Origin of the sequence: Pseudomonas sp. KK18, from assembly GCF_037094675.1 — a bacterium.
Classification (GTDB): Bacteria; Pseudomonadota; Gammaproteobacteria; order Pseudomonadales; family Pseudomonadaceae; genus Aquipseudomonas.
Genome location: NZ_CP146605.1, coordinates 1,938,027 through 1,995,247 on the forward strand (window position 1 = coordinate 1,938,027; position 57,221 = coordinate 1,995,247).

At 60.8% G+C, this 57,221-nt stretch carries 49 protein-coding genes (1 of these 49 only partly in view); 25 read left to right on the plus strand and 24 right to left on the minus strand.

The annotated features are described in order from the left end of the window. Window positions 1–136 precede the first annotated feature (136 nt). A complete protein-coding gene (locus V6607_RS08680; protein WP_003218985.1) occupies window positions 137–574 on the minus strand; it encodes a universal stress protein in 438 nt (145 codons plus the stop codon). Window positions 575–678: 104 nt separating this feature from the next. Between V6607_RS08680 and V6607_RS08685 the strand changes: the two genes are divergently transcribed. From V6607_RS08685 to V6607_RS08715, 7 genes are all read left to right on the plus strand, one after another. After that, window positions 679–1,116: a hypothetical protein gene (locus tag V6607_RS08685; protein WP_003218981.1), complete on the plus strand. Its 438-nt coding sequence runs from the start codon at window positions 679–681 to the stop codon at window positions 1,114–1,116. Window positions 1,117–1,568: 452 nt separating this feature from the next. Continuing rightward, window positions 1,569–3,716, plus strand: a complete 2,148-nt coding sequence (gene fadB, locus V6607_RS08690) for a fatty acid oxidation complex subunit alpha FadB (protein ID WP_003218979.1) — start codon at window positions 1,569–1,571, stop codon at window positions 3,714–3,716. 29 nt (window positions 3,717–3,745) lie between these two features. Then, window positions 3,746–4,921 (plus strand): acetyl-CoA C-acyltransferase FadA, encoded by a 1,176-nt coding sequence (fadA, locus tag V6607_RS08695; protein WP_003218978.1) that lies wholly within the window; start codon window positions 3,746–3,748, stop codon window positions 4,919–4,921. A 97-nt stretch (window positions 4,922–5,018) separates the two neighbouring features. After that, complete coding sequence (locus tag V6607_RS08700; RefSeq protein ID WP_008437597.1) at window positions 5,019–5,255, plus strand: DUF1653 domain-containing protein; 237 nt, start codon at window positions 5,019–5,021, stop codon at window positions 5,253–5,255. Between the two features lie 114 nt (window positions 5,256–5,369). Beyond that, on the plus strand, window positions 5,370–7,991 hold the full coding sequence (gene topA / locus V6607_RS08705) for a type I DNA topoisomerase (RefSeq protein WP_003218973.1): 2,622 nt from the start codon (window positions 5,370–5,372) through the stop codon (window positions 7,989–7,991). Window positions 7,992–8,118: 127 nt separating this feature from the next. Then, complete coding sequence (locus V6607_RS08710; RefSeq protein WP_003218971.1) at window positions 8,119–8,640, plus strand: DUF6586 family protein; 522 nt, start codon at window positions 8,119–8,121, stop codon at window positions 8,638–8,640. A gap of 189 nt (window positions 8,641–8,829) precedes the next feature. Beyond that, window positions 8,830–9,063, plus strand: a complete 234-nt coding sequence (locus tag V6607_RS08715; protein WP_003218969.1) for a hypothetical protein — start codon at window positions 8,830–8,832, stop codon at window positions 9,061–9,063. 112 nt (window positions 9,064–9,175) lie between these two features. On the opposite strand, the gene sulA is transcribed toward V6607_RS08715, so the two are convergent. Both sulA and lexA read right to left on the minus strand, forming a co-directional pair. Next, window positions 9,176–9,649, minus strand: coding sequence for an SOS-induced cell division inhibitor SulA (gene sulA, locus V6607_RS08720; protein ID WP_003218967.1), 474 nt, complete (start codon window positions 9,647–9,649; stop codon window positions 9,176–9,178). 10 nt (window positions 9,650–9,659) lie between these two features. Then, window positions 9,660–10,268, minus strand: a complete 609-nt coding sequence (gene lexA, locus V6607_RS08725; RefSeq protein ID WP_003172575.1) for a transcriptional repressor LexA — start codon at window positions 10,266–10,268, stop codon at window positions 9,660–9,662. 262 nt (window positions 10,269–10,530) lie between these two features. Here lexA and psrA point away from each other — a divergent pair, with 262 nt between their 5' ends. After that, window positions 10,531–11,238 carry a transcriptional regulator PsrA gene (psrA, locus tag V6607_RS08730; protein WP_087693656.1) on the plus strand — a complete coding sequence of 236 codons (708 nt, stop codon included), beginning with the start codon at window positions 10,531–10,533 and terminating at the stop codon, window positions 11,236–11,238. A gap of 170 nt (window positions 11,239–11,408) precedes the next feature. Next, entirely contained in the window at window positions 11,409–12,419 is a 1,011-nt protein-coding gene (gene nagZ / locus V6607_RS08735; protein ID WP_003218962.1) for a beta-N-acetylhexosaminidase, read from the plus strand. A gap of 112 nt (window positions 12,420–12,531) precedes the next feature. On the opposite strand, the gene V6607_RS08740 is transcribed toward nagZ, so the two are convergent. Genes V6607_RS08740 through mfd form a run of 3 tightly spaced genes read right to left on the minus strand, consistent with a single transcriptional unit; the run spans window position 12,532 to window position 19,262 of the window. Then, window positions 12,532–15,222: a DEAD/DEAH box helicase gene (locus V6607_RS08740; RefSeq protein ID WP_134325961.1), complete on the minus strand. Its 2,691-nt coding sequence runs from the start codon at window positions 15,220–15,222 to the stop codon at window positions 12,532–12,534. 9 nt (window positions 15,223–15,231) lie between these two features. After that, complete coding sequence (locus V6607_RS08745; RefSeq protein ID WP_003218957.1) at window positions 15,232–15,801, minus strand: CsiV family protein; 570 nt, start codon at window positions 15,799–15,801, stop codon at window positions 15,232–15,234. 11 nt (window positions 15,802–15,812) lie between these two features. Next, window positions 15,813–19,262, minus strand: coding sequence for a transcription-repair coupling factor (mfd, locus tag V6607_RS08750; protein ID WP_003218956.1), 3,450 nt, complete (start codon window positions 19,260–19,262; stop codon window positions 15,813–15,815). Between the two features lie 339 nt (window positions 19,263–19,601). On the opposite strand from mfd, the gene V6607_RS08755 reads away from it, so the two are divergent. Beyond that, window positions 19,602–21,065, plus strand: coding sequence for a glyceraldehyde-3-phosphate dehydrogenase (locus V6607_RS08755; RefSeq protein WP_023659083.1), 1,464 nt, complete (start codon window positions 19,602–19,604; stop codon window positions 21,063–21,065). A 163-nt stretch (window positions 21,066–21,228) separates the two neighbouring features. On the opposite strand, the gene V6607_RS08760 is transcribed toward V6607_RS08755, so the two are convergent. Continuing rightward, window positions 21,229–22,527 carry an MFS transporter gene (locus tag V6607_RS08760; RefSeq protein ID WP_134325962.1) on the minus strand — a complete coding sequence of 433 codons (1,299 nt, stop codon included), beginning with the start codon at window positions 22,525–22,527 and terminating at the stop codon, window positions 21,229–21,231. 286 nt (window positions 22,528–22,813) lie between these two features. Then, window positions 22,814–23,356, minus strand: a complete 543-nt coding sequence (locus V6607_RS08765; RefSeq protein ID WP_102605707.1) for a chalcone isomerase family protein — start codon at window positions 23,354–23,356, stop codon at window positions 22,814–22,816. A 236-nt stretch (window positions 23,357–23,592) separates the two neighbouring features. Here V6607_RS08765 and sthA point away from each other — a divergent pair, with 236 nt between their 5' ends. Continuing rightward, a complete protein-coding gene (sthA, locus tag V6607_RS08770) occupies window positions 23,593–24,987 on the plus strand; it encodes a Si-specific NAD(P)(+) transhydrogenase (protein WP_003218947.1) in 1,395 nt (464 codons plus the stop codon). A 42-nt stretch (window positions 24,988–25,029) separates the two neighbouring features. Here sthA and V6607_RS08775 read toward each other — a convergent pair whose 3' ends face one another. Continuing rightward, the gene (locus V6607_RS08775; RefSeq protein WP_003218946.1) at window positions 25,030–25,752 is read right to left on the minus strand and encodes a glycerophosphodiester phosphodiesterase family protein; all 723 of its coding nucleotides are present in this window, start codon (window positions 25,750–25,752) and stop codon (window positions 25,030–25,032) included. A gap of 66 nt (window positions 25,753–25,818) precedes the next feature. Further along, the gene (locus V6607_RS08780; protein WP_003218944.1) at window positions 25,819–26,403 is read right to left on the minus strand and encodes a PilZ domain-containing protein; all 585 of its coding nucleotides are present in this window, start codon (window positions 26,401–26,403) and stop codon (window positions 25,819–25,821) included. A gap of 94 nt (window positions 26,404–26,497) precedes the next feature. On the opposite strand from V6607_RS08780, the gene V6607_RS08785 reads away from it, so the two are divergent. From V6607_RS08785 to V6607_RS08795, 3 genes are read left to right on the plus strand one after another with little or no spacing between them, the layout of a single operon-like run. Continuing rightward, a complete protein-coding gene (locus tag V6607_RS08785) occupies window positions 26,498–27,748 on the plus strand; it encodes a lipoprotein-releasing ABC transporter permease subunit (protein ID WP_003218943.1) in 1,251 nt (416 codons plus the stop codon). Window positions 27,749–27,755: 7 nt separating this feature from the next. Next, window positions 27,756–28,439, plus strand: coding sequence for a lipoprotein-releasing ABC transporter ATP-binding protein LolD (gene lolD / locus V6607_RS08790; protein ID WP_003218941.1), 684 nt, complete (start codon window positions 27,756–27,758; stop codon window positions 28,437–28,439). Window positions 28,440–28,497: 58 nt separating this feature from the next. After that, window positions 28,498–29,742: a lipoprotein-releasing ABC transporter permease subunit gene (locus V6607_RS08795; RefSeq protein ID WP_003218940.1), complete on the plus strand. Its 1,245-nt coding sequence runs from the start codon at window positions 28,498–28,500 to the stop codon at window positions 29,740–29,742. Between the two features lie 118 nt (window positions 29,743–29,860). Here V6607_RS08795 and V6607_RS08800 read toward each other — a convergent pair whose 3' ends face one another. Both V6607_RS08800 and V6607_RS08805 read right to left on the minus strand, forming a co-directional pair. Next, entirely contained in the window at window positions 29,861–31,213 is a 1,353-nt protein-coding gene (locus V6607_RS08800; RefSeq protein WP_134325963.1) for a heavy metal sensor histidine kinase, read from the minus strand. Continuing rightward, the gene (locus V6607_RS08805) at window positions 31,213–31,893 is read right to left on the minus strand and encodes a heavy metal response regulator transcription factor (RefSeq protein WP_003218936.1); all 681 of its coding nucleotides are present in this window, start codon (window positions 31,891–31,893) and stop codon (window positions 31,213–31,215) included. Before V6607_RS08805 ends, V6607_RS08800 begins: the two co-directional genes overlap by 1 nt. Before the next feature lie 156 nt (window positions 31,894–32,049). Between V6607_RS08805 and V6607_RS08810 the strand changes: the two genes are divergently transcribed. Then, window positions 32,050–32,574, plus strand: a complete 525-nt coding sequence (locus V6607_RS08810; RefSeq protein WP_003218934.1) for a cupredoxin family protein — start codon at window positions 32,050–32,052, stop codon at window positions 32,572–32,574. Window positions 32,575–32,631: 57 nt separating this feature from the next. Further along, window positions 32,632–33,462, plus strand: coding sequence for an NADPH-dependent 7-cyano-7-deazaguanine reductase QueF (gene queF, locus V6607_RS08815; RefSeq protein WP_008437611.1), 831 nt, complete (start codon window positions 32,632–32,634; stop codon window positions 33,460–33,462). Between the two features lie 126 nt (window positions 33,463–33,588). On the opposite strand, the gene V6607_RS08820 is transcribed toward queF, so the two are convergent. Together V6607_RS08820 and V6607_RS08825 are read right to left on the minus strand one after the other, a co-directional pair. After that, on the minus strand, window positions 33,589–33,855 hold the full coding sequence (locus tag V6607_RS08820; RefSeq protein WP_008437612.1) for a DUF4404 family protein: 267 nt from the start codon (window positions 33,853–33,855) through the stop codon (window positions 33,589–33,591). Window positions 33,856–33,965: 110 nt separating this feature from the next. Then, window positions 33,966–34,577 carry a hypothetical protein gene (locus tag V6607_RS08825; RefSeq protein ID WP_003218927.1) on the minus strand — a complete coding sequence of 204 codons (612 nt, stop codon included), beginning with the start codon at window positions 34,575–34,577 and terminating at the stop codon, window positions 33,966–33,968. Between the two features lie 195 nt (window positions 34,578–34,772). Here V6607_RS08825 and V6607_RS08830 point away from each other — a divergent pair, with 195 nt between their 5' ends. The 3 genes from V6607_RS08830 (at window position 34,773) to rssC (ending at window position 37,472) form a co-directional block, all read left to right on the plus strand. Next, window positions 34,773–35,462 carry a VacJ family lipoprotein gene (locus tag V6607_RS08830; protein ID WP_008437615.1) on the plus strand — a complete coding sequence of 230 codons (690 nt, stop codon included), beginning with the start codon at window positions 34,773–34,775 and terminating at the stop codon, window positions 35,460–35,462. 346 nt (window positions 35,463–35,808) lie between these two features. Continuing rightward, window positions 35,809–36,990 carry a two-component system response regulator RssB gene (rssB, locus tag V6607_RS08835; RefSeq protein ID WP_003218921.1) on the plus strand — a complete coding sequence of 394 codons (1,182 nt, stop codon included), beginning with the start codon at window positions 35,809–35,811 and terminating at the stop codon, window positions 36,988–36,990. Beyond that, entirely contained in the window at window positions 36,990–37,472 is a 483-nt protein-coding gene (gene rssC, locus V6607_RS08840) for an anti-sigma factor antagonist RssC (protein ID WP_003218919.1), read from the plus strand. The genes rssB and rssC overlap by 1 nt, the downstream gene beginning before the upstream one ends. Before the next feature lie 198 nt (window positions 37,473–37,670). Here the strand turns inward: rssC and tal are convergent, their stop codons facing one another. From tal to V6607_RS08855, 3 genes are all read right to left on the minus strand, one after another. Beyond that, a complete protein-coding gene (gene tal / locus V6607_RS08845; RefSeq protein WP_134325964.1) occupies window positions 37,671–38,597 on the minus strand; it encodes a transaldolase in 927 nt (308 codons plus the stop codon). 303 nt (window positions 38,598–38,900) lie between these two features. Then, window positions 38,901–39,896: a tRNA dihydrouridine(20/20a) synthase DusA gene (dusA, locus tag V6607_RS08850; RefSeq protein ID WP_134325965.1), complete on the minus strand. Its 996-nt coding sequence runs from the start codon at window positions 39,894–39,896 to the stop codon at window positions 38,901–38,903. A gap of 106 nt (window positions 39,897–40,002) precedes the next feature. Beyond that, a complete protein-coding gene (locus V6607_RS08855) occupies window positions 40,003–40,140 on the minus strand; it encodes a hypothetical protein (protein WP_166742147.1) in 138 nt (45 codons plus the stop codon). A 227-nt stretch (window positions 40,141–40,367) separates the two neighbouring features. Here V6607_RS08855 and V6607_RS08860 point away from each other — a divergent pair, with 227 nt between their 5' ends. After that, window positions 40,368–40,601 carry a hypothetical protein gene (locus V6607_RS08860; RefSeq protein WP_134325966.1) on the plus strand — a complete coding sequence of 78 codons (234 nt, stop codon included), beginning with the start codon at window positions 40,368–40,370 and terminating at the stop codon, window positions 40,599–40,601. An 87-nt stretch (window positions 40,602–40,688) separates the two neighbouring features. On the opposite strand, the gene V6607_RS08865 is transcribed toward V6607_RS08860, so the two are convergent. Then, the gene (locus V6607_RS08865) at window positions 40,689–41,876 is read right to left on the minus strand and encodes an MFS transporter (RefSeq protein ID WP_134325967.1); all 1,188 of its coding nucleotides are present in this window, start codon (window positions 41,874–41,876) and stop codon (window positions 40,689–40,691) included. A 170-nt stretch (window positions 41,877–42,046) separates the two neighbouring features. Here V6607_RS08865 and V6607_RS08870 point away from each other — a divergent pair, with 170 nt between their 5' ends. The 4 genes from V6607_RS08870 (at window position 42,047) to V6607_RS08885 (ending at window position 49,748) form a co-directional block, all read left to right on the plus strand. Next, window positions 42,047–44,854, plus strand: a complete 2,808-nt coding sequence (locus V6607_RS08870) for an ATP-binding protein (protein WP_134325968.1) — start codon at window positions 42,047–42,049, stop codon at window positions 44,852–44,854. Further along, entirely contained in the window at window positions 44,851–46,050 is a 1,200-nt protein-coding gene (locus tag V6607_RS08875) for an EAL domain-containing response regulator (RefSeq protein WP_003218906.1), read from the plus strand. Before V6607_RS08870 ends, V6607_RS08875 begins: the two co-directional genes overlap by 4 nt. Before the next feature lie 124 nt (window positions 46,051–46,174). After that, a complete protein-coding gene (locus V6607_RS08880; RefSeq protein ID WP_087693699.1) occupies window positions 46,175–49,072 on the plus strand; it encodes an ATP-binding protein in 2,898 nt (965 codons plus the stop codon). Window positions 49,073–49,100: 28 nt separating this feature from the next. Next, window positions 49,101–49,748: a response regulator gene (locus tag V6607_RS08885; RefSeq protein WP_017477281.1), complete on the plus strand. Its 648-nt coding sequence runs from the start codon at window positions 49,101–49,103 to the stop codon at window positions 49,746–49,748. On the opposite strand, the gene V6607_RS08890 is transcribed toward V6607_RS08885, so the two are convergent. The 6 genes from V6607_RS08890 to V6607_RS08915 all read right to left on the minus strand — a co-directional run bounded on the left by V6607_RS08890 (window position 49,749) and on the right by V6607_RS08915 (window position 55,590). Next, complete coding sequence (locus V6607_RS08890; RefSeq protein ID WP_134325969.1) at window positions 49,749–50,243, minus strand: fimbrial protein; 495 nt, start codon at window positions 50,241–50,243, stop codon at window positions 49,749–49,751. Beyond that, window positions 50,240–50,707, minus strand: coding sequence for a fimbrial protein (locus V6607_RS08895; RefSeq protein WP_003218898.1), 468 nt, complete (start codon window positions 50,705–50,707; stop codon window positions 50,240–50,242). Before V6607_RS08895 ends, V6607_RS08890 begins: the two co-directional genes overlap by 4 nt. A gap of 10 nt (window positions 50,708–50,717) precedes the next feature. After that, window positions 50,718–51,356 carry a fimbrial protein gene (locus V6607_RS08900; protein ID WP_238544256.1) on the minus strand — a complete coding sequence of 213 codons (639 nt, stop codon included), beginning with the start codon at window positions 51,354–51,356 and terminating at the stop codon, window positions 50,718–50,720. 274 nt (window positions 51,357–51,630) lie between these two features. Beyond that, window positions 51,631–54,207, minus strand: coding sequence for a fimbria/pilus outer membrane usher protein (locus V6607_RS08905; protein WP_134325970.1), 2,577 nt, complete (start codon window positions 54,205–54,207; stop codon window positions 51,631–51,633). Between the two features lie 41 nt (window positions 54,208–54,248). After that, window positions 54,249–54,944: a molecular chaperone gene (locus V6607_RS08910; RefSeq protein WP_003218892.1), complete on the minus strand. Its 696-nt coding sequence runs from the start codon at window positions 54,942–54,944 to the stop codon at window positions 54,249–54,251. A gap of 67 nt (window positions 54,945–55,011) precedes the next feature. Then, window positions 55,012–55,590, minus strand: a complete 579-nt coding sequence (locus tag V6607_RS08915) for a fimbrial protein (RefSeq protein ID WP_003218890.1) — start codon at window positions 55,588–55,590, stop codon at window positions 55,012–55,014. A gap of 437 nt (window positions 55,591–56,027) precedes the next feature. On the opposite strand from V6607_RS08915, the gene mqo reads away from it, so the two are divergent. Continuing rightward, window positions 56,028–57,221 carry the 5' portion of a malate dehydrogenase (quinone) gene (gene mqo / locus V6607_RS08920; RefSeq protein ID WP_003218888.1) on the plus strand. 453 nt of this gene lie beyond the right edge of the window, so 1,194 of the gene's 1,647 nt are visible here — the first part of the coding sequence; the start codon lies at window positions 56,028–56,030; the stop codon falls past the right edge of the window.

The window sequence follows — 57,221 nt, forward strand, 5'->3', positions numbered from 1 at the left end:
AACGCGGTTCAGATGTGGGAGCGGGCTTGCTCGCGAATGCGGTGTGTCAGTCCATATATTTGTCGACTGATCCACCGCTTTCGCGAGCAAGCCCGCTCCCACACAAGCCCGCTCCCACATTGGATTGCCGTTGGTCTTACGAGCTCTTGACCAGTTTCACGGCCAGCACATCGCAAGGTGCGCCGTGCAGCACGTCATTGGCGGTGGAGCCCAGCAGCAAGGCTAGGCCGTGACGGCCGTGGCTGCCGACCACGATCAGGTCGCAACCTTGCTCCTTGGCCAGGTGGTGGATTTCCTGGCGCGGCTGGCCGTAGGTCAGGTGGCTCTGGTCTTTTTTCAGGGCAGGGTATTTGTTGATCAGCCGGTCAAGGCGTTCCTTGGCCTGGTCGAACTGCTGCTGTTGCAGTTGGGAAAGGTCCATCGGCACATCGCCGCCAAAGGCCATAGCCATCGGTTCGACGATATGCACCAGGGACAGCTTCACCGAGTCGCCTGCAAGGCCTACGGCCCGCTTGATCACGGGGTCGCATTCTTCGGTCAGGTCCACGGCGACCAGAATATGTTCGTAGGGCATGAGGAGTCCTCCAAGGGAAAGCGATAAGTTCAGTATGGCTGGTTTCAAGCGGATGGGGTTGCGTCAGGTCAAATCCGCTCATCAAGAAATTCGGGAGTACACATATGACGGTCTGGATAGTGGTGTCAATCCTTGCGCTGGTTTTAAGCCCCCTGGCGTGGCTGCGTCCTTCGCGCCATTCGAGCGGGCGCATGGCTTTGCGCATGGAGGCGCGGCGCATTGGCCTGGCCATGCAACTGACGCCCCAGGAATGGCCGCACTGGCTCAAGCACGAGCCGCCAAGTCCGTGTGCCCAGTATCACCGGCCACGGCGTGGCACCACGCGGGTGACCTGGAGTTACTGGCAGTTGGAGCCGGGGGTTTGGGTCAATCAGTGGCAGGAAACCTGCGTCGATGAAAAGTTGTTGCCACATTTTGCGACGCTGCCGGCGAACGTCTACAAAGTCGAAGCCGACAAGCAAATGATCACCTTGTACTGGGGCGAGAAGGGCGAGTTGAGCGTGTTGCAGGACATTGACGCGGTGCTCAAGGCGCTGGCCTGAGATTCCTGCGGGCATTAAAAAGCCCGAAAGCATCATCGGGCTGGAGTTGGCCAGGCAGGCCGGTAATTCGTTTTACGTGCCGCTAGCCTAGCCGCATATTCGGTTCTGTACAGCCCTTTAAATCAAAATTCACATTATTGATTTCGCGAATGATTAAACATTGGCGGGGCGATGCCGGCTGCCCCGGGTTCTGAAATGACTGAAAAGTCGCGTTTTTGCGGCCCTTTCGAGCGATTGACAATTCTTCGGATTTGGCTGAAGGTGACGTACCCAAATCAAACGGGCGTATGAATTGAGCGTTTGTCTTTCAGACCGTTCGTACAGAATCCCGACTATCGCGTTGGCGGGTGTGCCTGGCAAATTGGCGTTAGCATCGACGGTAACGTCAGTGCCTACGCTGAATCCTGCGTCCGACGTGTACTGTTCAGCTTCCATATCGTGGAGATCAGTTGATGATTTACGAAGGTAAAGCCATCACGGTTAAGGCTCTTGAAAGTGGCATCGTCGAATTGAAATTCGACCTCAAGGGTGAGTCCGTCAACAAGTTCAACCGTCTAACCCTGAATGAATTGCGTCAGGCCGTAGACACCATCAAAGCAGATGCTTCGGTCAAGGGCGTGATCGTCTCCAGCGGCAAGGACGTGTTCATCGTCGGCGCTGACATCACCGAATTCGTCGACAACTTCAAGCTGCCCGATGCCGAGCTTGTGGCTGGCAACCTCGAAGCCAACAAGATTTTCAGCGATTTCGAAGACCTCAACGTGCCGACCGTTGCCGCGATCAATGGCATCGCCCTGGGCGGCGGTCTGGAAATGTGCCTGGCCGCCGACTTCCGCGTGATGTCTGCCACCGCGAAAATCGGCCTGCCGGAAGTCAAGCTGGGCATCTACCCAGGCTTCGGCGGTACCGTGCGCCTGCCGCGCATCATCGGTGCCGACAATGCCATCGAGTGGATTGCCGCCGGCAAGGAAAACCGTGCTGAAGACGCGCTGAAAGTCGGCGCCGTGGATGCTGTGGTGGCTCCCGACAAGCTGGCAGAAGCCGCGCTGAACCTGATCAAGGGCGCCATCAGCGGCGAATTTGACTACAAGGCCAAGCGTCAGCCAAAGCTGGAAAAACTCAAGCTCAACGCCATCGAACAGATGATGTCGTTCGAAACCGCCAAGGGTTTCGTGGCTGGCCAGGCCGGCCCGAACTACCCGGCGCCGGTTGAAGCGATCAAGACCATCCAGAAGGCCGCGAACTTCGGTCGCGACAAAGCCCTGGAAGTCGAAGCTGCCGGCTTCGTCAAACTGGCCAAGACCTCTGCCGCGCAGAGCTTGATCGGTCTGTTCCTGAACGATCAGGAACTGAAGAAAAAGGCCAAGGCCTACGACGAAATCGCTCGCGACGTGAAACAGGCTGCCGTACTCGGCGCCGGTATCATGGGCGGCGGTATCGCCTATCAGTCGGCGTCCAAAGGCACGCCGATCCTGATGAAAGACATCAACGAGCACGGCATCGAGCAGGGTCTGGCAGAAGCCGCGAAGCTGCTGGTAGGCCGCGTTGATAAAGGCCGCATGACTGCAGCGAAAATGGCTGAAGTGCTTAACGGCATTCGTCCGACCCTGTCCTACGGTGATTTCGGCCACGTCGACCTGGTGGTCGAAGCGGTTGTCGAGAACCCGAAGGTCAAGCAGGCGGTACTGGCTGAAGTTGAAGCCCAGGTGAAAGAAGACACGATCCTGGCGTCCAACACCTCGACCATTTCCATCACCTTGCTGGCCAAGGCCCTCAAGCGTCCGGAAAACTTCGTCGGCATGCACTTCTTCAACCCGGTGCACATGATGCCGCTGGTGGAAGTGATCCGTGGCGAGAAGTCCAGCGAGCTGGCCGTTGCCACCACCGTTGCCTACGCCAAGAAAATGGGCAAGAACCCGATCGTCGTCAATGACTGCCCGGGCTTCCTGGTCAACCGCGTACTGTTCCCGTACTTCGGCGGTTTCGCCAAGCTGGTCAGCGCCGGTGTGGACTTCGTGCGCATCGACAAGGTCATGGAAAAATTCGGCTGGCCAATGGGCCCGGCGTACCTGATGGACGTGGTCGGCATCGACACCGGCCACCACGGTCGCGACGTAATGGCTGAAGGCTTCCCGGATCGCATGAAAGACGACCGCCGCTCGGCGATCGACGCGCTCTACGAAGCCAAGCGCCTGGGCCAGAAGAATGGCAAGGGTTTCTACGCCTACGAGACCGACAAGAAGGGCAAGCAGAAGAAAGTGGCCGACCCATCGGTTCACGAAGTACTCGCGCCGGTCATCTACGAACAGCGTGAAGTGTCCGACGAGGACATCGTCAACTGGATGATGATCGCCCTGTGCCTGGAAACCGTGCGCTGCCTGGAAGACGGCATCGTTGAAACCGCAGCCGAGGCCGACATGGGCCTGGTCTACGGTATTGGTTTCCCTCCATTCCGTGGTGGTGCGCTGCGTTACATCGATTCCATCGGTGTGGCCGAGTTCGTTGCCCTGGCTGATCAATACGCTGATCTGGGCCCGCTGTACCACCCGACTGCGAAGCTGCGCGAGATGGCCAAGAACGGCCAGAGCTTCTTCGGTTAAGTGCCCAGACGACTAGAGCGAGAATATTTATGAGCTTGAATCCAAGAGACGTCGTGATTGTCGACTTCGGTCGTACTCCGATGGGCCGCTCCAAGGGCGGCATGCACCGCAACACCCGTGCCGAAGACATGTCGGCGCACCTGATCAGCAAATTGCTGGAACGTAACGTCAAGGTCGACCCGAACGAAGTCGAAGACGTGATCTGGGGCTGCGTCAACCAGACCCTGGAGCAGGGCTGGAACATCGCCCGCATGGCTTCCCTGATGACGCAGATCCCGCACACCGCTGCCGGCCAGACCGTCAGCCGGCTGTGTGGCTCGTCCATGAGCGCGCTGCACACCGCTGCCCAAGCGATCATGACCGGTAACGGTGATGTGTTCGTGGTTGGCGGCGTGGAGCACATGGGCCACGTCAGCATGATGCACGGTGTGGATCCGAACCCGCACATGTCCCTGTACGCGGCGAAAGCCTCGGGCATGATGGGCCTCACCGCTGAAATGCTCGGCAAAATGCACGGCATTACCCGCGAAGCCCAGGATGCATTCGGCCTGCGTTCCCACCAGTTGGCCCACAAGGCAACCGTGGAAGGCAAGTTCAAGGATGAAATCATCCCGATGAACGGCTACGACGAGAACGGTTTCCTGAAACTGTTCGACTACGACGAAACCATTCGTCCGGACACCACCCTGGAAAGCCTGGCGGCCCTGAAGCCGGCCTTCAATCCAAAGGGCGGCACCGTGACAGCCGGTACTTCGTCGCAGATCACTGACGGTGCTTCGTGCATGATCGTGATGTCGGCCCAGCGTGCCCAGGACCTGGGCATCCAGCCGATGGCCGTGATCCGTTCGATGGCAGTCGCAGGTGTGGACCCGGCAATCATGGGCTATGGTCCAGTACCGGCCACACAAAAAGCATTGAAGCGCGCAGGCCTGACTATCTCCGACATCGACTTCTTCGAGCTCAACGAAGCTTTCGCCGCACAGGCCCTGCCAGTGCTGAAAGATTTGAAAGTGCTCGACAAGATGAACGAGAAGGTTAACCTGCACGGCGGCGCGATTGCCTTGGGTCACCCGTTTGGGTGTTCCGGCGCTCGTATCTCCGGCACGTTGCTTAACGTGATGAAGCAAAATGGCGGCAACCTTGGGGTTGCAACCATGTGCATTGGCCTCGGCCAAGGCATCTCCACCGTCTTCGAACGTATCTAAACGTTTCGTTGACGGAAGCCGGGGCCCAGTGCCCCGGTTTTTGTTTTTTGGAATTTTTTATATTTTTTTTTAACAAATTTTGTAAGAGGGCCAGAGCATGAAAGTCGAACCAGGGCTCTACCAGCATTATAAAGGTCCGCAGTACCGCGTTTTTAATGTGGCGCGGCATTCCGAGACCGAAGAGGAAGTGGTGTTCTACCAAGCACTGTATGGCGATTACGGCTTTTGGGTGCGTCCCTTGAGCATGTTCCTGGAGACCGTCGAAGTTGACGGCGAACAGGTCCCGCGCTTTGCTTTGATGCAGGCCGAACCCAGCCTTTTTTCCGTGCAATAAAGGCAGGCCGCGCAGAATGCTGCGCTTGACCTCACCTTGTTGCCACTATATATAGCGTTGCCGCGTCAGGCGCCAACCGCCTTTCACTTCTCGAATTCAGGAATTTTCCGATCCATGGGCAAATCGCTGGTCATTGTGGAATCCCCGGCTAAGGCCAAGACCATCAACAAGTACTTGGGTAACGAGTACGTGGTGAAGTCGAGTATCGGCCATATCCGAGACCTGCCCACCAGCGGTTCGGCTAGCGCCAGCAAGGAGCCTGCCGCCAAGCGCGGCAAGGCGGCTGCGGGCGAAGGTCCGGTGCTCACGCCTAAAGAGAAAGCGCGCAAGCAGCTGGTCTCGCGCATGGGTGTCGATCCCGATCATGGCTGGAAAGCCAAGTACGAGATCCTCCCGGGCAAGGAAAAGGTCATCGAAGAGCTGCGCCGGCTCGCCAAGGATGCTGACACCATCTATCTCGCAACCGACTTGGACCGCGAAGGGGAGGCTATTGCCTGGCACCTGCGGGAAGCCATCGGGGGTGACGACAGCCGCTACAAGCGCGTGGTGTTCAACGAAATTACCAAGAAGGCGATCCAGGAAGCCTTCTCCAAGCCGGGCGAACTGGACATTGACCGCGTCAATGCCCAGCAGGCCCGTCGCTTCCTCGACCGCGTCGTGGGTTACATGGTCTCGCCGCTGCTGTGGGCGAAAATCGCTCGTGGCCTGTCCGCCGGCCGTGTGCAATCGGTTGCGGTAAAGCTGGTGGTGGAGCGTGAGCGCGAGATTCGTGCGTTCAACCCTGAAGAATATTGGGAAGTGCACGCTGACCTGGGCACTGCCAAGGGCAACAACGTACGCTTTGAAGTGGCCCGCGAGAAAGGCGAGGCCTTCAAGCCGCTCAACGAAGCCCAGGCCATGGCCGCGCTGGAGAAGCTCAAGGCTTCCAGCTACAGCATCGTCAAGCGTGAAGACAAGCCCACCAGCAGCAAGCCGTCGGCGCCGTTCATCACCTCCACCCTGCAACAGGCCGCGAGCAACCGCCTGGGCTTCGGGGTGAAGAAGACCATGATGATGGCCCAGCGCCTGTATGAAGCGGGCTACATCACGTATATGCGTACCGACTCCACCAACCTGTCGCAAGACGCGGTGGCGATGGCGCGTACTTATATTGAAAGCGAATTCGGCAAGAAGTACCTGCCGGAGAAGCCGAACGTCTATAGCAGCAAGGAAGGCGCACAAGAGGCTCACGAAGCGATTCGTCCCTCCGACGCCAACACCGAGCCAAGCAAGCTGAGCGGCATGGAGCGCGACGCTGAGCGCCTCTATGAGCTGATCTGGCGCCAGTTCCTGGCGTGCCAGATGCTGCCGGCGCAATACCTGTCGACGACTGTCAGCGTGGGTGCTGGTGACTTCGAGCTGCGTGCCAAGGGCCGTATCCTCAAGTTCGACGGTTATACCCGCGTGATGCCGCAAATCGCCAAGCCGGGCGACGACGATGTACTGCCGGACATGGCGCAGGGCGATGTGTTGAAGCTGATCAAGCTCGACCCGTCCCAGCACTTCACCAAGCCGCCGGCGCGTTATTCGGAAGCCAGCCTGGTCAAGGAGATGGAAAAACGCGGTATCGGTCGTCCTTCGACCTATGCGGCGATCATCTCCACCATCCAGGACCGCGGCTACGTGGCCTTGCACAACCGTCGTTTCTACTCGGAAAAGATGGGCGACATCGTCACCGAGCGCCTGTCCGAGAGCTTCTCCAACCTGATGGACTACGGCTTCACCGCCGGCATGGAAGAGAACCTCGATGACGTGGCCCAGGGCGAACGCGACTGGAAAAACGTGCTCGACGAGTTCTACGGCGACTTCAAGAAGAAACTTGAAGTGGCTGAAAGCGCCGAGAACGGCATGCGGGCCAACCAGCCGGTGATGACGGACATTCCGTGCCTCACTTGCGGTCGCCCGATGCAGATTCGTACCGCCTCCACCGGTGTGTTCCTCGGTTGCTCGGGTTACAGCCTGCCGCCGAAAGAGCGCTGCAAGGCCACCGTCAACCTGGTGCCGGGCGATGAAATCGCGGCCGATGACGAGGGTGAGTCCGAGTCACTGGTATTGCGTGGCAAGCACCGTTGCCCGATCTGCAGCACGGCAATGGATGCCTACCTGCTGGACGAGAAGCACAAGCTGCACATCTGCGGTAACAACCCGGATTGCAACGGCTACGAGATCGAAGAAGGCACTTACCGCATCAAGGGCTACGAAGGCCCGAGCCTGGAATGCGACAAGTGCGGCAGCGAGATGCAGCTCAAGACCGGCCGTTTCGGCAAGTTCTTCGGTTGCACCAACCCGACGTGCAAGAACACCCGCAAACTGCTGAAAAGCGGTGACGCGGCGCCGCCGAAGATGGACCCGGTGAAGATGCCTGAGCTCAAGTGCGAGAAGGTCAACGACACCTACATCCTGCGTGATGGTGCTTCGGGGCTGTTCCTGGCTGCCAGCCAGTTCCCGAAAAACCGTGAGACCCGTGCACCGCTGGTGATGGAGATCGTGCCCCACAAGGACGAGATCGATCCGAAGTACCACTTCCTCTGTGAAGCGCCGAAGAAGGACCCGGACGGTCGCCCGTCCGTAATCCGCTACAGCCGCAAGACCAAGGAGCAGTACGTGCAGACCGAAGTGGAAGGCAAGCCTACCGGCTGGAAAGCGTTCTACGACGGTGGCAAGTGGAAGGTCGAGGACAAGCGCCAGGGCGCTTGATACGATCAGCTACATGCACAAAGGCCGCCTTGATAGGCGGCCTTTTTTTTGCGCTTGCAGTGGCCTTGGCTGATCCGTGACACTGTTCAGCCAGCATCACGCCTTATTCGTTGTGGAGACTGCCTTCATGGCCAACGAACTCTATACCCGTACCAACCAGAAAATTTACTTCGCGGGTTTGTCCCTGGAAGCCCTTGGCCGTGCCGAGGAAGGAAAGGAGATGAACGCTATCGCGCTGGTACAGGCCGGGCGTGAAGCCGCGCTGTTCCACCTCTATGGCGCCTTGCTTGGCTTATGCCATGAGATCGCCGGGTTCTACCGTCTGCCGCAGGCCGGCTCGCCGCGTGCGGAAATGATCATCCACCGGGATGTGCTGGAGTCCATGGCCATCCCGGAGTTGGCCGAACTGGTGGAGATGGCGCAAAGCCCGGACAGTTGGCTGGCGCGCTTGCTGGTAGCCCACGCGGAGATGTTCCAACCGCCACGGGTGAAGCACACGCCCAAAGGCGATGTGACCCAGCCGCTGATCGTGGCCGTAAGCCTGGACGAAGAAGGACCCGAGCCGTTGAGCCGGGAAGAGCTGGAAAGCTGGCGGCAGGAGCTGAAGAAGCTGGCCATTCGGTTTCGGGATGGATTGAACGAGTGCTGAAGGCTTCTCGCTGACGCCTACCGCTCTTAGTGGCGAGGGAGCTTGCTCCCGCTGGGTTGCAAAGCAGCCCCAAGGCTTTTCAGGCCTGGCAGTGTCAGCTGTCGGAGGGCCGCGGCTCAGCCCAATGCGGGCAAGCCCGCTCGCCACAAGACTGATATAATGCCGGCCTTTCGTGGAGAACAGACTTTTATGCCAACGTCCTTTCTGGAAATTGTTGAGTTGCCCGACGGCCGAATCGAGCTGCGCCGGGCTGAGGACGAGGGTTCTCTGGTGATCTTGGATTTTTCCGAGGACGCAAAAGCGTTCCTGCAGGGCCAGCACGTGGAAGTGGCAAAAGCCATGTTGAGCGTAGGTGTGCAGATGGCGGGGCGCCTGGCTGAAGGCGAACCGGAAAAGGAAGACGGCCCGCGGATTCTTCACTGAGTCCGTCTGTCGACTTTTTTACAGGCTTCAATTGTGCAGATCGGCTTCTCAATTCTGAAGAAGCCTCGCGTCATGGCGGATCCTGACAGCTGTCAGTTACCCGCGTATCGTTTTATCCCAACCGAATGTTCAAGCTTTGCGCATCACCTGTGCGGGCGGCGCTGATCAGTTGCTGCCTGGCCGCTGTGGTCAGCGGGTTCAGCCAACTGACCACCGTATGGCTACGGCCCAGGCGCAAGGCTTCGCAGGTCAACTGCTGGGCGCTTTGAGCACCACGGGGTTGCAGCAACAGGATGCGTTCGCGGTTCAGGCCCGCATCCCGCAACCAGGCCTGGGTCAGGCTGGATGGCGGGGCGATCAGCGTCAACCAGCGGGCGTCCTGTTCCTCGCTCAGTTCGCGAAGGATCGGCGCCAACAGGCTCAGGCAGTTCCCGGCAGCACCGCGCAACGACAGTTCACTGAACGCCTCGGGTTCGGCGCTCCAGGGCGCTTCGACCACTTCCTTGAGGATGGGCGCAAGGGGCTGGGCCATAAAGGCCTCAAACAGCGACAGTTGAGTGTGTTGTGGGGTCTGTAGGAACTGCATGATGCCTCCGTTAGCGGCGAATAACGCCGACGCTCAAGCCTTCAATCACCAGGTCCTGATCCTTCAGGTTCACTTCAATCGGCGCGAACTCGGGGTTCTCGGCCAGGAGCCAGACCTTGCTGCCTTCGCGCTTGAAGCGTTTGACCGTCACTTCATCGCCGATACGGGCGACGACGATCTGGCCATTGCGGGCTTCACGTGTGGTGTGGACGGCCAGCAGGTCGCCGTCGAAAATGCCCACGTCCTTCATGCTCATGCCATGGACCCGCAACAGGTAGTCGGCACGGGGATGGAAGAAGGTCGGGTTGATGTTGCAGGATTCCTCGACGTGCTGTTGCGCCAGGATCGGCGCACCGGCTGCGACGCGGCCGATGATCGGCAGTGTCGACTCGTCGGCCTTGGCTTCGAAGCCAGGGATACGAATACCGCGTGAAGCACCCGGGGTCATCTCGATCGCGCCTTTGCGGGCGAGGGCCTTGAGGTGTTCTTCAGCGGCGTTGGGTGACTTGAATCCCAGTTCCAGCGCAATTTCCGCCCGGGTCGGCGGGTAGCCGTTGTCATCGAGGCAGCGCTTGATAAAAGCCAGAATCTCAGCTTGGCGTGGCGTCAGTTTTAGCATGTTGATCGCTCTGTCTTTTTATACAGTGACTGGGATTATATACAGTGGACTGCGCTTGGCAATCACCGTTTTCAGTCACTCCGCTGGACGGTCATTTATCACCTGTCCTACACACTGGAGACAGCGCTGCCTACAGACCTTGGCGAATGTGATTAAATGGCCATGAAATAGCTGACCGGCCAGCCGCAAACCGACCTGCAGGCTTGACAAGACATAGCTTGAAACGTATGTTTCAAACAAGTGTTTGTCAGGCGGAGTAGCCATGGCCCAGTCGGAAACCGTTGAACGCATTCTCGATGCTGCCGAGCAGTTGTTCGCGGAAAAAGGATTTGCTGAAACTTCATTGCGGCTGATTACCAGCAAGGCCGGGGTCAACCTGGCGGCAGTGAACTACCATTTCGGCTCCAAGAAGGCGCTGATCCAGGCCGTGTTCTCACGTTTCCTGGGGCCTTTCTGCATCAGCCTCGACCGTGAGCTGGAGCGTCGCCAGGCCAAGCCTGAAAACAAGCCAAGCCTGGAAGACCTGCTGGAGATCCTCGTCGAACAAGCCCTGGTGGTTCAGCCACGCAGCGGCAACGACCTGTCGATCTTCATGCGCCTGTTGGGCCTGGCGTTCAGCCAGAGCCAGGGCCACCTGCGCCGCTATCTGGAAGACATGTACGGCAAGGTGTTCCGCCGCTATATGTTGCTGGTCAACGAAGCCGCCCCGCGTATCCCGCCAATCGAACTGTTCTGGCGCGTGCACTTCATGCTCGGTGCCGCGGCATTCAGCATGTCCGGGATCAAGGCACTGCGTGCGATTGCCGAGACCGACTTCGGCGTCAACACCTCCATCGAGCAGGTCATGCGCCTGATGGTGCCGTTTCTCGCCGCCGGCATGCGTGCCGAAACCGGCGTCACCGACCAGGCCATGGCCGCCGCCCAATTGCGCCCGCGCAGCAAGTCAGCACCGGTCCCGGCCAAGGTTTAACCCCTCCCGGGTGTGCGCGGCCGCTTGCATCCGCTAAGCTAGCCGCCCATGCCGATTTCAGCTATTTATCCACAGCTCGTTGCGCTCGCTGAGCGTCCGTCTCCAGATTCAATCCTGGCGATGCGATCTCGCGGGGGCTTCGGGCTGCGTGCGTTATTTAAGGAAGCTATATGACCCAAGCCCTGCAAGGCTCTTTGATGGTGGACGTAGCCGGCACCTGGCTGACGGCTGAGGATCGCCACTTGTTGCGTCAGCCCGAGGTGGGCGGCCTGATCATTTTTGCACGCAATATCGAGCATCCTCGGCAGGTGCGTGAATTGAGCGCGGCGATTCGCGCCGTGCGCCCGGACCTGTTGCTGGCGGTCGATCAGGAAGGCGGCCGAGTGCAGCGCTTGCGTCAGGGGTTTGTGCGTCTGCCGGCGATGCGTGCCTTGGCCGACAACCCGAATGCGGAGCAACTGGCCGAGCAGTGCGGTTGGATCATGGCAACCGAGGTGCTGGCGGTTGGCCTGGACCTGAGCTTCGCCCCGGTGCTGGACCTCGATTATCAGCGCAGCGCCGTTGTGGGCACTCGCGCCTTCGAAGGCGACCCCGAGCGCGCCGCCGTGCTCGCGGGCGCCTTCATCCGTGGCATGAACAGCGCCGGTATGGCGGCCACCGGCAAGCACTTCCCCGGCCACGGCTGGGCCGAAGCCGATTCCCACGTCGCCATTCCCAACGACGAGCGCAGCCTGGAACAGATTCGCGCCAATGACCTGGTGCCTTTCGCGCGCCTGAGCAAGCAACTGGCAGCCGTCATGCCGGCCCATGTGATTTATCCACAAGTGGACGCGCAACCGGCCGGCTTCTCCCGGCGCTGGTTGCAGGACATCCTGCGTGGCGAGTTGCAGTTCGACGGGGTGATCTTCAGTGACGACCTGTCGATGGCGGGGGCTCATGTGGTCGGTGATGCTGCCAGTCGTATTGAGGCGGCGTTGACTGCCGGTTGCGACATGGGCCTGGTGTGCAACGACCGCGCCGCCGCCGAGCTGGCCCTGAGTGCCGCCCAGCGCATGAAGGTCACGCCGTCGGCGCGTATCGCGCGGATGCGTGGTCAGGCGGTGGCGTCGACCGAGTACAAGCAGGATCCGCGTTGGTTGGCGGCGTTGGGTGCGCTGCGGGATGCTCAGTTGATCGACTGACAACTGCGGTGCGCCCTTCGCGAGCAAGCCCGCTCCCACATCCGACCGCATTCCTCCAGGGTATATGCGGTCAAATGTGGGAGCGGGCTTGCTCGCGAAGGCGATCTAACAGTCAGCGCTTTTCCTGCTTATGAGGCAACGGCGCAAACAACGCCTCGATATCCTCATTCCCCAACTTCCAATCTCCCGTCGTCCGCCCATCCAGAACGCCCGCCGCCAGATCAGACTTTTCCTTCTGCAAATGCTGGATTTTCTCTTCCACGGTGCCCCGGGCAATCATCTTGTAGACGAATACCGGCTTCTCCTGGCCGATGCGGTACGCACGGTCGGTGGCCTGGTTTTCCGTGGCCGGGTTCCACCACGGGTCGTAGTGAATCACCGTGTCGGCTTCCGTCAGGTTAAGTCCGACGCCGCCTGCCTTCAGGCTGATCAGGAAGATCTGCAGCTTGCCGCTCTGGAAGTCTTTCACCGGCGTGCGCCGATCCCGCGTCTGACCGGTAAGCAGCGCATAAGCCACGCCACGCTTCTTCAACTCGGCCTCGATCAGGCTCAGCATCGAAGTGAACTGGGAAAACAGCAGAATCCTGCGGCCTTCGGCAAACAGCTCTTCGAGCATCTCCATCAAGCTGTCGAGTTTGCCCGAGCTACTGCCCTTTGCCGGCAGGGTTGCATCATTGACCAGGCGTAAATCACAGCACACCTGGCGCAACTTGAGCAGCGCCTCCAGGATGATGATCTGGCTGCGCGCCACACCCTTGCGGGTAATCTCGTCGCGGACTTTCTTGTCCATCGCCAGGCGCATGGTTTCGTACACGTCGCGTTGGGCTTCGTTGAGGTCGACCCAGTGGATGATCTCGGTCTTGGGCGGCAGCTCGGTCGCCACCTGCTCCTTGGTGCGACGCAGCAGGAACGGCTTGATCCGACCATTAAGGTGCTGCAATCGCACATCGCTGCCGCGCTTTTCGATCGGTACGCGGTAATCGCGGTTGAAGCTCTTCACGTCCCCCAGCCAACCCGGCAGCAGGAAGTGGAACAGCGACCACAGCTCGCCCAAGTGGTTTTCCAGCGGTGTACCGCTGAGGCACAGGCGCTGGCGGGCGTTCAGCTCGCGGGCCGCCTGGGCCGCCTTGCTGTTGGGGTTCTTGATGTACTGCGCTTCGTCAAGGATCAGCACGTGCAAGGGCAGGGCGGCCAGTTGCTCGATGTCCTTGGGCAGCAGGGCGTAGGTGGTCAGCAGCAGGTCGTAGTCCTGCAACTGAGGGAAATGTTTCTTGCGCCCCGCGCCGTACAACGCCATGACTTTGAGCTGCGGCGTGAAGTGCGCCGCTTCGTCGAGCCAGTTCGGGATCAGGCTGGTGGGCATCACCACCATGCACGGGCGGTCCAGGCGTCCGGCGATTTTCTCGCTGAGAATATGCGCCAGGGTTTGCAGGGTTTTGCCCAGGCCCATGTCATCCGCGAGAATCCCGCCGACGTCGAGTTGGCGCAGCGACTGCATCCAGCTCAGGCCTTCCAGTTGATAAGGGCGCAACGTTGCGTTCAAGCCTTCCGGCGCTTCGCAGCTGAAATCCTTGATGTCCCGCAGGCGCTGGGCGAAGTTGCGGATCTTTTCGCCGCCTTCCCATTGCAGCGGCAGGTCTTCCAGCGGGTTCAGGCGAATCGCGTCGGCCTTGGCCAGGCGCAGCGCGGTGGTGCCGGGCTCTTGCAGGTAGAACTCGCCCAGGGTCGCCAGTACCGGTTTCAGCCGGCCGTAAGGCAGCGCGACTTGCAGCGGGCCGTGGCCGTTGGGCAGGCCGGGAATGTTCACCAGGATCAGTTCGTCATCGCGACGCCGGGCGAGTTTTTCCGGGTTGAGGATCTCGGTGTGAGAGCGCATCAGGTTCAACAGGATCGGCAGAAGACTCAGGCGTTCGCCGTTGACGATGATCCCCAGTTCCAGGTCGAACCAGTCGCGCTCCGGCATCTCGTCGACGCTGGCGTACCAGTCGTCGACGGCGCTCAGGTCGAAGCCGAAATCTTCATCGATCTGTAGTTCCCAACCCTGGGCGCGCAGGTTCGGCGAGGCATTCAGGGTGAAGTTCAGCCACGCGCTGTCATTGACCATCTCGAACAGCTCGCCGGCGCTTTCCGGCAGGGCCTTGCTCTGGCGGGTGGCGATCTTGAAGCCCAGCAGGCGCAGCTGTTCGCGAAACTGCTGCTCCACCTCGGGGTGGCGCTTGATCCGCAGGCTCTGCTGTTCCTGGCGCACGATAATGTCGGCGTTCTTCTGGCCGCTGACGTAGTTGCCCAAATAGTTGAAGGACAACGCCGCGCGATGCTGGATATAACGCTGCATCTTGCCGTTGCGCGGTTCGAAGGCACTGAACTCGATACTCGCCAGCCACAGGCGCGGCACCGGTTGCACGTCTTCCATCACCACTTGCGGCAACACCACGCGGTTATCCAGCACCGCCTGGAGCTTCTCCAGCAACTCGGCATCCTGGGCCGCCGCCGGGTAGGCCAGGGTTTCCTGGACCTTGAGCAGCACGGCGGCGATGTGTTTGCAGTTGGTGTGCACGGGGCACGTGCAGCGGCTGTCCACCAGGATCAACGTGCCCTTGGCGGATTCGCGCAGCGAAATGGTCTGGCGGTAGACATTGCCACCCGAGCCTTCGCAGCTGGCAATGATGGTGCTGTCGCCGGACTCGACGATACGCACGCGGTTTTCCAGGGCGTAGCGCCGGCCACGCTCGAGGCTTTGCTCTTTAAAGCGATTGGCCCACGAAGGGGCCAGGGGTTTGGTCAACGACGACGTCAGGGGCATGGTGCTGGATCAGTCCTGGACATCGGGCGGTGGAGCGCTGGGCGGCTTGGCGGTCAGCGAAGTGATCTTGATCAGCAGGGCGAGGTGGCCGCCGTCCAGGTAGTTGAGCTGGTTGTTCTTGGTGCGCACGTCTTGCTGGCTGAGGTGTTCGCTGGCGATGACGCTGCCGTTGGCGTCGAACTGGTTAACCCAGAAGTCCGCGTCGATATCGGTAAAGCGCCCAAGCTGCAGGTTCAGGGTGCCTTCGATGGGGAACTGGCCGAACTGTTCCTGGCCATCGCTGATGGCCAGCTTCACCGGTTGCTCACCGAGATTCTGTTCCCAGGACTTGTGCAGCAATACGGTGTAGTCGCTGCTGGCTTGCAGCTTCTCGACAATATTGCCCAGTCGTGGCGGGCTCATTTTGTCAGTCCCCAGGCGTGGTGCGCCGGCGTCCCAGTTTTCCGGCGCCGCACGGCTGTTGATCACCGGCTCGGCGTTCTGGCGCACCAGGATCATCTCCACCAGGTACGGGCTGTCGGCGAACGCCGAAGGCGCAACGACCACCAACAACAAGCTCAAAATGCGGAACAGGCGCATTGGGGCGTCCTTCAAGCAGATTTCGGGATGAGGCGCTCAAACAGCGCCTCCAGTGTATTAAAGCGTTCTTCGGCGCGTTCCATCGGCACCATGAATTTGAACAGCGTAGCCCCTTCGAACTTGTAGCGATTGGGCTGGCCCTGAATCAGCTTGATCAGCACCAGTGGGTCCACCGGCGTCTGCGCTTCGAACTCGATACGCCCGCCTTGCGGGCCTGCGTCGACCTTCTTGATGCCCAGTTGCTCCGCCTGCAATTTGAGCAGGGTCAGGCGCACCAGGTTCTTGGTCGGCTCCGGCAACAGGCCGAAGCGATCGATCATCTCCACTTGAAGGTCCTTGAGACCTTCTTCGTCGGTGGCCGAGGCGATGCGCTTGTACAGGATCAGTCGCGCGTGCACATCCGGCAGGTAGTCTTCGGGGATCAGCGCCGGCAGGCGCAGGTTGATCTCCGGGCCGCCACCCAGCGGTTGGTCGAGGTTCGGTTGTTCGCCCTTGCGGATGGACTTCACCGCGCGCTCGAGCATTTCCATATACAGGGTGAAGCCGACGGCCTGGATCTGCCCGCTCTGGCCGTCGCCCAGCAGTTCGCCGGCGCCGCGGATTTCCAGGTCGTTGGTGGCCAGCACAAAGCCGGCGCCGAGGTCCTGGGTGTTGGCGATCGCTTCCAGGCGCTTCTCGGCGTCGGAAGTGATCTGCTGGCGCGGCGGTGTCAGCAGATAGGCATACGCCTGGTGGTGACTGCGCCCGACCCGGCCGCGCAGCTGGTGCAGCTGCGCCAGGCCGAACTTGTCGGCGCGCTCGATGATGATGGTGTTGGCGCTCGGCACGTCGATGCCGGTCTCGATGATGGTCGAGGCGATCAGCACGTTGAAGCGCTTGTGATAGAAGTCGCTCATCACCTGTTCGAGTTCGCGCTCGCGCATCTGCCCGTGGCCGATGGCGATCCGTGCTTCCGGCACCAGTTCGGCGAGGTCGGCGGCGCATTTCTCGATGGTTTTTACATCGTTGTGCAGGTAGTACACCTGGCCGCCGCGCAGCAACTCGCGCAGCAGGGCTTCCTTGACCGTGCTTTTGTTCTGCTCCATGACGAAGGTGCGCACCGACAACCGGCGCGCCGGCGGCGTGGCGATGATCGACAGGTCGCGCATGCCCGACACCGCCATGTTCAGCGTGCGCGGAATCGGCGTGGCGGTGAGCGTCAGGATGTCGACTTCACTGCGCAGGGCCTTGAGCTGTTCTTTCTGGCGAACCCCGAAGCGGTGCTCTTCGTCGATGATCACCAGCCCGAGGTTCTTGATCTTCACGTCATCCGACAGCAGCTTGTGAGTGCCGATGACAATGTCGATCTTGCCTTCCGCCAGGTCGGCGATGGCCGCATTCACTTCCTTGGCCGATTTGAAGCGGCTCATCACCTCCACAGTCACCGGCCAGTCGGCAAAGCGGTCGCGAAAGCTGTTGTAGTGCTGCTGGGCGAGCAGGGTGGTGGGGACGAGGATCGCCACTTGGCGGCCACCGTGCACCGCAATAAACGCTGCGCGCATTGCCACTTCGGTCTTGCCGAAGCCCACGTCGCCGCACACCAGGCGGTCCATCGGCTTGGGCGCCAGCATGTCGGCGCGCACGGCGTCGATGGTGGTTTGCTGGTCCGGGGTTTCTTCGAAGGCGAAGCCGGCGCTGAAGGTGGCGTAGTCGGCTTTTGGGTCGGCAAACGCATAACCTTCGCGGGCGGCGCGGCGGGCATAGATGTCGAGTAACTCGGCGGCCACATCGCGTACCTGTTCGGCGGCCTTGCGCTTGGCTTTCTGCCAGGTCTCGGAGCCCAGGCGGTGCAACGGCGCGAGGGCGTCGTCGCTGCCGGTGTAGCGGGCGATCAGGTGCAGGTTGGCCACGGGCACATAAAGCTTGGCGCCCTCGGCGTATTCCATGGTGAGGAATTCGGCCACCTGGTTGTCGATCTCCAGGGTCTGCAGGCCCAGGTAACGGCCCACGCCGTGGTCGATATGCACCACCGGCGCGCCTTCGCGCAGTTCGGTGAGGTTCTTGATCACCGCATCGTTGTTGGCATCGGCGCGCTTTTCCCGGCGGCGGCGCTGCATCACCCGTTGACCGAACAGCGGGCTTTCGGCAATCAGTGCCAAGGCCGGGTCGTCCAGCAGCAGGCCTTCGTCCAGCGGTGCGATGGTGATCGCCAGGCGGTCCTTGCTCGCGACAAAGTCCGGCCAGCTGTCGACGGTTTTCGGCCGCAGCTTCAGGCGTTCCAGCAACTCCAGCAGCACCTCGCGGCGCCCGGCGGACTCGGCGGTAAACAGCACGCGGCCGGGGAAGTCACCGAGGAAATTCGACAATGCTTCCAGCGGCTGGTTGGCCTTGGCTTCAATCGCCAGGTTCGGCAGCGCTTGCGCCGGAAAGCGCTCGCGGCCGGCGCCTGCATCCACGTCCTGCTGGCTGGCGACTACTCGCGGCCAGTTTTTCAGGCGAGCGAAACAGTCTTCCACCGGCAGGAACAGCTCGGCCGGTGGCAATAAAGGACGGGACGGGTCGACGCGGCGTTCTTCATAACGGTTGCGCACGTCATTCCAGAAATTCTCCGCTGCCTGTTCGATGCCTGGCAGCGAGAACACCTGGGTGTCCTGAGGCAGGTAATCGAAGAGCGTGGAGGTTTCGTCGAAGAACAGCGGCAGGTAATACTCGATACCGGCGGGGGTAATCCCGCTGCTCAAGTCCTGGAAGATCGGGCAGCGACGGAAATCCACGTCGAAGCGCTCGCGGAAACGTGCCTTGAAGCGCGTGACCGCGTCTTTTTGCAGCGGGAACTCCCGGGCCGGCAGCAGCTTGATCGACTGCACCTTGTCGATGGAGCGCTGGTTTTCCGGATCGAAGGTGCGCAGGGTTTCGATTTCGTCGTCGAACAGGTCGATCCGGTAGGGCAGTTTGCTGCCCATCGGGAACAGGTCGATCAACGCGCCACGCACGGCGAACTCACCGTGCTCGTACACCGTGTCGACGCAGCGATAACCGCTGGCCTCAAGCCGGGTGCGCATTTGCTCCACATCGAGCTTCTGGCCGATATCCAGCACCAGGCTGCTGCCCAGCAGGAACTTGGTCGGTGCCAGGCGGTGCAGGGCCGTGGTGATCGGCACCACCAGCACGCCGTGGGCCAGTTCCGGCAAGCGGTACAGGCTGGCGATGCGCTGGGAAATGATGTCCTGGTGCGGCGAGAACAGATCGTAGGGCAGGGTTTCCCAGTCCGGGAAATGCAGTACCGGCAAATCGGGGGCGAAGAAACTCAGCTCCTGTTCCAGCCGCTCGGCACTTTGGCTGTCGGCGGTGAGCAGCAGGGTAAAGCGCTTGGCAGCGCTGGCAGCCTCGGCGATGGCCAGGCTCAGGGCGGCACCGGGCAGATTGCCCCAGTGCTGTTTACCTGCCGCGGCAGGGAGAAGCGGTAGACGCAGAACGGGCACGGAAGGTTGAGCTCCAAGCGTTGCGACAAAGTCGGTAATTGTAACGGCCCGGAGTGCCGCCTGTCAGTTGCTGACTGAGCCTATTACGGTTTGTAGGAAATGTAGTGGCTAAGACAAACAAAGGTGCCTTTTGACTCATTATGTAGTGCCGAAATCGGTGTATGTTTCGGAGGGTTACGGACACTTTGTCACATTGGTCCAACAGGGGGTGCGCTGGAAGCCGCGTATTTACTGGGCTGCAGAGGGGCGATATTTTTTTGCAAGGGGTTTTGTTGCGGGCCGCGCATTGCTCCGAGGGCGGTCGGGCGGCATAATGTAGCCCCTTTTTTCTGCCCCTACATGTGGAAGGTTCCCGTGACTCAGAAGCCCGACCAGTGTCTTGGTGAATGGATCGACCGCGAAGCACTCGCTGAAGCGATGATTCCGCTTATCGGTCAGCTATACCGCAATAACAACGTGGTGAGCTCGATCTATGGCCGCAGCCTGATCAACCAATCAGTCATCGCGATTCTCAAGGCTCATCGCTTTGCTCGCCATCGTTCTGCCGACGATAGCGAACTCTCCGTCCACGAAACATTCCCTCTGCTTAAAGCCATGAGCGAGCTCAAGCTCGGCGCGGCTTCGGTAGACCTGGGCAAGCTGGCCTATAAATTCCGCAAGGAAGGCGCTGGCCGCACCGCCGAGCAGTTCGTACGTGAAGAAATGGCCGACGTGGTTGGCCAGCAAAACGCCGCAGCCCGCAAAGGCACCGACGTTGTGCTGTACGGTTTCGGTCGTATCGGCCGCCTGCTGGCGCGCATCCTGATCGAAAAAACCGGTGGCGGCGACGGCCTGCGCCTGCGTGCCATCGTGGTGCGTAAAGGTGCTGAAAACGACCTGACCAAGCGCGCGAGCCTGCTGCGTCGTGACTCGGTCCACGGTCCGTTCAACGGCACCATCGTCATCGACGAAGAAAACAACACCATCACCGCCAACGGTAACCTGATCCAGGTGATCTACGCGAAGAACCCGTCTGAGGTGGATTACACCCAGTACGGCATCAAGGACGCACTGCTGGTGGACAACACCGGTGTGTGGCGTGACGCCGAGGGCCTGGGCCAGCACCTGGCGTGCCCGGGTATCGACCGCGTTGTCCTGACTGCGCCTGGCAAGGGCAAGCTGAAGAACATCGTGCACGGCATCAACCACGGTGAAATCACCGCTGACGACAAAATCGTGTCCGCCGCTTCCTGCACCACCAACGCCATCGTGCCGGTGCTGAAGGCTGTGAATGACAAGTTCGGCATCGTTAACGGTCACGTTGAAACGGTTCACTCGTACACCAACGACCAGAACCTGATCGACAACTTCCACAAGGGCGATCGCCGTGGCCGTAGCGCCGCGCTGAACATGGTGATCACCGAGACCGGTGCTGCCACCGCTGCTGCCAAGGCCCTGCCTGAGCTGGCCGGCAAGCTGACCGGTAACGCGATCCGTGTTCCGACGCCGAACGTGTCGATGGCCATTCTCAACCTGAACCTTGAGAAAGCCGCCACCCGTGAAGAGATGAACGAGTACCTGCGCTACATGGCGCTGCACTCCGATCTGCACAAGCAAATCGACTTCGTCAATTCGCAGGAAGTGGTTTCCACCGACTTCGTGGGCTCGCGCCACGCCGGTGTGGTGGACGCTGAAGCGACCATCACTCAAGACAACCGCGTTGTTCTGTACGTCTGGTACGACAACGAATTCGGTTACAGCTGCCAGGTGGTTCGTGTGATGGAAGACATGGCCGGGGTTAACCCGCCAGCATTCCCGCGCTAAGCATCAGCGGTAAATGAAAAAGCCCCGACTGGTTCGGGGCTTTTTTATGTCTGTTGTTTTTGTGTTGCTTGTACCGGCCTCATCGCAGGCAAGCCAGCTCCCACATTTTGATTTGTGAATACATTTCAAATGTGGGAGCTGGCTTGCTCGCGAAAGCGACCTATCAAGCGCCGCCGACTACAGAGGCCTGCGCGGTACGCAGTTCATGCCGGTTGCCCTTGAACAGAATCAATGTGGCGATCAAGCCCAGCACCGCCGCGCCGCTGAGCCAGATGCCCGGTGCGGCCTTGTTGTCCAGCACGTGGATCAGGTAGGTACAGGCCGCCGGAGTAAAGCCACCAAAGGTTGCCGTCGCCAGGCTGTAGGCCAGGGAGAAACCGGTGGTGCGCACTTCTACCGGCATGATTTCGGTCAGCGCTACAACCATCGCGCCGTTGTACGAGCCATACAGGAACGACAGCCAGAGCAGCACGATCAGCAGATGGCTGAAGCTCGGATTGGCCACCAGCCAGGACAGCGCTGGATAAGCGGTGAGGATCGCCAGAATAGTCGCCCCCAGCAGCAGGGGTTTACGCCCGATCTTGTCGGACACCGCGCCCATCACCGGCAGCCAGATGAAGTTCGAGATGCCCACGCACACGGTGACCAGCAGCGCGTCGAAGTCCGAAAGGTGCAGTTCGGCCTTGCCGAAGGTCGGGGTGTAGGCGGTGATCAGGTAGAACGACACGGTGGTCATCACCACCAGCGCCATGCCGGCGATGACGATGCCGAAGTTCTGGCCGATCGAGCGGACGATTTCCTGCAGGGTAGGGCGGTGTTTGCGCGCCTGGAATTCCGGGGTTTCTTCCAGGGAGCGACGAATCACGAAGATCACCGGCACGATCAGGCAGCCGATCAGGAACGGCACGCGCCAGCCCCAGTCACCCATTTCTTCCGGGCTGAGCCAGTGGTTCAGGCCTACGCCCAGCAGGCCGGCGAATACCACGGCGGCTTGCTGGCTGGCGGACTGCCAGCTGACGAAGAAGCCTTTACGGCCTGGAGTGGCGATTTCCGCCAGGTACACCGACACGCCGCCCAGTTCGACACCGGCGGAGAAGCCTTGCAGCAGGCGGCCGAACAGCACCAGCAACGGCGCCGCGACGCCCAGGGTGGCATACCCGGGAACGCAGGCAATCAGGATGGTACCGGCGGCCATCATCGCCAGGGTGATCACCAGGCCTTTTTTACGGCCGTGACGGTCGATGTAGGCACCGAGGAAAATCGCGCCCAGAGGACGCATCAGGAACCCGGCACCAAAGGTCGCCAGGGACAGCATCAGGGACGCGAACGCGCTGTCGGTGGGGAAAAATGTCTTGGCAATGGCCGTGGCGTAGAAGCCATAGACCATGAAGTCGAACATCTCAAGGAAGTTACCGCTGACAACGCGAAAGATCGCCTTGCCCTTGCCCGTTGTAGTGGACATGTCATGCACTCATTTTGGCTATCTTATTAGTAATCCCTGGTCGCAACCGTCCTTGCTGTTGAAGCTCTGGCACGAGGCTGGCGCTGAACAGTTTTGTAACGATATGTGTATAAGCCACCACAGGCAACAAAAAACCGATAGCAAGCTGGCAAATTGCCGCAGGCCTCCGGGTGATGAAAATCCAATGTGGGAGCGGGCTTGCTCGCGAATGCGGTGTGTCAGTCAGCTTATAAGTCAATGACACACCGCATTCGCGAGCAAGCCTGCTCCCACAGGGTTTTTGCGATCAGTTGAGGAGGGTGTTACGCAGGCTGTCGGACAAGCCTTTTGGTGCCAGCCAGATTCCCAGGTAAGCCTTGGCCAGCTCGTCATTGCGACTGCTGAACACCACCGTGCCGTTGATTTCCAGGTTCAGGCCGCGCTGAGGCTGGAAGTCCAGCGCATAACGGTCGCCGCTGCGGATGTTGCGGAAGCTTTTGTGCAATTGATCCAGTTCAGGCTTCAGGCGGGCGAGGGTGGCGGGTGTTTGCTGACGTTCGAGGGTGGCAGTGGCGGCCTTGATCACATCGTTGCGGTCGATATCGCGAAAGTAATACAGCTCCAGGCGCAGGTCTTTTTGCTGATCCAGGGCTTGTTTGGCGCTCAGGTCAGCCGGGGCGAACAATGCCGCCGCATAGACGTCTGCCCACAGGTAAGTCAGGACGGCCTGGTTTTTCAGCACCAGTTGATGAGATTGCGGCGGAAAATCGGCTTGTTTGAGGCGATCAGCCTCATTCGCCAGAACCGGGACCGAAAACATCAGCAATAAACAAATGACGACATGCTTCATAATAGCCAGTCCTGAAAAGGTGCTTGCCTACAGGTTAATTCAATAACGAGCGCCGTGTAGTAAAGGCAAAACTGGCCTACGACGCGACCAAGGGTTAATGTGCGCGACGTTGAGCGTTCTATAGACTGTGCCCCGGCTCACACACTTGAGCCACATTGATCCTTCATGACCGCTGGCCGCGGCATGATTTAGCCAGGCGTCCAACCGTGCGCCCTGGCCTGTTCTGAGGAGTACGCATGGCTGTCTACAACTACGACGTGGTGGTACTGGGTTCCGGCCCAGCTGGAGAAGGTGCGGCGATGAACGCCGCCAAAGCAGGGCGCAAGGTGGCGATGGTCGATAGCCGTCGCCAGGTCGGCGGTAACTGCACCCACCTGGGTACCATCCCGTCCAAGGCCTTGCGTCACTCGGTGCGCCAGATCATGCAGTTCAACACCAACCCGATGTTCCGGGCCATTGGTGAGCCGCGCTGGTTCTCGTTCCCGGACGTGCTCAAGAGCGCTGAAAAAGTCATTTCCAAACAGGTTGCCTCGCGTACCGGCTTCTATGCCCGTAACCGCGTCGACCTGTTCTTCGGCACCGGCAGCTTCGCCGACGAGCAAACCGTCGAAGTGGTCTGCGCCAACGGCGTGGTCGAGAAGCTGGTAGCCAAGCACATCATCATCGCCACCGGCTCGCGTCCGTATCGCCCGGCGGATATCGATTTCCACCACCCGCGTATCTACGATAGCGACACCATCCTCAGCCTGGGCCACACCCCGCGCAAACTGATCATCTATGGCGCCGGCGTGATCGGCTGTGAATACGCCTCGATCTTCAGCGGCCTGGGTGTATTGGTCGAGCTGGTGGATAACCGCGACCAGTTGCTGAGCTTCCTCGACTCGGAAATTTCCCAGGCGTTGAGTTACCACTTCAGCAACAACAACATCACCGTGCGCCACAACGAAGAGTACGAGCGGGTCGAAGGCCTGGACAACGGTGTGATCCTGCACCTGAAATCCGGCAAGAAGATCAAGGCCGACGCCTTGCTGTGGTGCAACGGCCGTACCGGCAACACCGACAAGCTGGGCATGGAAAACATCGGGGTCAAGGTCAACAGCCGTGGCCAGATCGAAGTCGACGAGAACTACCGCACCTGCGTACCGAACATCTACGGTGCCGGTGACGTGATTGGCTGGCCGAGCCTGGCCAGTGCCGCCCATGACCAGGGCCGCTCGGCCGCTGGCAGCATTGTCGACAACGGCAGCTGGCGCTACGTCAACGACGTGCCGACCGGGATCTACACGATTCCCGAGATCAGCTCGATCGGCAAGAACGAGCACGAACTGACCAAGGCCAAGGTGCCTTATGAAGTCGGCAAGGCGTTCTTCAAGAGCATGGCGCGTGCGCAGATCGCCGGTGAGCCCCAGGGCATGCTGAAGATCCTGTTCCACCGCGAGACCCTGGAAGTGCTCGGCGTGCATTGCTTCGGCTATCAGGCGTCGGAGATCGTGCACATCGGCCAGGCGATCATGAACCAGCCGGGTGAGCTGAATACCCTCAAGTATTTCGTCAACACCACGTTCAACTACCCGACCATGGCTGAAGCCTATCGGGTAGCGGCCTACGACGGCCTCAACCGGCTTTTTTGAGCGGCTCCGGCCGGTGGCCTGAGCCGGCCGGGGAGACCGATTTCAGTAATTCCCGAGGGTGGCAGTGGCCAAACCGGGAAAGTCTGTAATCAGGCTATCTACGCCGAAGTCGGCGAGCCTGCGCATCAGCGCGGGTTCGTTGACGGTCCACACGGACACGTGCAAACCCTGGCGCTGGGCTTTTTCCAGACGCTCAGGGGTGCACAACGTCCAGTTCAACGCCAGAATCTCACAGCCATAGTTGGCCGCGACCTTCAACGGGTCGAGCCAGGCGTATTCGGCTACCAGCCCGCGGGACAGGTCCGGGGTGAGGTCCAGCGCCGCTTTCAACACTTCCCGCGAGCTTGAGGTCACGGTGACCTTGTCCATCAGCCCGAAACGCTGAGCCATTTCACGGATCGCCAGCACGGTGGTTGCCGCGCGGGTGCGCGATGCGCTTTTGACTTCCAGTTGCCAGTGGTCGAAGTCGCACTGTTCGAACAGCTCTTCCAGGCGCGGGATCGGGCAAGGGTTGACCCAGCCCGGGCCGCCTTTGCGCGCGTCCATCTTGACCAGGTCGGCGGCTGAATACTCGACGACCTTGCCGCGCCGGTCGGTGGTGCGCTTGAGCGTCGGGTCGTGGATGACCATCAGCTCGCCGTCCATGGACAGGTGCAAATCCAGTTCGCAGCGGCGTACGCCGTGCTTGAGGCATTCCTGGAAGCTGGTCAGGGTGTTTTCCGGTGCTTCGCCTTTGGCACCGCGGTGGCCATAAATCAGGGTCACAGTTGCTCCTTTACGCCAGGGTTCCTGGCTGGATGGATGACGCGACGCGCCATTCAATGATCGTATTCAGGTGTCGGATTCGTCGCTTTTTTCCCGCGCCAGGCGCCGTTCCTGGGCCTGTTTCTGCAGGATATAGCGTGCCAGCAACTGGCGTTGGGCATCGGTCATGGCTTCGAATTCCGTGCCGATTTCAAAGCCACCGGTCTTGGCATCGCAATGGGTAACCTTGGCTCGCAGCAACAGCCCGAGGGCTTGCGGCATCAGCACCAGCTTGACCGCCAGGTGGCTGTCGGGCTGGATCGCGGTGGGGTTCAGAAATTCGATGCCGCCTTCGGAAATGACCACGGGCTGCGGCGTACCGATTTCGCCCAGCAGGCTTTGCGCCATGATCTGGCTGAGCAAATCCATGCGTTTGTTCTGCACTTTGAGGAAGGCGGCCAGGGTGCGGTCCCGCTCGCCGATCTGGCGCAGCAAGTGCTGGGATTCAAATTCACTCAGGTGCAACTCGCTGAGCAGATTGAACAGCGGCGAATCATCCAGCAACACTTCCTTGCTCAGCGCTTCCGGGCCCGACAGTGGGGTAATTTCCAGTGCGATCATGTCCTCGATACGGTAGTATTCGCGGCGATCTTCTTCATCTAATGTCGACATGGCGAACCCAAGGCAGCGGTGATGGTCTGAGTGTAAAGCTGCTTACCTGACCCCGCCACAAGGACGTCTTCTTTTCCTCCGAACAAGCCCCGACATGTTCAGACCTCTCTTCGTATTTATTGGCACGCGTTATACCCGTGCAAAACGTCGCAATCATTTTGTGTCGTTCATTTCCCTGACCTCGATGATCGGGCTCGCCCTTGGCGTTGTCGTGATGATTGTGGTGCTGTCGGTGATGAACGGCTTCGATCATGAGATGCGTACCCGCGTGCTGGGCATGGTGCCCCACGCGACCATCGAGTCGGGTGAGCCCATCAGCGACTGGCAAAGCCTGGCCGCGAAGGTCAAGCAGAACCCCAAAGTGCTGGCGGTTGCGCCCTTCACCCAGATGCAGGGCCTGTTGACCAACGACGGCAAGGTGCAGAAAGTCCTGCTCAATGCCATCGACCCGGCGCAGGAACGCAATGTCTCGATCATCGATAACTTCATGCAACAGGGCAAACTGGACGACTTGTCGCCCGGCAGCTTTGGCATCGCTATCGGCGACAAGGCGGCGGCCAAGCTCGGCGTGGGCATCGGCGACAAGCTGACCTTCGTCGCGCCGGAAGTCACCGTGACTCCGGCGGGCATGTTCCCGCGCATGAAGCGCTTTACCGTGGTCGGCATCTTCCATGTCGGCGCCGGTGAGATCGACGGCTACCTGGGCCTGACCAACCTGACCGACCTGGCCCGCCTGCATCGCTGGAAGCCGGACCAGGTCCAGGGCTTGCGCCTGAAATTCAACGACCTGTTCGACGCGCCGCGTACCTCGTGGGAAATCGCCCAGCACCTGGGTGAAAACCAGTACTACGCCCGCGACTGGACCCGTACCCACGGCAACCTGTACCAGGCCATCCGCATGGAAAAAGCCATGATCGGCTTGCTGTTGCTGCTGATCGTCGCCGTCGCCGCCTTCAACATCATCTCCACGCTGGTGATGGTGGTGAACGACAAGAAGGGCGACATCGCGATCCTGCGCACCCTTGGCGCCACGCCGGGGCAGATCATGGCGATCTTCATGGTCCAGGGCACGGTGATCGGCGTCGTCGGCACCTTGATCGGCACCGTGGTGGGGATTCTCGCCGCGCTGAACGTCAGCGCGGCTATCGCCGGGCTGGAAGTGTTGATCGGCCACAAATTCTTGAACTCCGACGTCTACTTCATCGACTACTTGCCGTCCCAGGTGCAGAGCCAGGACGTATTGATGGTCGGCGGCGCCGCGTTGGTCCTGAGTTTCCTTGCCACCCTGTATCCAGCCTGGCGCGCGGCACGTACCCAGCCGGCGCAGGCTTTACGTTATGAGTGAATCGGGCATGAGTGAAAAAGCAATCCTGAGCTGCCGCAACCTGGGCAAATCCTACGAGGAAGGCCCGGAGTCCGTGGTGGTGCTGTCCAACCTGCAGCTGGAACTGCACCCGGGCGAACGCGTGGCGATCGTCGGCAGTTCCGGTTCCGGTAAAAGTACCTTGCTCAACCTGTTGGGCGGCCTTGATACGCCGTCCCAGGGCAGCGTCTGGTTGGCCGGCGAAGAGTTGTCGGCCCTGGGCGAGAAGGCCCGTGGCCAGTTGCGCAACCGTTCGCTGGGTTTTGTGTACCAGTTCCACCACTTGCTGCCCGAGTTCACCGCCCTGGAAAACGTCTGCATGCCGCTGTTGATCGGCAAGACCGCGATCCCGGAAGCACGCCAGCGTGCCCAGGCGTTGCTGGAGCGCGTCGGCCTGGGTCATCGCCTGGAGCACAAACCGGCTGAGTTGTCCGGCGGCGAGCGCCAGCGTGTGGCGATTGCCCGTGCCCTGGTCAACAACCCGGGCCTGGTGATGCTCGACGAGCCGACCGGCAACCTCGACTCCCATACCGCCCAGGGCATCAAGGACTTGATGCTGGAGTTGAGCACCCAGATGCGCACTGCGTTCCTGGTGGTGACCCATGACATGAGCATGGCCCGCCAGATGGACCGTGTGTTGCACCTGCAGGAAGGTCATCTGGTCGCCATCTGACCTGTTTCAAGCCCGGCGCCCGGCGCCGGGTTTTCTATTTTTTCAACGGTGCCCGCGAATGTTCAGACCGTTATCGATTTTCATCGGCACGCGCTATACCCGCGCCAAGCGCCGCAACCGTTTTGTTTCGTTTATCTCGATGACCTCGATGATCGGCCTCGCCCTCGGCGTGCTGGCGATGATCGTGGTGTTGTCGGTAATGAACGGTTTCCAGCGGGAAATGAGCTCACGCATCCTCGGCATGGTGCCCCACGCGACCATCGTTGGCGTGAAGCCCATCAGCGACTGGCAGCCGGTGGCAGATGCCGCGATGAAGAATCCGGAAGTCACCGCTGCCGTACCGTTCACACAGATGGACGGCATGCTCTCCTACAAGGGCGCGATGCAGCCGATCGAGATCAGTGGCGTTGATCCGGCCCAGGAAGGCAAGGTGTCGATCGTGGCCCAACATATTGTCCAGGGCCATCTGGAAGACCTGAAACCGGGCGAGTTCGGTGTGGTGATCGGCGAAATCACCGCCCGGCGTTTCCGCCTGAACGTCGGCGACAAGCTGACCCTGATCGTGCCGGAAATCAGCAGTGCGCCCGGTGGCATCACCCCGCGTATGCAGCGTTTGAACGTGGTGGGTGTGTTCAAGGTGGGCGCGGAGCTGGATGGCTCCATGGCCCTGATCCACATGGCCGACGCCGCCGAGATACAGCATTGGGAGCCGAACCAGGTGCAAAGCGTGCGCCTGGCGGTGAAAGACTTGTATGCCGCACCCAAGGTCTCGGCGGATATCGCCGCCAGCCTCGGTGCCGACTACAAGGCCGACGACTGGACCCACACCCAGGGCAGCCTGTTCAGCGCGATGAAGATGGAAAAAACCATGATAGGCCTGCTGTTGCTGATGATCGTCGCGGTGGCGGCGTTCAACATCATCGCGACCTTGATCATGGTGGTGAACGACAAGGGCGCCGACATTGCGATACTGCGCACCATCGGCGCCACGCCGCGGCAGATCATGGCGATCTTCATGGTGCAGGGGACGGTGATCGGGATCGTCGGTACCTTGATCGGTGGCATCCTCGGCGTGATTGCGGCGCTGAACGTCAGTGAACTGGTGGGTTGGCTGGAACGGGTGACCGGGCAGCATATCTTCAGTTCGGACGTGTATTTCGTCAGCAACCTGCCTTCGCAGTTGCAGGGTGGGGATGTGTTGCTGATTTGCTCGGCGGGGTTTGTGTTGAGCTTTTTGGCGACCATCTATCCGGCGTATCGGGCGGCGAAGATTGAGCCGGCGCATGCCCTCAGGTATTCGTAATTCTTAAGACCGCCTTCGCGAGCAAGCCCGCTCCCACATTTTGACCGCGTTCTTCCTGAATGCACCCGGTCAAAATGTGGGAGCGGGCTTGCTCGCGAAAGGGCCGCTACAGCTTGCATCAATACCCCTGCGGCAACGCCATCACAAACCTCGCCCATCCCGCCCCCGACTCACAGAAAATCCGCCCCCCATGGGCCCGCACAATCGACTGGGTAATCGCCAAACCCAGCCCCGCATGTTCGCTGCTCCCTTCATGACGCGCCGGATCTGCCCGGTAAAACCGGTCAAACAACCGTGGCAACAATGCCTCGGGAATGCCTTCCCCGGTGTTTTGCACACTCAGCGTCACGCCTTGCATCCCCTCGACAATCCGCACGCTGACTTCGCCACCCGGCGGGGTGAACCGCAACGCGTTATCCAGCAGGTTGGAAATCGCCCGGCGCAACATGCTGCGGTCACCTGAAGTGCTGGCGTTGCCTTCCCGAACCAGCCGCACCTGGACGTCCTCCGCCAGCGGTGCGAAAAACTCCAGCAATGCCTCCACCTCGTCCGCCAGCACCAGGGTTTCGCGCTTGGGCACCAGCAGCCCATGGTCCGCCTTGGCCAGGTACAGCATGTCGTTGACCAACTGCGCCATCCATTGCAGTTCTTCCAGGTTGCTGTGCAGGGCTTCGCGGTAGTCCTCCAGCGCCCGTGGCTGCGTGAGGATGACTTGGGTCTGTGTCAGCAAATTCGACAGTGGCGTGCGCAGTTCATGGGCGATGTCGGCAGAAAACGCCGAAAGGCGCTGGAAGGCATCGTCCAGGCGGCCAAGCATCGCGTTGAAGGACTGGGCGAGTTCCGCCAGTTCGGCGGGCATTTGTTCCTGGGGCAGGCGCTGGGTCAGGGAGTGGGCAGAGACGCCGCTGGCGACTTCGCTCATGCGCCTCAGCGGTCGCAACCCGCTGCGGGCGGCCCAAGCGCCGAGCAGGGCGGTGGCCAGGGCGGAAAGGCCGACGGTCAGCCAGATCAGATGCTGCATGCGTTGCAGGAAGTGTTGATGGTGGGTGATGTCGAGCATCAGCGTCAGGCGTGGCGAGTCAGCGTTTCCAGGAATCAGCGGCGCGTTGTACACGCGGTAATCGGTGCCGGCGTTCTGCACGCTGTGCAGGCCAGGCGCCTGGGGCAGGGTGATGCCGGGAGCGCCGTCGAACCAGCGCTGATCGCCGGCGGTGATGCGCAGGGCCAGGTCGGGCTGGCGATTGAGTTCTTCTCGCAGCGTTGTTTCTCGTAAGGCAAACCGTTCTGGCGTGTCGGCACCTTGCAATGTGCTGCGCAGCGCTATCAGCTTGCCGTCGAGCAACTGCTGGTCCAGCTCGATAAAGTGCGCCTCGCTGGCATGGTTGAACAGCACGCCGGCCAGCAATGAAACCACGGCGGTACAGCCAGCAAACAGCAGTGCCAGGCGGCTGGCCAGGGAAATCCGTTTCATCAACTGAACCGCTCCTCAAGCACGTAGCCCATGCCGCGTACCGTATGGATCAGCTTGTTGGGAAAGTTGTCGTCGACCTTCAGGCGCAGGCGGCGGATCGCGACTTCGATGATGTTGGTATCGCTGTCGAAGTTCATGTCCCACACCTGAGAGGCAATCAGCGACTTGGGCAGTACTTCGCCCTGGCGGCGCAGCAGCAGTTCCAGCAGGGAAAACTCCTTGGCCGTCAGGTCGATGCGCTGGCCGTCGCGCTCTACCCGGCGGCGGATCAGGTCCATGCGCAGGTCGGCCAGTTGCAGGCTGGTTTCCTGGGGGGGGCTGCTGCCACGGCGCAACAGGCTGCGCACCCGGGCCAGCAGTTCGGAGAAGGCGAAGGGCTTGACCAGGTAATCGTCGGCGCCCAGTTCCAGGCCATGCACCCGGTCTTCCACGGCGTCCCGCGCGGTAAGGAACAGTACCGGCATGTCGAGCCCGGCGTTGCGTACGGCCTGGAGGATCTGCCAGCCATCGCGACCTGGCAGCATCACATCGAGGATCAACAGGTCGTAGTCACCGGTCAGCGCCAGGTGCTGGCCGCTGGTGCCGTCGGCCACCAGCTCGGTGTTGAACCCGGCCTCGGCCAGCCCCTGGCGCAAGTAGTGGCCGGTTTTCGGTTGGTCTTCGACGATCAGCAGTTTCATGGGCGGCTCATGGTTTTACGGGAACACAGACGTTATACCGCGCACATCCGGCAGCAGGCTCAAGCTGACAAAGTTGTAATCTGGCAGTCAGCTGGCTGGCAGCGGCGCGTTCGTAAAGTGTCCCACAGACTGATTCCGAACCTTTGGAGTGTGAGCATGTTTTTACGTAAATCCTGGTTGTTGGCGGGCTGCCTGATGGCGATGAGTCTTCCGGTGCTGGCATCCCCGGCTGAAACCTTCGCCTTCGGTGAGGCCGCGCCCGCCGCCAAGGCCACGCGCACCGTGGAAGTGGTACTGCAGGATATTTCCTTTTCGCCCAAGGCTATTGATGTAAAAGCCGGTGAGACTGTGCGCTTTGTGCTGGTCAACAAAGGCCAATTGCTTCATGAATTCAACCTTGGCGATGCCGCCATGCACGCAGCGCATCAGAAAGAGATGCTGCAGATGCAGGCCAGCGGCATGCTGACGGCCACCGGCATGGGCAAAATGGACCACAGTGCGATGGGGCATGGTGATATGGCAGGCATGAAGCACGACGACCCCAACAGCGTGTTGGTAGAGCCAGGCAAGACCGCCGAGCTGACCTGGACCTTCACCAAGGCCACCGGCTTGGAGTTTGCCTGCAACATTCCGGGGCATTACCAGGCGGGCATGGTCGGCAAGCTGACCGTCAGCCAGTAAGCCATTGACGGGCAAAGGCGGGTAGAATGGCGGCGTTTATTTAGCCAGGTTTCCGCCATGCATCCCGCAGCCGAACATTCGCCGCTGGGCAAGTCCAGTGAATACATCTCCACCTACACCCCGTCGTTGCTGTTCCCGATTCCTCGCGCCGCCAAGTGGGCCGAGCTGGGCCTGAGTGCCGAGACCCTGCCGTATAAAGGCGTGGATTTCTGGAACTGCTTCGAACTGTCCTGGCTGCTGCCATCCGGCAAACCCGTGGTGGCCATCGGTGAATTCAGTATCCCGGCCGACTCGCCGAACATCATCGAGTCGAAGTCGTTCAAGTTGTACCTCAACTCGCTGAACCAAACCGCGTTTGCCGATGTGCAAAGCCTTGAAGCGACGTTGCGCGCCGACCTGAGTGCAGCGGCCGGCAAGCCCGTTGGCGTGCGCATCCGCAGCCTGGGCGAGGTTGAAGCCGAAGGCGTGGTCGCGTTGCCGGGTGTGTGCATTGATGACCTGGACATTACCGTCAGCAACTACGAGCACCCGCGCCCGGAACTGCTGCGTTGCGACGATTCGCGCGTGGTGGAGGAGAGCGTCCACAGTCATCTGCTCAAGTCCAACTGCCCGGTGACCAGCCAGCCTGACTGGGGCAGTGTGGCGGTGGAGTACCGCGGCGCGGCGCTGGATCATGCCAGCCTGCTGGAATACCTGGTGAGCTTCCGCCAGCATTCGGACTTCCATGAACAGTGCGTGGAGCGGATCTTTCTCGATCTGCAGCGCTTGCTCAAGCCGGAGAAACTGACGGTGTATGCGCGCTATGTGCGGCGTGGCGGGCTCGATATCAACCCGTACCGCAGTACTGAAGAGCAGCAGTTCCAGAACCTGCGCCTGGCTCGACAGTAGCCTTCACCCAAAATAAATGTGGGAGCGGGCTTGCTCGCGAAAGCGGTGTATCAGCCAGCTTATGTATCAGCTGACGGACCGCATTCGCGAGCAAGCCCGCTCCCACATTTGATAGGTGTCCGACTATTAGATCCCGATGTTACCCAGGGTCACCACAATATTGCGCAAGGTCCCGGCAATGCCCGGGTGCTCCAGTTCGAAGCGTTCTACGGCCAGGTTCACACCGTCGGCGATGCTTGGATCCTGAATGGCACCTTCCAGTGGCTCCTGAACTTCCAGTTCAGCAATCAAATCTCGCAGCTCTTCGCGCTGTTCGAGGGGCATTTCTGGATTCTGATCCAATTGCTCGCGCAAAATTTTGACCTGTTCTTGCAGTTGTTCGCGGGCAGGCATGGCGTTCTTCCTTTTATCGATAGGCACTGACATAGACCGCGGCACGCCGGGAAAGGTCTATGGGCTGACCTGTAGATTAATCCACTGGCGCCTACTGTGCATGATCTCGATCAGGGCTTCTCGCCTTTGAGCTGGCGCAGGCTGATGTCGGCCAGGCAGGTCTGCAGTTCGCCCAGGTGGTCAATCACCGAATGCACGCCCAGGCCATAGAGCGCGACAGTGGCTTTGGCGCGCTTATGCTCGCGTTCCTTCTCGCTGAGTGCTTGCCATTGCTGCGGCGAAAGCCCGCACAATGAGCCACAGGATGCCAGGCCAATGGTCCACAGCCCGGCATTGAGCCCCGATTGCAGCAGGCGTGGCTCGCCGCTGACCAGGACGCAGCCTTCCAGGCGTTCGATATTCAGTTCCATCAGGGCCTGCCAGCAGGCGTGAGGCGCCGGCCAGCGGGTGGAGGAGGGCTTGGCAGCCTTGATCCAGCGGGGTAGCCCGGCGGCCAGCGGTGTGGAAACCGACGCCGGCAACTCGTCCAGCCATGCACAAGGGACGCGCTGTTCTTCGAGGCTGCGCAGGATCTTCAGGGCGCCGACAGTGGCATGGGTATCGCTGGAAGGCGCGGAATCGGCGCGGGCCTGGGAACCAAAGTCCACCAGGCAGCCACTAAGCCCGAACAGTACGGCCGTCAAGGACGGGGTGCTGGCACTAACAATCTCGGCGTGTGGCATTTCGACGTCCCTGAAATAGCAGTGACGCTACCGGACTTGGGTGACAAGCAAGTTACACCCGCAGCAATTGTAGGAATTTTGTGCATTTGCTGAATGACATTTCTGCAAGGCTGCCTAATCTGACACTTCCGTCATATACTGACGGCCTCATTCAGGGCATAGCGCCCATGACAGACCATTCAAGGAGTTCAAGCTATGCGCTGGAGCCAATGTCTAGCTCAGCTGTCCGTATGTGCGAGTATTTTGCTGGTTCCTTTCGTAGCCCAGGCGGCCTCGGAAGATGATCCATGGGAAAGCGTCAACCGCCCGATCTTCACCTTCAACGATACCGTTGATACCTATGCCCTCAAGCCATTGGCTCAAGGCTATCAGTTCGTGACCCCGCAGTTCGTGCAGGACGGGATCCACAACTTCTTCCGCAACATCGGCGACGTCGGCAACTTTGCCAACGACGTGCTGCAACTCAAGCCCCACGCTGCAGGCGTCGACACTGCCCGCTTGCTGATGAACACCACGTTCGGCGTGCTGGGTTTCGTTGATGTCGGCACCAAAATGGGGCTGCAACGCAACGACGAAGACTTCGGCCAGACTCTCGGCTACTGGGGCGTCGACAGCGGTCCTTACGTGATGCTGCCACTGCTGGGCCCAAGCACCCTGCGTGACGCGCCGTCCAAATACGTGGACAGCTACACCCAGCCGTACCGCTACATGAACGATATCGGCTGGCGCAACAGCACCTTCGGCCTGAATATCGTCGACACGCGTGCCAGCCTGCTGTCCTCCGAGAAGCTGATCAGCGGCGACAAATACACCTTCATCCGCAACGCCTACTTGCAGAACCGCGAGTTCAAGGTCAAGGATGGCAAGGTTGTAGACGACTTTTAAGCCCCAGGCTTGAAAGAAGAAGGCGGCCCTCGGGTCGCCTTTTTTGTGGGCGGCATTCGAGGTTTATCCGTGGGTTACGTGCTTACTTTAAGTCGCGGTTTTATGCGTTCTTATAACTACTGGTGATTTGCGATGTAAAGACGCCCGGCGACCATCGCCGTGAGCTTGAAACCCCTGGCGGATGGGAGTACCGTCTGCGCCTTAGAAGGGCACCTCTGCTTTACCTTTGTGCGTCGGCAATAACTCGGCGTTTTGTAGGACAGAGAGGCTAGAAAGCGAATCCAGTAGTAAGCCCGGCCATTGTCGAGCTGCCTACGCCAACCTAATTCTGGCGCCGTTTGCCCACATGCAGAAAACCAGTGCCACGCTGCTGATAATCGATGACGACGAAGTAGTGCGCGCGAGTCTTGCGGCCTATTTGGAAGACAGTGGCTTCAGCGTCCTGCAGGCCAGCAACGGCCTCCAGGGTCTCCAGGTATTCGAGCGCGACAAGCCCGACCTTGTGATCTGCGACCTGCGCATGCCCCAGGTGGGCGGCCTTGAGCTGATCCGCCAGGTAACCGACATCGCCCCGCAGACGCCGGTGATTGTCGTGTCCGGTGCCGGCGTGATGAACGATGCCGTCGAGGCCTTGCGCCTCGGCGCTGCCGACTACCTGATCAAGCCCCTGGAAGACCTGGCTGTGCTGGAGCACTCGGTGCGTCGTGCCCTGGATCGTGCACGGCTGCTGCTGGAAAACCAGCGTTACCGTGAAAAGCTCGAAACCGCCAACCGCGAACTCGAAGCCAGCCTGAACCTGCTCCAGGAAGACCAGAACGCCGGTCGCCAGGTGCAGATGAACATGCTGCCGGTGAGCCCGTGGAGCATCGACGAGTTCAAGTTTGCCCACCAGATCATCCCGTCGCTGTACCTGTCGGGTGATTTCGTCGACTACTTCCGCGTTGATGAGCGGCGTGTCGCGTTCTACCTGGCCGACGTTTCCGGCCACGGCGCCTCCTCCGCATTCGTGACCGTGTTGTTGAAGTTCATGACTACACGGCTGTTGTTCGAATCCAAGCGCAATGGCACCTTGCCGGAGTTCACCCCTTCGCAAGTGCTGGGCCACATCAACCGGGGCCTGATCAGCTGCAAGCTGGGCAAGCACGTGACGATGGTCGGCGGCGTGATTGATGAAGAAACAGGTCTTTTGACCTACAGCATTGGCGGTCACCTGCCATTGCCGGTTTTATACACTCCAGACAGTGTGCGCTACCTGGAAGGGCGTGGTTTGCCGGTTGGCTTGTTCAATGAAGCCACCTACGAAGACCACATCCTGGAATTGCCGCCGACGTTCAGCCTGACGCTGATGTCCGACGGTATCCTGGACCTTTTGCCAGAGCCTACACTCAAAGAGAAAGAAGCCGCCTTGCCCCAACGGGTCAGGTCGGCGGGCGGCAGCCTGGATGGCCTGCGGCAGGTTTTTGGATTGGCCACGCTAGGGGAGATGCCGGATGATATCGCCCTATTGGTGTTGAGCAGGAATCTTTGATGAGTACCGGAAGAATCCAATTCGCCGAGCAAGACGGGACTTTTGTCCTGAAGTTTGTCGGTGAAGTGCGCCTGACCTTGTGTTCGGCGCTGGATGCGACGATTGAGCGGATCTTCACAGCCTTGAATTTCTCGGCGATCGTGATCGATCTGACCGAAACCCGCAGCATCGATAGCACCACCCTTGGGCTGTTGGCCAAGTTGTCCATTCTGTCTCGGCAGAAGGTCGGACTGCTGCCGACCGTCGTCACCACCCACGAAGACATCACCCGTCTGTTGCAGTCCATGGGCTTCGATCAAGTGTTCAACATCGTTGACCGCCCGATCCCGTGCCCGGAATGCCTGACCGACCTGCCGTCCCAGGACCAGTCCGAGGAAGTGGTACGGGTCAAGGTACTGGAAGCCCACAAGATCCTGATGGGCTTGAACGACTCCAACCGCGAGGCGTTCCACGACCTGGTGAATGCGCTGGAGCGGCACTAATTTCCAGCTGAAACACTGTCAAAGTGTGGGAGGGGGCTTGCTCCCGAAAGCGGCGGGTCAGTAGTGAATGTAGCGACTGACGCCTGTATTCGGGAGCAAGCCCCCTCCCACATTTTTAACTGAGTTCGGCTCGAAATCGGCTAATACAAAAAAAGGGCGGCACCCTCACAGGTGCCGCCCTTTTTGTCGCCGCCGTTTTTAGAGCTTGGCGGTCAACAGCGCTTCGAGTTTTTCCTGGTCGCGGGCGAACTGACGAATGCCCTCGGCCAGTTTCTCGGTGGCCATCGCATCTTCGTTGGATTCCCAACGGAACTGCGCTTCGGTCAAGTGCACACGAGCTTCGCCCGCATGGCCTGGCGACAATCTGCGTTCCAGCTTGCCGTTGTCGGCTGCGAGTTTTTCCAGCAGGTCCGGGCTGATGGTCAGACGGTCGCAACCAGCCAGCTCTTCGATCTGGCTCAGGTTACGGAAGCTTGCACCCATTACTACGGTCTTGTAGCCATTGGCCTTGTAGTAGTTGTAGATGCGCGTCACCGACTGCACGCCCGGATCCTCGGAGCCGGTGTAATCGTTACCGTTGGCCTTCTTGTACCAGTCGTAGATACGGCCCACGAACGGCGAAATCAGGAACACGCCGGCTTCGGCGCAAGCCACGGCCTGGGCGAAGGAGAACAGCAGCGTCAGGTTGGTCTGGATGCCTTCCTTTTCCAGCTGCTCGGCGGCGCGGATGCCTTCCCAGGTGGAAGCGATCTTGATCAGCACGCGGTCACGGCCAATGCCGGCCTTGTCGTACAGGTCGATCAGGCGATGGGCGCGCTTGAGTACCGCGTCGGTATCGAACGACAAGCGGGCATCCACCTCGGTGGAAATGCGGCCGGGCACCACTTTCAGGATTTCCTGGCCGACGGCTACCGCGAAACGGTCGCTGGCCAGGCCTACATCGCCGTTGCAGTCGGCAACAGCCTCGTCCAGCAGCTTGGCATAGCCTGGGATCGACGCGGCCTTGAGCAGCAGGGAAGGGTTGGTAGTGGCGTCTTGTGGCTTGAGCTTGGCGAGGGTAGAAAAATCGCCGGTATCGGCTACTACAGTGGTGAATTGCTTGAGTTGTTCCAGCTTGGAAGTCATGGGCGTGCTCTGTCCTGTGGGTCTGATGACATTACCCGAGCGCTGACAGCCGCTCAAGGGCGCAAATGCATTCGATCGTTTGCGAGGGCAACAACCTGAAAACAGCCGTTTGAATCACCGGCCAATGCTCAATAGGAGGCCAAAACAGCCAGCAGGTTCAACCCAACTGCCCGATGACCACCCGATCAAACGGTGGGAGCAGCCTTGCCCCATCTTCCTGACATCCCCCCCATCCAAATGTGGGAGCGGGCTTGCTCGCGAAGGCGTCGTGTCAGCCACCCAATAAACCCACTGACACCCAAATCACCGCCCCTCCAACAACTCCCCGGCCATATCCAGCAACGCCAGCGGATCACTGGCCTTATGAATATCCACCGACAACAACTGCCGAAACTTCCGCGCCCCCGGGAAACCCGTCCCCAGCCCCAGTGCGTGGCGCGTGATGTGATGCATCGAGCCACCTGTCGCCAAGTGTTCGGCTATATAAGGACGCAACTGCGCCAGCGCCTCGGCGCGGGAGATAACAGGTGCAGTGCTGCCAAACAGCTGCTGATCCACCTCGGCCAGCAAATACGGATTGTGATAAGCCTCGCGGCCCAGCATCACGCCGTCGAAGGTCTGCAAATGCTCCTGGCACTGTTCGAGGGTCTTGATGCCGCCGTTGAGGATGATCTCCAGTTCAGGGAAATCCTGCTTCAACTGGGCGGCAACCTCGTAGCGCAAGGGCGGGATGTCCCGATTTTCCTTCGGTGACAGCCCTTCCAGAATGGCGATTCGCGCATGCACGGTAAAACTGGTGCAGCCCGCGTCCTTCACCTGGCCAACGAAATCGCACAGCTCGGCGTAACTGTCCCGGCCGTTGATGCCGATGCGGTGCTTAACCGTTACCGGGATCGAGACCGCGTCCTGCATCGCCTTTACGCAATCCGCCACCAACGCAGGGTGTGCCATCAGGATCGCGCCAATCATGTTGTTTTGCACCCGGTCGCTGGGGCAGCCGACGTTGAGGTTCACCTCGTCGTAACCGGCGTCCTGGGCCATGCGGGCGCAAGCGGCCAGGTCCGCGGGGACGCTACCGCCCAACTGCAAGGCGAGTGGATGCTCGGCCTCGTTATGGCGCAGAAAGCGTTCGTGGTCGCCGTGGAGGATTGCGCCGGTGGTGACCATCTCGGTGTAGAGGAGGGCGTTTTTGGAGAGCAGGCGCAGGAAGAAGCGGCAGTGTCTGTCCGTCCAATCCATCATGGGAGCAACGGAGAAGCGACGGGAGAACGATGGCGTTGGTGCTATAGGTGAGGACATTAGGATCTGAGATGGATAAGGCGAAGGGCGGACAGTTTAACAGGAATGGGCGTGGTGCCGTGGTGGCGAGTGCCAGAGCTCCAGCCACCCTGGCACGGTTTTCAGCTTATTTCTTCTTTTTGTCGGGCGCCTGAGTCAGCGCCGAAGCCGCCACAGATTTCACATCCGGCGGAGTGGTGGGATCCGCCAGCAGCTTGGCTGCTTTTGAAGCGATGCTTTCACTGGTTTTTTCGTCTTTAGCCATTACTTGAGCTTCCCTCTACGTAGGCCGCAGGTTCATCTGAATTGATGCCTGGTCGGCTTTAATATGTAGGGGCTAACTGTTGATATCGCCAATCAGAATATGTGCCTGGATAATTCGTCGCCAAAACGACATCAACCTGAACCGATCCTGTCCTACGGCAAAGTTTCATAATTCTCACCGGCATTGAGGCCTACGCTCAGCCCATAAGCCCAAAGGGAACTGAAAAAATGATCTCCAACCTCGTCAAAGTCGTGATGGTCGCAGGCATGTTGCTCTTGGCCGCTTGTTCGTCGGGTTCATCGGGCATGAGTAGCGACCTGAGTAGCGACCCTTGTTATTCAGGGGGATGCCAAGCCTTTGGCGACCACAGCCCCAGCAAGGCCGCCAAGATGAATTTTGGGGGCAACGCGCTGGGGAGCAGTTACGGGGAGTATGGTTCGGGGTTGATGCATGATGACTGACTGAGCGGGTGGGGCAGTCATTTACTCAGTGACTGACCCACCGCTTTCGCGAGCAAGCCCGCTCCCACATTGGATCGTGGGAGGGCTTTAGTGACCGCCTTTCATACGTCGGGCGATCAGGTAGATGCCCAAGCCTACCAGCGCCGTAGCCGCGCCAATGTAGCCCGTGCTGGTCCACCCATACCCCGCCGTAATCGCCATCCCACCGAACCACGGCCCCAGCGCATTCGCCAGGTTGAACGCCGCGTGGTTGGACGCCGCCGCCAGGCTCGGTGCCTCATGCGCAATGTCCATCAAGCGGATTTGCAGCGGCGCGGCCATGGCGATCATGGTGCCGACCAGGCCAATACCCAGCAGTACGCCCCACAGCGAACTCGCGGCGAAGGTGAAGAAGATCAGCACGGCCATCGACCACACCATAATCCAGCCCACTGCGCGAAATTGCAGGCGATCAAACAGCTTGCCGCCGGCGATGTTGCCGATGATGCCGCCTACGCCAAACGCGGCCAGACCGAAGGGAATCCACTGCGGCGAGACTTTGGTCACTTCGAGCATGGTCGGCGCCAGGTAGCTGAACACGCAGAACATCCCGGCAAACCCAATAGCGCCAATGGACAGCGCCATCCACACCTGCGGTTTGGTGAAGGCACGCAGTTCTTTGCGCGGGTCGCTGCGGGGTTCGTCGTGGCGATCCGGTACGAATTGCCAGACCAGCGCGATGGTGCACAGGGCGATAGCACTGACCAGTGCAAACGCCGAGCGCCAGCCCAAGTGTTGACCGAGGAAGGTCGCGATGGGGTTGCCGAGCAGCATGGCCAGGGTCAGGCCCATCATCACGCGGGCGACGGCGCCAGCGCGTTTGTCGTTGGGCACCATGCTGGAGGCGACCACGGCGGCGATGCCGAAGTAGGCGCCGTGGGGCAGGCCGCTGATAAAGCGGAAGGCCACCAGCGAACCGAAGGTCGGGGTAAACGCCGTGGCGAGGTTGCCCAGGGCATAAAGGCCCATCAGCAATAGCAGCATGTGTTTACGCAGCAACTTGGCGCCGAGGATCGCCAGCAGCGGGGCGCCGACCATCACGCCCAGCGCATAGGCGCTGATGGCGTGGCCCACTTGCGGTTCGCTGAGATTGAGGTTGTGGGCGATGTCGGGCATCAGCCCCATGATGGCGAATTCGCCGGTGCCGATCGCAAAGGCGCCCACGGCCATGGCCGCTTCCATTTTGGCGGCGCTGCGCGCGGGCAGCACGTGCCCGGGTGTTTGCTGGATAGTCATGGGTAACTCTGTTTGATGAAGTGCACGAAGGACAGCCGCCGATGCTACGCAAGCAGCGACGAAGGTGTCTAGAACAGCGTGTTGCGCGAGAGTTCCATCGGCGCAAGCAGTGCGGGGCTTTGAGATCCGTCTTATTCAACTACCCTCTCGCCACGCTTACTCTTTTGGCGATGAAGCTCAAACATTTCCTGCAACCACTCGACTCTTCTTTTTCGACGCCCAAGGCCGCGCGCAAGTTGTTGCGGCTGTTTGCCCTGGCATTGGTGCTCGGCGTGTATGTGGGTGCCTACAGCTACTTGCGTGCGGCGTTGAATGAGGAAATTTCGCTACGGCGCAGTTATATGAATGAGGCGATTTCCGATGCGCAGAGTTTTTTTGTCAGCCGCCAGACGCTGCTCAAAAGCCTCGGCCTGTCGACGGTTCGTCATGTCACGCCACCCGTGGGCAACCTCAATAATGTGCCGGCCGAAGAGTTGCACATCACCTTGGGCGAGGCGGGCAATATCTGGAGCCTTTGGCTGACTAGGCGCCTGCTTGATTACCTGCAGGTCAACCAGGTCAACCTGATCTACGTCGCGCAGCGCGCCGAGCCGGTGGTGGAGCGCCTGTTTACCGTTGGGGCGGCCCCGGAGAATGTGCCGCAGCCGGTATTGCAGCGGTTGATGGCGGTGGACACCGGCAAGGTCTCGGTCAGCGATGAGTTGTGGCTGACTGAGCAGAGCCGCCTGGATTCACCGCTATACATCTTCACCCGCCTCGATGACCGTAGCCCCACGTCGGGTTGGCTCGGGCTGGAGGTGGACGGCCCGGACCTGATCAACGCCCTGCAGCATGAAAAAGCCGGGGACTTCATGTTGCTTGACGGCGCCGGGCAGCTGATTTTCAGCAGCACGCCTCATCAACCCTCGGCTGCGCAGGTGCTGCGCCAGTATCACGCCACGGCCAGCTTTGGTTGGGAAGGCAGCCGCTGGCTGCCGGATCGCTTGGCCATTCGCAAGCACCTGGGTTACTCCCAGTGGCAGATCGTCTACAGCCTGGAGCTGAGTTCACTGTTGCCCAGCCTGGCCATGCCGTTGCTGCTGTGCCTGCTGTTGTGCGCAGCGGCCAGCTTGTTGATGGTGCGGTTGGTGCGGCGCATCGATCAGCGTTTGATTATCCCGGCAGCCAATCGCATCGAAGCGCTGGTGGAGAGTGAGGCATTCAGCAGCGCGGTGATTCGTATCGCGCCAGTGGCCTTGTGCGTGCTGCGCCGCAGCGACGGCGAGGTAGTGTTGGAAAACCCCCTGTCCCGGCAATGGCTGGGCAACGGCCACGAGCGCCAGCAACTGTGTCACGGCTGGATTCGCCGCGCGTTCGATGAGTCGGAACAAAGCAGCACCGACGAGCTGCAAATGGCCGACGGTCGTCACCTGTACTTGAGTTTCGCGCCAACCCGTTACCAGCGTGAGGAGGTGCTGATCTGCGCCTTCAGCGACATCACCGAACGCAAGCAGGTGGAGTTGGCCCTGCAGCAGGCGCGCACGCTGGCGGACGCGGCGAATGAGGCCAAGACCCTGTTCCTGGCAACCATGAGCCATGAAATCCGCACGCCATTGTATGGCGTGCTGGGCACCCTGGAATTGCTTGCGCGCACCGACCTTAACAGCCAGCAGCGTGGCTACCTGAATGCCATCGAGGGCTCGTCGGCGAACTTGCTGCAAATGATCTGCGATGTGCTGGACGTGTCGAAAATCGAAGCGGGACAACTGTCCCTAGAGTTCAGCACGTTCTCACCGATCGAGTTGGTGCAGGAAGTGATCCAGGGCTACGCAGGCGCCGCCCAAAGCAAGGGCCTGCAGTTGTTCGCCTGCCTCGACCCGCAGTTGCCCGACCACGTGAGCGGGGATGTCACACGCATCCGCCAGATCCTGAATAACCTGCTGAACAACGCGCTGAAATTCACCGAAAGCGGCCGGATTGTCTTGCGTCTGCGCCTGGAAAGCCGTGAAGGCGAGCGCACGATGTTGCAGTGGCAGGTAGTCGACACCGGCAAGGGCATCGCCGAGGAAGACCAGCGGTACCTGTTCGAGCCGTTCTTCCAGGTCAGCGGCAATGCGAATGTGGTCGCCGGCAGCGGCCTGGGCTTGTCGATCTGCAAGCGCCTGATGCACTTGATGAACGGCACCTTGCGGGTGGTCAGCGAACCGGGCCTGGGCAGCAGCTTTTCCTTCACCTTGCCGCTGGAGCAAGTCAACGACGACGACCAGGCTCCCTGGGCGCAGCCGCTGCTCGGCGAGCGGGTGTATGTGGTGTCGCCGGTGCGTGAGCTGGCGGAAAGTGTTGGCGGCTGGTTGCGTCGCTGGGGCGCGCGCGCGCAACTCGGTGCGCCGGAGTCCGCCGAGGCCGACCCCGGCGCGGTATTGGTCGAGCTGTATCCCGGCCCGACCGAGCCCGACCAGTTGCTGCATTGGTCCGGGCCGCGGGTGATGGCCGCGGTCGACGAGCATGGCGCTTATCCCTGGCAGATCGGCCTGAACAACCTGCAGGCGCTCAACCGCGCGGTCAGCCGCGCCCAGGGCAGCGAAGAGTTGTTGTCGCCGAGGATCAGCGAGAAGCCCACCGAGTTCAGCCTCAACCTGCGCCTGCTGGTGGCCGAAGACAACCTGATCAACCAGTTGATCCTGCGCGACCAGTTGGAAGAGCTCGGCTGCAGCGTGGTGCTGGCCGGCGACGGCATTGAAGCGCTGTCACTGTGGGGTGATACCGCGTTCGACATGATTCTCACCGACGTCAACATGCCACGCATGAACGGCTATGAACTCACCGAACAACTGCGTCGCCTGGGTTGCTCACTGCCGATCATCGGGGCCACCGCCAACGCGATGCTCGACGAAGCCGAGCGCTGCCTGAACGCTGGCATGGATCATTGCCTGGTCAAGCCGTTCACCCTGCGCGCCCTCTACCAGTGCCTGCATCGCTATCAGAGGAGGGTGCTTTGAGCGCCTATCGCGTACTCATCGTGGAAGACCATCCTTTCCAGCATGAGTACTTGATCAACGTCTTCCAGGCCATCGGCGGGTTTGACGTCGATGTGGTCTGGGATGGCGCCACCGCGCTGCAACGCCTGGCCCGACAGCGCTACGATCTGCTGCTCAGCGACTTGATGATGCCGGGGATGGACGGTGTGCAACTGATCCAGCACTTGGCCCGCATGCACGCGCCGCCTGCGCTGGCGCTGATGAGCGTGGCGTCGCGGCGCATGTTGGTGGGCGCCGGGCAGGTGGCCGGGAACCTCGGCCTGACCGTCGCCGGGCTAATCTCCAAGCCGGTGCGCGAACGCGAGGTGCGCACCCTGCGCGATTGCCTCGACAAACTCGCCGAGCAGGCGCGCACGCCGTGTTGCCACCGGGGTGTCAGCCATGCCCGGGAGAACCTTGAGCGCGCCTTGGCCAATGGTGAAATCCAGGCGTGGTTCCAGCCGAAAAAATCCCTGCATGACGGGCGCATCGTGGGCGCCGAAGCCCTGGCACGCTGGGTGCACCCGGTGGAAGGGTTATTGATGCCCGGCGCGTTTCTTGACGACATCGAGCGCCTTGACCTGGAAACCCGCTTGCTCACCTGCATTCTCGGCCAAACCCTCATCGCCCAGGCCCAGTGGGCGCAACTCGGTTACCGGCTGCCGGTGTCGATCAACCTGCCCACGCATTTGCTCGACCAGAGCGACCTGGTCGACCGCCTGCTTGCCCAGGTGCAAAGCCGCGACGCCGAACCCCGGCAAATTACCTTCGAATTGATGGAAAGCTCCACCACACGGCTGCCCAGTAACTACTACGCTGGAGCATGTCGCTTGCGCATGATGGGCTTTGGGTTGGCGCAGGATGACTTCGGCAAGGGGTTCAGTTCCTACTTCAACCTGGTGTCGACGCCGTTCAACGAGGTCAAGATCGACCGGTCACTGGTGCATGGCTGTGCCGAGAACGAAAGCCTGGCGTCGGCCTTGCAAAGCATTGTCGAGCTGGGCCGCAAACTCGGGCTGACCACCATCGCCGAGGGCGCCGAGACCCAGGCGGAGCTGGCGGTGTTGCGGCGTATCCGCTGCGATCAGGTGCAGGGTTTCCTGATCTCCCATGCCGTGGCGGCGGAAAAATTCAGCGCCCTGTTAATCGAGGATGGCCCTGCGCCAGCACTTATGTGAGTGGCCAGGGTCACACAGTCAAGAAGCCCGAAGGAAGGGTCGCCCGGTCAGCCGGGCGTTATTGGCCAATGCCGGGATCAAGCATAGGCCCCATATCCTGATTCAGGCTTCTGCGGTACTGACGATGAAACATGCAAGTCTGCGCCTGGACAAGCTGGCGCAAAGCTCTCAACGCTTGAACAAAGCCCTGTTATTGCTCACGGGGCTCGCCTTGTTGCTGTCCAGCAGTTGCTATTGGGCGGTGTCGCGGTTGCTCGACGCTGAACAGGAAAAGGTCGAGTTCCACTTCGCCCGCGTGGTGGAGATCATCCATGAGCACGAGGCGTTCCTGCGCAACGTGGCCAGTGGCTACAGCCGCAGCAACGCGCCGCCGCTGCCGGCCGTGCAGTCGACCTCGGTGGTGGAGTTGCAGCACGAAGGCGGGCAGGTGGTGTTGCAGGCCAAGGGGTTTGCGATGTCGCTACCCTTCACCTTGTCCCACGCCGAGACGTTCTCGGCGGATGACACGCGCCGGGCACTGGCGTTTGGCGTGCAACTGACTGACTACTACGGCGGCTACTGGGCCAGCTCGTTTTACGCCTCGCCGCAGCTGTTCGTGTTCACCCCCAATGCCGTCGCCAGCCTGGCCGTGCCCGGCGTGGGCGGCTTGCGCCAGCACCAGCCATTGTTGCGCGAGCAGTACCGCGACGTGGTGAGCCGCTTGCAGCAACTGCAACAGAGCCAAAGCCTCCTGCTGACCGACAGCCGCGTGCGCTGGATGCGTGCGCCGCCGCAGTTGTACCAGAACAGCCGCAGCGTGGTCGCGATGATCGGCCTCGACGCGCCTGCCGCCGTATTGCCGGCCAATCAGCCTCAGGGCCTGCTCACGCTGGCGGCGGTGGTGGACACCTCGCAGGTCGACGAAATCGAGCGAGTACTGCAACTGTCGGTCTACAACCAGTTCACCCTGATCTCGCCCCAGGGCGACGTGTTGCTCGGCAGCCTCGGCGATGAACACATGGCGCCCCTGGGCCTGAGCTTCAACAGCCAGGGTTTGCGCTTCAAGATGCTCAGCGAGGGTGGCGAGCACTGGACCGGCCTGTACGCCATCAGCTATCAGGATTTCCTGCGCTACGCCAAATGGCCGCTGCTGGGCCTTGGCCTGACGTTTCTGGCGGCCGTGCTGCTGGGCTGGTGGATCAACCATTGGTACAAGACCCGCATCGTCAGCCCGGCGCAACGCGCGCAGGAGCGTCTGTTCGAGAGCGAGGCATTCAACCGCATCATGCTGCACAACGCCCCGGTGGGATTGTGCGTAGTGCGCCGCAGCGATCACCAGTTACTCCTGGAAAACCAGCGCGCGCTGCAATTGCAGGGCACCGCACCGCTGCTCGACGTGCTCAAGGCCAACGATGGCCCGGACACCCCCGGCGAGATGTGCCTGGCGGTGGAGGGGCGGTACTTGCAGGTCGTGGTGGTGGCGGCGCGGTACGAAGGTGAGGACGTGTTCCTCTGCGGCTGCAACGACATCACCCGACACGTGGACGAGGCCCAGTTGCTGACCCAGGCGCGCCAGGAAGCCACCGAAGCCAACGAGGCCAAAACCGTGTTCCTGGCAACCATGAGCCATGAAATCCGCACCCCGCTGTACGGCGTGCTCGGCAACCTGGAACTGATGGCCCTGACCGACATGAGCGAGCGCCAGCGCCACTACCTGGAAATTATCCAGGGTTCGTCCACTGTGCTGTTCCAGTTGATCAGCAACGTACTGGATGTATCGAAAATCGAATCCGGGCAAATGGCCGTGGAAGCGGCGCCGTTCAGCCCGGGCCAGTTGGTGGCGGAATCGGTGTTGGCGTTCAGCGCGACCGCGCGCAATAAAGGCTTGCAGATCGATGCCGAGATCGACCCGCTGCTACCGCCGCAACTGCTTGGCGATGCTGGCCGCATCCGGCAGGTCCTGCATAACCTGCTGGGCAACGCGATCAAGTTCACCGACTCCGGGCGCGTGCGTTTGCGCCTGATGGTGCAGCAACTACTTGACGATAAAGTGACCCTGCAATGGCAGGTCACTGACACCGGCGTGGGCATTCCGGAAAAGGCGCTGGACCAGTTGTTCAAGCCGTTTTATCAGGTAGCGGGCGACCAGGACGGCAATGGCGCCGGCCTGGGCCTGTCTATCTGCTCGCGCTTGAGTGAGTTGATGGGCGGCAGCATGCGCGTGGTCAGCGAGCCAGGGTTGGGCAGCAGTTTTTCGCTGTTCATCACCTTGCCGGTGCTTCAGGAAACCCTGCCCTCTGCGGAACAACCGCCGATGCCGCCGTGCCTGGACGCACCGTGCCTGAACGTGCGCGTGCTGGTCGCCGAAGACAACCCGGTCAGCCAGGCCGTGCTGCAAGAACAGCTCGAGGCCCTTGGCGCCCACCCCACCGTAGCGCGTGACGGCGAGCATGCGCTGCAAATCTGGGGTTCGCAGCCGTTCGACCTGGTGATCACCGACATCAATATGCCGCGCCTCAACGGCTACGACCTGGCCCGCGCGTTGCGTGAACAAGGCGTCCAGGTGCCGATCATCGGCGTCACCGCCAATGCCCTGCGCGAGGAGGGCGAGCGTTGCCTGGCGGTGGGCATGAACGCGTGGGTGGTCAAACCGCTGAGCCTGAGCATGCTGCGCCAGGCGTTAATGGCGCACTGCCGGCGGGCCACGGCCTTGCCGGTGGTGCAGGTGGACCGGGACCGTGAAGGCTGGATCGAGCTTTCCCCGGCCATGCGCCAACTGATGGCCGACACGTTGCTGGTGGATGTGCAGCAGATCGAACAAGGCCTGACGGCCGGCGATGCCACCCTCGTACGTGAGCGTTTGCACAGCCTCAACGGCGCGCTGGCCAGTGTGCGTGCCGGGGAACTGTCCAGCGCTTGTCAGGCATGGGAGAACACCCTGTACGACGCACCGCTGGATACATACGCCACCACGCAGATTCGAGGCGTGTGCGCACGGCTTACAGCGGTTGCGCAGTGCTTGCTGGCAGAGTCGCAAACTTGATGAAAGCCCATTACAAGGAAGATAAAGAATGCGAGAAATGAACGTTGTGATCGCCGATGACCACCCGATCGTACTGGTGGGCGTGCGCGAAATTGTGCAGCGTGATTCACGCTACAGCCTGGTGGGCGAGGCGGTCAGTTCCAGTCAACTGATCGAGCAGTTGCGCAAGCACCGGCCGCAAGTCCTGATCACCGATTTCAACATGCCGGGTGACGACACCTATGGCGATGGGTTGAAGCTGATCGAGTACATCCTGCGTCACTTTCCCGCGACCCAGGTGCTGGTGCTGACCATGATTTCCAACAGCCTGATTCTCACCCGCTTGCAGGAATTGGGTGTGGCCGGGGTGATCCAGAAGAACCACCTGCACGGCGAGATCGAAAAGGCCCTCGGCGCGATCAGTGCCCAGCGCAGTTACCGCGCACCGGAGCCCGCCGCGACTTCGGTCTTGGCCAATGTGACCCAGGTGCAGGCGCGCTTCCAGAGCCTGTCGCCACGGGAGATGGAAGTGCTGCGTTTATTCGTGACGGGCATGAGCGTGAGCGATATCGCGCGGCAGTTGAGCCGCAGCAACAAGACCGTCAGCGCGCAGAAGATTTCGGCCATGCGCAAGCTGGAGGTGGACAGTGACCAGGCGCTGCTGACCTATTGCATCGAAGCCCGGCAGTTTCAGTAATCAGCGGTACGTCATCTGCATCAACAGGGTGGCTTTGTAGCTACCCGCCTCGGGCAGCTCGCCCAGGGACACGGGCTTGACGCGCAGGGTCAGCGCCAACGGTTCGTCTTCTACCGGCCAGGTGCCGGTTTGGCCCAGGCCGATCCCCGGCTTGTCGGTCTTGTCACGCAATTGCACCTGCAACCCCAGGGATGGGAGATTGGTGAGCAGCACCGGGCTGGCGGTGAGGGCCCGGGCCATGCCCGCCGACAAACTCAGCTCGACCTGAGCGCCCGCCTGACAGTCGAAGACCAGCGGCACATCGGTGGCGACGGTGCTGCCGTCGGCCAACTGGTTGAGGTTGACCTTGCCCAGGTCCACCTGTTGCGTACTCGGAAACCTTGCGGTGCACGGCGGTGCGGTCAGCTTGCCGCTGACGTCGATCTGCGCTTCTTCCGCCGCTTGCGCAAGGGCGGTGCTGGCTACGGCCAGCAGCATCCAGGCGAGCGCTTTCATAGGTAATTGAGGGTCATGACCATCGACGAGGTGAACGCGCCCGGCGCCAGCGTGCCGCGTTCGACCAGTTGCGCCTTGAGGCTGATATCCACGTCGCCGCTGAGGTTGGTGTATTTCTTGACGGTGCCATTGAGGTTTGCCGCCGTGTTGTCCGCCCACAGCAACGACACACCGAGGTTATCCGCCGTGGTCTTGGCCACGGTGGAGGTGTAGGTGCCGTTATTGGACGTGAAGCTGACATTTAGCGAAGAACCCGACGAGCACTTCAAGCGCACCGGCACTTCCACAGTGCCGGTGGTCGCCACCTGGTCAGTACGCACGTCGCCAAATGCGGCGGTCAGGGTTGTGCCGGTACTCAATACGCACGGTGGGCGGGTGAGGGTGCCGCTGACGGTGATATTCACCACGTCGGCAGCGTGAGCGGTGCTGCTGAGCAGCATCAGGGCGAGCAGTGGAGTTTTCATGGCAAGGCCCTCATTGATAGTCGATGTTCAGCGTGTATTGGCTCTGAAACGCACCCGTCGGTGATTGCCCGGCCGCCAGTTGTGGCTTGAAGCTCAGGTTTACGTCATTGCTGCCCACGCGTAACTGCATAAAGCGCGGGGTAGTGAAGTTCACCGGGTTCAGGGTGTCGGTCCACAGCGCCTGCATGTTCAAACCTGCCAGCGAGGTGCGTGTCACGCCGGTGGTGGCGTTGACTACCGCCTGGTTGGGCAGCAGGTAGACGTTGGCGCGCATCGCGGACTTGCAGTTGATCGACACAGTGGTCGATTGCATCTGGTTGCTGAGGTCGGCGTTACTGATGGAGCCAAAGCGCAGGTCGACGCTGCCGGGTGAACTCAGGCTGCACGCCGGTGGAACGACGGTGTATTGAAATAGTGTTTGCATGAACCACTCGCCATAACCCAGCCAGTTTTGCGAGGTCACGCCCAGCGCTACAGCTACAAATCGTGTACCTGCTGTTCGGGGCGCAGTGCCCACCAGAATGTAGCGGTAAGGCACCACGGTATTCAGGGGCAGAGGCCGGCAATAGCCACCCAGGCAATTGTTACTGTATTGGCCGATGGGCAGATTGGATAAGTAGATGTTGTGATACGGGTCGGTCAATCTCAACGGGGCTTGATCCGGGCCGCTCAGGTAATTGACTTGCGAATTTAAGCCGGCGGAATAGGGGAATGCACGGCGAACGGTGCACGTACCCTCGTAGACGATTCTGATCGCCTGACCGGGCGTAAAAGTGTAACCGCCGCTCGGAAAACCCGGCACTGTGCAGTTGAGATTCCCTTCGACCAACGCTTGCGCCTGTTGTGAAAGGCAGCTCAATACTGCGCACAACAGCGCAAGCATCAGCCGTCCACGCACCTTATGTGTTGCTTTAACGATCATGTCAGGAATCCTTGGCACCCGACCCACCGGCCGCGCGCTCACATTGAATATTCATTTGGGTGATGCCGCCGTCGGCAGGCGCTGTTTCGTCCAGCTTCAATTCACGGCTGCACCACGGCTGGCCGTCGACGCTGACCAACAACCGCGCCTCGGGCGGCACGCCGGTCAGGAACGCGCGGCCTTTGTCGGCCACCAGGGTGTTGCCGAGGGCGCGGCCATCCGGGGCAAACAATTCGGCGCGGGCGGCAAACGGCGCTGCTTCGCCAAGGGTGTCGCTGATGCGAAACAGGATGCGTTGGCCGCGCCGGGTGTCGAAGTCGGCCAGTACAAACGCGCCGCGGTTTGGCGTGACTTCCTGCACCGGCTCGGCGATGTCGACGTCAGACGGCATCGACTGGGTGTCCAGCGACACGCGGTTTTTGCGATAGGGCAGGGCCTGCGGCACCACGGTGTAGCCATTGCTGTTGGTGCGCACACCGCGCTTGTTGCTGATGCCCACGTCGGCGGCGCCCGGTGTGGCGACGATCACATTGGTTTCGCCCAATGGCTGGCTGAACATCAGGTTGCTGCCATACGCCACCACCGAACCTTCGACGCCCATGTCCAGTTGGCGGCTGCCGGTGGTCTCGTTATAGGCACCGCGCACAATCGCGTTGGGCGCGTCGTATTGCGCGGCGAAGGTGCCGCCGGTCTGGCGTTGCGCGCCGCTGACTTGCTGCGACACACCCGCGCTGTAGGCCAGCGTATCGTCCTCGAACGCGTTGCCGCTCAGGGTCGCGGTGCGTGATGCCGAGCCCCGCGCACTCTGGTTCATGTTGGCCGTAACGCGCTGGCTGCGCGTGCCGCCCAGGGGCATGCTGATGCTCAGGGACAGGCTGCGGTCGTCGCTGTTGGCGCCTTTGTTCAGGCCCAGCCCAAGGGAGTAGGAAATGTCCCCGACGCTCGCGCTGTATCCCAATTGGATCGAGGTGTCGGCCTTGCTCTTGTCCCAGTAGGCGGTTTTCGACACGTTGGCATAGACCCCGCCGTAGCCGCCCAATTGCTGCGACACGTTGGCGGTGAAGTTGCTTTTCATGTGGCCGCTGCGGTACGTGTCCAGGGTTTGCTCGGTGCTGCGGCTGTTCAGCGCTTCGTTGAACGAGTAGTAGCCGCCGGTGGAGTAGCGGTAGCCGATCAGGCTGAAGTTGGTGTCGGTGGCCGCCAGGGACTTGGAATAGCGAAAGCGAAACGACTGGCCGCTGGACGTGGTTTTCTCCCGGCCCACGGCGTCGCTGCGGGCGTGGGTCACGTCCACCGAGATCGCGCCAAAGCCGGCAAAGTCGTGGGCAAAACCCAGCAGGCCGGCGTTGTATTGATTACTCAGCAGGCTGCCGCCAAACAGCGTGGTGCTGCCGCTCAAACCGCGTCGTAGGGAGGCCTGGATAAATGTTGGGGTTTGCTGCACAAAGGACGATTGCGCCGGGCGGTATTGGCCGGCGAATACCGAATAGCTTTGCTGGCCTTCGCGCAGCATGTAGGGCACCGACGAGAACGACTGGGTGTAGACCTGGCGCTGGCCGTCCGGGCCTTCCACGGTGACTTCGATGTCGCCATTGCTGGCGGTGGGGTACAGGTCGGTCAAGGCGAACGGCCCCGACGGCACCCATTGCTCATGGATCACATAGCCGCGCTGGCGGATGATCACCCGCGAGCGGCCATTGGCAATGCCGCGAATCACCGGGGCGAATTCGCGGGCCTGGTCGGGCAGCATGTCCAGATCAGAGGCGATGCCCAGCCCGCGATAGGGGATCGCGTCAAACAGGTCGCCTTCGGTGGTGGAATCGCCCAGGGTGGCGATCGCCATCATATTGCCCATGTCGCGCTGGGCGTAGGTTTCCAGCGACTCCCAGCGCCCGGGCGTGGTGCTGCCTTTTTGCCAGGTCGAAAAATTGCGCAGGCGCCAGGCCCCGGCATTCACGCCGCTCCTCAGGCTGCCGAACTGGTCCTGGCGGCGGCCGGTATCGGACTCCACGGTGCTGCCGGTGAAGCTGTAGTTGGTGAAGGCCACCTGTTCGCCGTTACTCCATTGCCGACGGCGCACTTCAAAAGGGATGCTGCCCAGGTAGGCCTGTGGGATTTCAATCGACAGGATCTGGCGGTTGAAGTCGTAGTCGTAGCTCACGCCGGCCAGGCCCTGATCGAACGCAATGCAGGTGGGGTCGGCGTCGGTGCGGTTTTGCAGGGCCGTGTCGGCCACGCCCTGGGCGCGGAAGAACTCGACATCCAGGCAGGGGAACAGGCCGGTGCTCGAGCGTTCCTGGGTGCCGGTGGCGCGGATGAAACGCACATCACGCTGTTCGATCGAGCGCTGGTTGAGCTGGATATCCACCCGGTAAATCCCCGGCAACTGGCCGTCGCTCATGGCGCTGACCTGTTGTTTCACAGCGGCCGAACTCTGCCCGCCGCCGATTTCGAGAAACGACGCATCGAACTCGTAGCCGGCGTGTGCGGGGGCCAGGTGCAAGGCGGCGGCGGCCACGAGCGGGCAGCCGAAAGCCTTCACGGCCCGACGGCGCATGAATGGGAATGAACGGAGCATGGTCGTTCCTGAAAAGGCGTTCCGGGGTTGTCGCGTGGGTATCAGTGAATGCGGATGACGGGGGCGGTCACGATGCTGCCGTAGTCATCGATGTAGCTCAGTTGCACTTCATCGCCGGCCTTTGCCTGGATCGGCAGCTCACGCGCTTCGCCTGGGCGCAGCACATCCGGCGCCTGGGTGATCGGCAGGCCGTTGAGCTTCAGTTCGCTGACCACCACGTGCAGCTTGGAGGCGTTATTGACGGCCAATGCACCCGCTTGGGCCTTCCAGTTCACTTGCGCCACCGCGTCCTTGAGCGAACCTTTGAGGCCGGCCGGGCGGTAGAACAGTTTGATCGTGGTCTTGAGCGCGATCTGCAGCACGTTCTTGCCTTTTTGATCGTCGCTCATGGCCGGGATTGCCTTGACGTTCATCAGGAACAGGCTTTCGCGGTCCTGGGGCACTTCTGGGCCACCGGTAAAAATGATGCGCAGGATGTTTTCCTTGTCGGCATCCAGCCGGAACAGCGGCGGCGTGACGATAAAGTTATCGACGCTTTCCTCGTTGCCACTGCCGAAGTGGCTGACCCAGGACTGCACGAGGTAAGGCGAGGTGTCGTCGCGGTTGCTGACGCTCAGGTTGGCTTCGTTGGAAGCGCCGTCGTAGATCAGTCGCGTGGCGCCGACGGTGACGGCGGCGTTGGCGGCGCTGTGCCAGAGCGGCAGCAGGGCGAGCAGAAGATAGACTTTCAAACGCATGACAGGGGGACCTCCGGAAGCCCGCGGGCCGGCGCGCGAACGCCTGGCCCACGGTGTTGACGAGCAATTACTTGTAGGTAACGTCGAAGCTGGCCAGCGCGTGCACCTGACCGGTGCTGATGCCGGAGGTGGTCACCGCGTCGTCGCCTTCACCGGTGGTGGTGTCGGCGACGGTGCGCACGTAGGCAGCGGTAAAGTCGAAGGTATTGGACTGTGCACGCAGGTCGTAATCGGCGGTCGGCGTGTTCAGTGGCAGTTTGTTGCCGTTACGGGAGTCGGTGATCTGGATCGCGATGCCGCGCACCTGGTTTTCACCGGTCAGGCCCAGTAATGTCGGGTCGCTGGCGTCTTGCTGGCCGCTGAAGGTGATCGCGACGTTTTTACGGGTCGCGGTGCTGCAGTTGTCCAGGCTGATGGAAAACGGCTTAGCTTTATCGGTGAGCACCGAACCCACGGTGGGCGCGAAGTCAGCGATGCGCACCGGGTCCAGAGTCACCGACTTGTTCACGTCGCCGGTGGTGATGGTGCAGGCGTTATCGGTGACGGAACCGGTGAATTCGATCTGCCCGTCCGCCGCCTGAGCGGTGCCGGCCAGCAACCAGCAAGCGCCGCAGGCGAGGGTGAGTTGGCTCAGTTTGTTCAGCATTGCAGTGCCTCTTTTAAGAGAAGGAAGGTTGTCTGCCTACCCGTCAGGTAAGCCAATCCATAGTGCAATGCTGTGTTTTAGAGGCACATGAGACGAATCTTAAAAACTGGCGAACTGATGGCCGCCCGACCGCTGAGTCCATATAAGGCGCCGAGCGTGATATTCTGCGCGCCATCTTGGTCTAGCCTCTATCGAGTACGTACACCCGTATACGTCCCGGTGGTTAGCTGGCGCCCAGGTAGCTGAAGCCAATAATGATAAGAAGTCAGCGCAGAAGGGACATAAAAGTGAGGTCGATACGTCGGCCTTGTGTGCCCACCCTGCGGTCCCCGAATGAATGTGCACACCCCGCGGTGCGTTGCCTGGCGCAGCGTGATTGAGGGTTGCCCATGATCAGGGGCAGTGGGGCGGATGGCGTTTTATCATAGGTGCTACTGATGTTTAAAAAAGTAAACACTGCCCTGCTGGGGCTGGCTTTGTCGATGGGGATCACTTCCGTTCACGCGGAAGAGGCAAAGAAAGTCGATGTGCTGCTGATCGGCGGCGGCATCATGAGTGCAACCCTGGGTGTATGGCTCAATGAGCTGCAACCGGATTGGTCGATGGAGATGGTCGAGCGCCTTGATGGCGTGGCCGAAGAAAGCTCCAACGGCTGGAACAACGCCGGTACCGGTCACTCGGCTTTGGCTGAGCTGAACTACACCCCGGAAGACAAGAACGGCAACGTTGAGATCCCGAAAGCGGTCGAGATCAACGAAGCGTTCCAGATCTCCCGTCAGTTCTGGTCCTGGCAGGTTCAGCAGGGCGTCCTGAAGAACCCACGTTCGTTCATCAACTCCACTCCGCACATGAGCTTCGTGTGGGGGGATGACAACATCAAGTTCCTGAAGAAGCGTTACGAAGCGCTGCAGGCGAGCCCGCTGTTCGCCGGCATGCAGTACTCCGAAGACCCGGCGCAAATCGCCAAATGGGTTCCGCTGATGATGGAAGGGCGTGACCCGAACCAGAAAATCGCGGCCACCTGGACCCCGATCGGTACGGACGTGAACTTCGGCGAGATCACGCGCCAGTTCGTCGCTCACCTGCAAACTACGCCGAAGTTCGACCTGAAACTGTCGAGCGAAGTGCAGGACATCACCAAGAACGCCGATGGCACCTGGCGTGTCAGCTACAAGAACCTGAAAGACGGCACCAAGACTGAAACCGACGCCAAGTTCGTGTTCATCGGCGCGGGCGGCGGTGCACTGCACCTGCTGCAGAAGTCGGGCATTCCTGAAGCCAAGGAATACGCGGGTTTCCCTGTTGGTGGTTCGTTCCTGGTCACCGATAACCCAACGATTGCCGAGCAGCACCTGGCCAAGGCCTACGGTAAAGCTTCCGTTGGCGCACCGCCGATGTCGGTTCCGCACCTGGACACCCGCGTGCTGGATGGCAAGCGCGTGATCCTGTTTGGCCCATTCGCCACCTTCTCGACCAAGTTCCTGAAAGAAGGCTCGTACCTGGACCTGCTGACCAGCACCACCACCCACAACATCTGGCCAATGACCAAAGTCGGTATCCGCGAATACCCACTGGTCGAGTACCTCGCCGGCCAACTGATGCTGTCGGATGACGACCGCTTCAAGGCGCTG

Bases quoted from the DNA above. Each gene is read 5' to 3' on its own strand.
- queF (WP_008437611.1), top strand. From the start codon at position 32,632: ATGCATCCCGCAGCCGAACATTCGCCGCTGGGCAAGTCCAGTGAATAC.
- V6607_RS08890 (WP_134325969.1), bottom strand. From the start codon at position 50,243: ATGAAAGCGCTCGCCTGGATGCTGCTGGCCGTAGCCAGCACCGCCCTT.
- V6607_RS08800 (WP_134325963.1), bottom strand. From the start codon at position 31,213: ATGAAACGGATTTCCCTGGCCAGCCGCCTGGCACTGCTGTTTGCTGGC.
- V6607_RS08825 (WP_003218927.1), bottom strand. From the start codon at position 34,577: ATGCCACACGCCGAGATTGTTAGTGCCAGCACCCCGTCCTTGACGGCC.
- V6607_RS08680 (WP_003218985.1), bottom strand. From the start codon at position 574: ATGCCCTACGAACATATTCTGGTCGCCGTGGACCTGACCGAAGAATGC.
- V6607_RS08755 (WP_023659083.1), top strand. From the start codon at position 19,602: ATGTGGAAGGTTCCCGTGACTCAGAAGCCCGACCAGTGTCTTGGTGAA.
- V6607_RS08820 (WP_008437612.1), bottom strand. From the start codon at position 33,855: ATGCCTGCCCGCGAACAACTGCAAGAACAGGTCAAAATTTTGCGCGAG.
- V6607_RS08855 (WP_166742147.1), bottom strand. From the start codon at position 40,140: ATGGCTAAAGACGAAAAAACCAGTGAAAGCATCGCTTCAAAAGCAGCC.
- V6607_RS08830 (WP_008437615.1), top strand. From the start codon at position 34,773: ATGCGCTGGAGCCAATGTCTAGCTCAGCTGTCCGTATGTGCGAGTATT.
- rssC (WP_003218919.1), top strand. From the start codon at position 36,990: ATGAGTACCGGAAGAATCCAATTCGCCGAGCAAGACGGGACTTTTGTC.
- V6607_RS08685 (WP_003218981.1), top strand. From the start codon at position 679: ATGACGGTCTGGATAGTGGTGTCAATCCTTGCGCTGGTTTTAAGCCCC.
- sulA (WP_003218967.1), bottom strand. From the start codon at position 9,649: ATGCAGTTCCTACAGACCCCACAACACACTCAACTGTCGCTGTTTGAG.
- dusA (WP_134325965.1), bottom strand. From the start codon at position 39,896: ATGTCCTCACCTATAGCACCAACGCCATCGTTCTCCCGTCGCTTCTCC.
- V6607_RS08885 (WP_017477281.1), top strand. From the start codon at position 49,101: ATGCGAGAAATGAACGTTGTGATCGCCGATGACCACCCGATCGTACTG.
- V6607_RS08860 (WP_134325966.1), top strand. From the start codon at position 40,368: ATGATCTCCAACCTCGTCAAAGTCGTGATGGTCGCAGGCATGTTGCTC.
- V6607_RS08700 (WP_008437597.1), top strand. From the start codon at position 5,019: ATGAAAGTCGAACCAGGGCTCTACCAGCATTATAAAGGTCCGCAGTAC.
- V6607_RS08865 (WP_134325967.1), bottom strand. From the start codon at position 41,876: ATGACTATCCAGCAAACACCCGGGCACGTGCTGCCCGCGCGCAGCGCC.
- sthA (WP_003218947.1), top strand. From the start codon at position 23,593: ATGGCTGTCTACAACTACGACGTGGTGGTACTGGGTTCCGGCCCAGCT.
- psrA (WP_087693656.1), top strand. From the start codon at position 10,531: ATGGCCCAGTCGGAAACCGTTGAACGCATTCTCGATGCTGCCGAGCAG.
- V6607_RS08710 (WP_003218971.1), top strand. From the start codon at position 8,119: ATGGCCAACGAACTCTATACCCGTACCAACCAGAAAATTTACTTCGCG.
- lolD (WP_003218941.1), top strand. From the start codon at position 27,756: ATGAGTGAAAAAGCAATCCTGAGCTGCCGCAACCTGGGCAAATCCTAC.
- topA (WP_003218973.1), top strand. From the start codon at position 5,370: ATGGGCAAATCGCTGGTCATTGTGGAATCCCCGGCTAAGGCCAAGACC.
- rssB (WP_003218921.1), top strand. From the start codon at position 35,809: ATGCAGAAAACCAGTGCCACGCTGCTGATAATCGATGACGACGAAGTA.
- fadA (WP_003218978.1), top strand. From the start codon at position 3,746: ATGAGCTTGAATCCAAGAGACGTCGTGATTGTCGACTTCGGTCGTACT.
- V6607_RS08715 (WP_003218969.1), top strand. From the start codon at position 8,830: ATGCCAACGTCCTTTCTGGAAATTGTTGAGTTGCCCGACGGCCGAATC.
- V6607_RS08785 (WP_003218943.1), top strand. From the start codon at position 26,498: ATGTTCAGACCTCTCTTCGTATTTATTGGCACGCGTTATACCCGTGCA.
- V6607_RS08905 (WP_134325970.1), bottom strand. From the start codon at position 54,207: ATGCTCCGTTCATTCCCATTCATGCGCCGTCGGGCCGTGAAGGCTTTC.
- V6607_RS08870 (WP_134325968.1), top strand. From the start codon at position 42,047: ATGAAGCTCAAACATTTCCTGCAACCACTCGACTCTTCTTTTTCGACG.
- fadB (WP_003218979.1), top strand. From the start codon at position 1,569: ATGATTTACGAAGGTAAAGCCATCACGGTTAAGGCTCTTGAAAGTGGC.
- V6607_RS08805 (WP_003218936.1), bottom strand. From the start codon at position 31,893: ATGAAACTGCTGATCGTCGAAGACCAACCGAAAACCGGCCACTACTTG.
- V6607_RS08910 (WP_003218892.1), bottom strand. From the start codon at position 54,944: ATGCGTTTGAAAGTCTATCTTCTGCTCGCCCTGCTGCCGCTCTGGCAC.
- V6607_RS08880 (WP_087693699.1), top strand. From the start codon at position 46,175: ATGAAACATGCAAGTCTGCGCCTGGACAAGCTGGCGCAAAGCTCTCAA.
- V6607_RS08765 (WP_102605707.1), bottom strand. From the start codon at position 23,356: ATGAAGCATGTCGTCATTTGTTTATTGCTGATGTTTTCGGTCCCGGTT.
- V6607_RS08740 (WP_134325961.1), bottom strand. From the start codon at position 15,222: ATGCCCCTGACGTCGTCGTTGACCAAACCCCTGGCCCCTTCGTGGGCC.
- V6607_RS08760 (WP_134325962.1), bottom strand. From the start codon at position 22,527: ATGTCCACTACAACGGGCAAGGGCAAGGCGATCTTTCGCGTTGTCAGC.
- V6607_RS08810 (WP_003218934.1), top strand. From the start codon at position 32,050: ATGTTTTTACGTAAATCCTGGTTGTTGGCGGGCTGCCTGATGGCGATG.
- V6607_RS08895 (WP_003218898.1), bottom strand. From the start codon at position 50,707: ATGAAAACTCCACTGCTCGCCCTGATGCTGCTCAGCAGCACCGCTCAC.
- lexA (WP_003172575.1), bottom strand. From the start codon at position 10,268: ATGCTAAAACTGACGCCACGCCAAGCTGAGATTCTGGCTTTTATCAAG.
- nagZ (WP_003218962.1), top strand. From the start codon at position 11,409: ATGACCCAAGCCCTGCAAGGCTCTTTGATGGTGGACGTAGCCGGCACC.
- V6607_RS08915 (WP_003218890.1), bottom strand. From the start codon at position 55,590: ATGCTGAACAAACTGAGCCAACTCACCCTCGCCTGCGGCGCTTGCTGG.
- V6607_RS08745 (WP_003218957.1), bottom strand. From the start codon at position 15,801: ATGCGCCTGTTCCGCATTTTGAGCTTGTTGTTGGTGGTCGTTGCGCCT.
- V6607_RS08780 (WP_003218944.1), bottom strand. From the start codon at position 26,403: ATGTCGACATTAGATGAAGAAGATCGCCGCGAATACTACCGTATCGAG.
- tal (WP_134325964.1), bottom strand. From the start codon at position 38,597: ATGACTTCCAAGCTGGAACAACTCAAGCAATTCACCACTGTAGTAGCC.
- V6607_RS08795 (WP_003218940.1), top strand. From the start codon at position 28,498: ATGTTCAGACCGTTATCGATTTTCATCGGCACGCGCTATACCCGCGCC.